The organism is Leptolyngbya sp. FACHB-321, assembly GCF_014695975.1.
Classification (GTDB): Bacteria; Cyanobacteriota; Cyanobacteriia; order Leptolyngbyales; family Leptolyngbyaceae; genus Stenomitos.
On record NZ_JACJPI010000073.1, the window covers coordinates 1 to 57,671 of the forward strand.

Consider the following 57,671-nt stretch of genomic DNA (forward strand, 5'->3'; position numbering starts at 1 on the left):
CTCTAGGTTCAGGCGGCCTCGGCTCGCTTCACTTTCGCTGCGCTTGCCTCACCGCTTATCTAACATAACAACAGAAGAAGGAAACGTCAAGCAGGAAAAAAAAGAAATTGGGAGGGTACATCCAAGAACCCCATCTGAGCGAGAATTGTAGGTATCTCGTTGTATCGTTCAGGGAAGAGGTTATGTACTTTCAAGCTGTGATTGCTGCGCTGAATAAGTTTTGGAGCGATCGCGGTTGCTTAATTGTTCAGCCTTACGATACGGAGAAAGGGGCGGGAACGATGAGCCCACATACGTTCTTAAGAGCAATTGGTCCCGAGCCATGGTCTGTAGCATATGTAGAGCCATGCAGGCGACCAACTGACGGACGCTATGGGGAAAATCCCAATCGTTATCAGCATTATTACCAGTATCAGGTTTTGGTGAAGCCTTCACCGAACAATATTCAGGATTTGTATCTTGATTCTCTGAGGGTGTTAGGGATTCAACCAGAGAACCATGATGTTCGATTTGTGGAGGATAACTGGGAGTCACCGACTTTAGGAGCATGGGGGGTTGGTTGGGAAGTTTGGTTAGACGGAATGGAGGTGACGCAATTCACTTACTTCCAGCAGTGTGGTGGGATTGACTGTCGCCCAGTCTCAATCGAGATTACCTATGGACTGGAGCGATTGACAATGTACCTCCAAAATGTGAACGCGTTTACAAAAATTCAGTGGAATGATGCTGTGACCTATGGTGATGTGCATCTTCAGGGGGAGATTGAGCAGTCAGCTTACAACTTTGATGCATCTAACCCAGAAATGCTGTTCACCCTCTTTAATCTGTATGAGCAAGAGGCAAGGCAATTGGTAGAAAGAGCGTTAGTTTTGCCTAGCCTTGACTATGTGCTGAAGTGCTCACACACGTTTAATTTGCTAGATGCGCGAGGTGTGATTTCGGTAACGGAGCGCACGCGCTACATTGGACGGATTCGGAACTTAGCGCGGCAGGTGGCGCAGCTTTATTTGAAGCAACGAGAGACATTAGGCTTTCCGTTGTTCAAGGGTGAAAAGGTTGAAGCAATTTAGGACACGCTTAAGATTTGCGGGCAATGCCAACCAATTTAAGCAGTTGTATTGACATAAAAGCTTCTGCTTATCTCGAATTTAGCTTGAGTACGTAACCAACTTTCTCACAAGAATTTGGTTAGAACGATCGTCTTTACTGAGAATGCCAGAGATAGTCAGCAATCGGGCGATCGCTCTGCATTTTAGGCATGTCGGTGTTGAGTAAGAGTGTAATCTGCTTGAGCGGCTGTGATCGTGTTGCCTGCATTCGTCGGCCGACCCGTACTGGAATACCATCGCCATAGATAATATGCCCCTGCCCCACTAGTACAACGACAAGCGTTTCTGGCTGCTTTTGTAACGTGTGGGCAATACGGTCAGCCATCGTTTCATCCCATAGGACTTGCGCTTGAAAGAAGCGCTCAAAGCTGCCGCTTTTACTTCTGCCATGATGGATTTCAGCATAAATTTGCTGAAGGCGATCGCGATAGGAATCAGGTCCGAGGACGATCGTTGAGCGGGGTGGAATAAATCGCCGTTCTACCAGTGTCAGGCTTTCTAATCCGCTGCGGGAGGTTTTGCGGGTGACTTCTGTCGGCGTATTGAGGGCAACCACAGGGAGTCCATTAGCTTTTGCGAAACGGAGTACTGGTGCGTAAAAGTCCCAACTGTAGCCCCAGCGTTTCTGATATTGGCTCTGGTCTTGCAATGCTGCTTCGGTTAAGCCACCCATAAGATACCGATCCAAAACTGCTTGATACGGACGCTGGAACATCTCCATGCCGATCGCCAGTTTTGGGCGCAACTGATGCAGGGCTTGGACAATCGCAAGCTGAGCCTGATGGTCTGCCAAACGATTGTGGATTTCGCCCAAATAAACAACATCTGCTTGCGCCAGCTTTTGCAGCACGGCTGTAGGGTCTTCAGGCTGTTGTCTTAAAAGGTTAAACGCTGATACTGCTGATACTACAGTTGGTTTAGCAGCATCAGGTGCAGCAGTAGACAGTACGGCAGCAGTAGGGGCGGCACACAACAACGAAAGGCTTAGCAAGCACATTCCAAGTTGAGCTACTTGGCGAGTTATTACTGATGGCATAACGCTATAAACCTGCACCTGTTAGTTAACACAAGGTTTTTGATACAAGGGACAAAAGCAAGTAATTCTTCGTAACCTTCGTTAACATGGCACCCTCTTCCCATAAATGAATTGCAATCGCTCAGTAATTTCGCGAAGAAACGAAAAGAGCTTAAGTAGAGGTTCAGTGATTGCGACAGTTGTTTCTATGACTCCACTGCCTATCCTGGGACTGGAAGCCAAAACCCATGTCGAACCATATTACGGGGAGAGGTGAGGCGTACCAAGTTCCATCTATCCGTCAAAGGTAAAAATCATGGCTGTTGAAAAAGTAAATTCCTCCTCTAGCTTGGCTGAAGTCGTTGATCGCATTTTGGACAAAGGCATCGTCATTGATGCTTGGGTTCGGGTGTCTTTAGTAGGTATTGAACTGCTATCGATCGAAGCTCGCATCGTAATTGCCTCTGTCGAAACCTACCTAAAGTATGCCGAAGCAGTTGGTTTGACCGCTCAAGCCGCAGTTCCCGCTGCTTAGTGACTTCAACTGTTTGTCAACGTCGATGGGTACATACAGCCGATCGACATTCAAGCTCACTCCCAACAAACCGCAAGCAGTTTGTTGGCTGCTGGGAAACCAGGGGGTTTCCCAGCTTACTTGTTAGTCGATCATTCCCCATCATAACGGGGAGGAGTTTTAACAATGTCTTTAAAGAATTCCTGGCAGCAACAGCAACAGCAACGTCAGCAGGAAGTCACACAGCGCCAGCAGGAAGTCTCTGCTTCTTTAGCAGCAACTCGGCAAGACCGCCAAGCCAAGGCAGTCCAACTGCGTCATGAACTGAGCCTCTTCCGTGAGGTGTTAGGGAGTCAAAACACAGCACGCCGCACTGAACTACAGCAGTTTTGCCAGCGTTTGCATTTAGAAACGCAATCGTTTTTAGCGGCAGCGGGCGATCGACGTTACGTACAAGCCACTCAACTAGCCGCAGAACTTAATCTCTTTGTGCAAATGCTCCAACAACAAACGGCAGCGTTTCTTACAGAGGCGCAAGCAGAACGAGCCGTTGCCGCACCACAGTTAAAACAAGAATTGGTTGCATTTGTTAGTGATTTGCGTTCAGACGTGCAGAGCTACCTGATTGAACTCGAAGCCGTTCGTGAAAATCAAGCTGTGCAGTTAAGCCAGGCACTTATTGACGGAAGGGCAAAGCGCGAAGCTGAAACACAAGCGTTATTTCAGCGTCTTGCAGTCTTTCGAGCAGAACTGCAACGGTTTTCTCAAGATTTACACCATACTGTTTGGGGCGGCGAGAGTGCTGCTAACATCGAAACCCCTGCTGCAAAGCTACCAGCAGTAGCACAAGCCTCTACTAAAAATGGGAACCAGCCTACTAGTTGCATAGCAGTGTTACCGAATGAGTCTGTAGCTGTCCCGGCAACAGTAGAAGCACAACATAGCAGTGCCGTTGCTGTTACGTCCCCGGCAAAAGTGATGAAGGCGTCACAGGAGGGAATCGGCTGCGAAAAGGAAGTTTATGCTTACATCCAAAATGCACAAGGCGCAAGACTTACAGAAATTGAAAGGGCGCTTAATCTAAGCCGTTTTCAAGCCGTAGATGCTCTACGATCGCTGATTAAAAAAGGCTTAATTACCCAGCGTGATCGCATCTATCTTGCTCAAGGACATCTTGCCCATACGTGAAGAAAGGAAGCAGGGAAGAAGAATCCATGCAGCGCTAAGCACATCTAGCCCTGTAGCGCACCACCTTACACTCTCAGACCCTACATCCCCTCACACCGACTCCCCGAACCCCACTCAGAGGTTAAACCGTGACGACTATACTTCGAGCTAGCCCCCGTCGATTTGTTAGTACTCCTGCTGTTGAACGAGTTGCTAGCCGTGCTCTGCGCTATTTGCAATCTGGCTACTCTGTCCATTTACGTGGTCCTGCTGGAACCGGTAAAACAACGCTAGCATTGCATTTGGCTGATCTGCTTGCCCGCCCACTCATGTTGATTTTTGGTGATGACGAGTTCAAAACATCTGACCTAATTGGCAATCAGTCGGGCTATACGCGCAAGCGAGTAGTTGATAACTACATTCACAGCGTTGTCAAAGTCGAAGATGAAGTGCGGCAAAACTGGGCTGATTCTCGCCTCACGCTTGCCTGCCGTGAAGGTTTTACCCTGGTGTATGACGAGTTCAACCGCTCGCGTCCAGAGGTCAACAACGTCCTACTGTCAGCGTTGGAGGAGAAACTACTGGTATTACCACCTAGCAATAGCCGTAGCGAGTATGTTCGGGTCAGTCCCCATTTTCGTGCCATTTTCACATCTAACCCAGACGAATACTGTGGTGTTCATGCGACGCAAGATGCTTTGATGGATCGGCTGGTGACTATCAGTATGCCTGAGCCAGATGAGCTGACGCAGCAAGAAATTTTGGTGCAAAAAACAGAAGTCGATCGTGCAAGTGCGCTGCTTATCGTGCGCCTAGTCAAAGAATTCCGTATCCGCACCAATAATGAGAAGTCTTCTGGCTTGCGGTCTTGCCTAATGTTAGGCAAGGTTTGTCACGACCATGAGATTTTAGCAACGCCTAGCAATGCTGATTTCCGTGATCTTTGTTCCGATGTCCTCCTCTCTCGCTCCAGCTTGCCTTTAAAGGAAGCAACCCAAATTCTATGGGAACTGCTGAATGAAACAATCAGCATGAACCTGGTCGAGACAGAACTAAGTGAGACAGAGCAGAATGCTTCACCTTACGGTCTGGCTGTTGGTTCATCGGATGTGGCGATCGCTCAAGCCGCCGCAATTGCAGAAGACCTGGAAGCACTAGCAGCAGAAGCGCTGACAGCTGAAACAGCTCCGCTGATCGTGATTGCAACGGAAGAGCCGACGGACAGCCCGAATGAAATGCCGATTATAGTGACACCATCTGAGTCGGTAGCACCCATTCAAGAAGCAGTAATCGAAGCGATCGTTCCCGCAATAGAAGAAGTCATTCCCTATGAGCAGGAAATTCTTGCTTATCTTAAGCAAGTCAATGGAGCACGACTGTCTCAGATTGAGCAAGCCCTGGCACTGGATCGCTTCCGCACAGTAGATGTTTTACGCTTGCTTGCAGAAAAGGGTAGCGTCTTGCTACGCGATCGACTCTATCTTCCTTCAGAGGCTTAAGCTATGACTGCTGCTATACCGACAAGAAGCTACCCCAACACACCGTCATCTACCAAAGACTCAGCGCGATCGATTTCGACCTCGACCTCAGGCTCGACGTTGGCAGATGTACTGGAACGAGTGTTAGATAAAGGTATTGTCATTGCTGGCGATATCTCCGTTTCCGTTGCCACAACAGAGCTGCTTACCATTCGCATTCGGCTGCTCATTGCCTCGGTCGACAAAGCGCGAGAAATGGGCATCAACTGGTGGGAGAATAATCCTCACTTTAGCGCTCAGTCTCAAAATCTGATTGAGGCGAACCAGCAATTGATGCAACGAGTAGAGAGCCTGGAAACCGAATTGCGATCGCTTCGCCCAGCGCCAGCCAGCCAGTCAGTACCAACAGCCTAAGCCTAGCGCCATCCGCTCTATACGTTAGAAACCGGGATTCTTTAATAGCAAGTGGTTGTTTAAACGCGGTCGGCTAGCTTAGAACCCCGGTTTTTTGGCTGTCGATCGCAAAATCAAGCAAGATAGAAGCAGGCAACTATATTTGGAAACTGCGTGACCGCTTCTGATCTTCCTATTCAGGCTATTGCCACTTCGCCTAAAGCTAGTAAGGATGCTGGCTTGGCTCCTCTGCTGCTCACCATTGTGGAACTAGTGCGCCAACTAATGGAGGCACAGGTCATTCGGCGCATGGAAACAGGCGACCTAAGTGATGAAGACCTCGAACGTGCTGCCGAAAGCCTCCGCAAATTGGAAGAGCAAGTCATCGAAATTTGCGGCATTTTTGAGATTGATCCCGCTGACTTAAACATTGATCTAGGTGAAGTTGGCACCCTTTTACCAAAAGCAGGTGGCTACTACCCCGGTGAAAGCACCGCCCACCCAACTATTTTAGAACTCCTTGATCGTCTCCTGAACACAGGCGTTGTTCTGCAAGGTAATGTCGATTTGGGATTGGCAAACATTGACCTGATTCATGCAAAATTGCAATTAGTCTTAACGGCAAAACCAATTTAGAACCCAGACGTTAGGGGGCATGCTTGGAAGGGGAACTATAGAAATGAACAGAGATGAACGTTGATCGCAGGTATGGCGATCGCGCCATCTGACACCTCCCTGCTTCGTATACCTCCCCCGTTATGACCAGACTCTATCTTTACGGCATTTTTCCTACCCCCGGTCCGCAGAATTTGCAGCTCGAAGGTCTCGATAAGCAACCTGTGCAGACACAGATTGTCGATGATTTCACCTTTTTATATTCAGAAGCGCAACAAGACCGCTACCTAGCAAGCCGACGCAATTTGTTAGGGCATGAAAAGGTGCTGGAACAAGCAATGGAAGTTGGTTATCGGACGCTCTTGCCGCTTCAGTTTGGGTTAGTGATTGACGATTGGGCAACCGTGACACAGCAGTTAACCGCGCCCTACAGTCAAGGCTTGGAGAAGCTGTTTGCTAAACTCGACGGACAGCGCGAAGTTGGAGTGAAAGTGTTTTGGGAAGCCGATCGTGAACTGCAAATGCTGCTGGCAGAGAATGAGCCGCTGAGAGAAAAGCGAGACAGCATGGAAGGTCGAACGTTGGGCATGGATGAGGTTGTAGCGATCGGACAAGCGATCGAACGTGCCATGACTGACCGCAAACAGGCTATCATTCATACCTTTCAGGAAACGCTCAATCCACTAGCAGGCGAGCGAGTTGAGAACGACACATTGACTGAAGCCATGATTTACAACGCCGCTTACCTGATTCCATGGGAGGCAGAACCTAATTTCAGCACTCAGGTTGAGACGCTAGACAGCCACTTCGATGGTCGCCTCAAAATTCGCTACAACAACTTCACTGCACCATTTAACTTTGCTCAGCTTGATCGGCTGGAGTAGATGTAGTTGTTAGGAAAAGCAGAAGCCAGAAGCTAAGTCTTGCAAGGCTAAAAGCTAAAGGCTAAACCAACTCAATCAGAATTTCATTTTTTATCCTTTATCCTTTCCCCTGCCCCTATGCTCCTCAAACTCCTCTTCGCCCCCGTTACAGGTATGGGCTGGATAGCTGAACAAATTCAACAGCGTGCTGATGCTGAATTTGATGCTACAGAAAATCTTGGTAAACGACTTTTGGCATTGCAACTTGCCTTTGATATGGGTGACATCCCTGAAGACGAGTTTGAAGTTCAAGAAGAAGAATTACTGTTAGCAATTCAGGTGCTCGAAGATAACCTGCGTGCCGAGGCTGAAATGGAAGCGGCAGAAGCAGCAGAAATAGAAGCAGCAGAAGCAATAGAAGTGGCAGCACAACAACTGACTGAGGGTGTTTAGACGAAAGCCTTAAATGACTGATGAGCAAGACGCAATCATTTAGCTATCAGTAGTTAACATTATTTAGCTATTTAGCCTTACAAAAATTTTGGGTGAAGAAGAAGTAAGCGATCGCAAACCTGCCTATACTTGACCTGAAACAGCATAAACAGCATTTACTTTAAACCGCTGCTTCGGCTCAAACTAAAGCATTAGAGCAATGGGGAAAATTGCGCCAGTCTTGATATTTTTGATATTGCTTACTCTGGGTGCGGATTTTTTTATTCAGGGATCTACGGAGAGTGTATTCGTTCTCAATCCGTTGATTGACACGCGATTACCACAAGGTTTTACACAAGCAGGGTTTGATCGCATTCAGCCTGGAATGACTCAAACGGAGGTTTTGAGGTTAATCCCGCCCCCCGATGGGTCTAGCCCGAACTTTTGTGCGAGTGAGAGGACGTTTTGTTCGGCAGAGGGAGCTACATGGAGCTATGGGAGTGATGGGGCTGCGCTTTGGGGGGATTTTGCCTGGTTTCAGTTGACGGTTCAGTTTGACAAAAACGACAGAGTGATCAAAAAAACTCAAAGAGCCTTTTACGATTAGGGTGTTTGACGTAAGTTTAATGACTCATTGGTCATTTAGCTGGTCGCTCTTAAATCAATACTCAAGCACCAACGTGTTTGGATCATCTGCGGCAGTTGCTTTCGGACAGACGATCGCCGCTGGTTCGACCGGAGCCGCATCGCGCAATTGGTGAGCGCTTTTTTCGAGTGCATCAATTTCGACATCCAGCCCTGCTAGACGACTTTGGATGCGATCGCGCCGTTCTTCTAACGCTTGAAACTCCTTTTGGAGGCGAGTCTTCTCATTTACCAGCTTATAAAGATCTAAATAAGCGGCTGCCTCCGTCTTCTGACGCGGCATTGTACTAATGGGGCGGGTGTGTGTGCGTGTCTGGTGAGGGCGCATCGGTATTTCTAGTACTGTGCTTTTAGGATACCCATCGTTGTTATTTGCTAACGTGATGACGTGCCGCACTAAAGGCAAAGAAAAAGCAGAGAGCCATCAGCCCTCTGCTACATTCAGTTTATTTAGACTCTGCTAAAAAGCCTTACATTAGCGCGTCTTCGGCGTGGGTTTGGATGGTGCAGTCTGAGGTTGGATAAGCGTAGCAGGTCAGGACATTACCAGCCGCAATCTGGTCATCATCCAAGAAGGATTGGTCAGATTGGTCAACTGTTCCTTGCAGCAGTTTGCCATTGCAAGAAGAGCAAGCACCCGCTCGGCATGAATAGGGTAAATCCAGCCCGTTATCTTCAGCGGCATCAAGAATATATTGATCATCAGGCACATCAATGGTAGTGTCTAAGCCTTCTGCTTCATTGACGAGTCTGACTTGATAAGTTGCCATGTCGTAATCCTTTGATTGGTCTTTAAATTGAAATAACGATCGCTGTTGCCCAACAACCGCTTTTGTAGTCTGCCTTGAATGGTGTACCAGTAGCAATCAATCTGTAGATGGAGCGTGCTTGGCTAGGTTTCGTTGCAGCGGGCTGCATCCTTCAAGCAAAGATGCCAGAAGTCGCTTTCCGACCTAAGATTGGGCTGGAGTGATGGCTGTAAAGTGCCTTCAGGATTGAAGAAAGCCACAGCTGCCTCAAAAATTATGAGCGTTCATGCTGTTGATGTCGTCTGCTTGCGGATAGCCAGTTAAACAAGCTAAACGAAACGGGTCAGTTGCACGCGGTAGCGATCCTTCTTAGTTACAGCGATCTCGCCGACTTCGACGCGACCTTTGCCCCGAATGGCAATCAAGTCATTGGCTTTAACAGCATGGCTCGCGCTGGTAATTTCCTTCCAGTTAACGCGCACATCACCACCATTAATCAGGTCTGCCATTTTGTTGCGCGACATACCAAAGCCAGCCGAGGCGATCGCGTCCAGTCGCAGTGAGGCTTCTACTGTCGTTAACTCTTTCTTTTTGGGTTCGCGTACTTTGAGTTCTGCCAAATCAAGGCGACGGGTTTTTACAGGTACCGATCGCACTTGGTTGAGATGCAGTTCCAGAAATTCAACCAGTTCTGGCACCGCGATCGTCTGCGCGCCACGTTCGCCTAGCACAATAATATCGCCGACCTTCTCTCGGACTAAGCCAGTACCCAGAAGTGCACCTAAAAAATCACGATGACTTGCCTGGTCAAACAGAAAGTTTCCGGCAATTTCCAGCGCAGCAATTTCAACATGGGTAGTGTCTAGGGGCATTTCCGTGCGTGCGATTGCTAACCGCTGCCGTTCTGCCTGCGGGTAGCCACCCCACGCCACAAACTGCACCTCTGACAAACGGCTAAAAATCTGCTGGATATCAGCAATCTCAGGCGGCGACAGAAAGTCAGTCTGCACCACATCCCAAGTTTTAATTGCCTGGTCTGCCTGATCGATCGCCCGCGCTACGACCTCTCGGTTCTCAACACCTTTTAATAATTCTTCCCTGGGCAACATAGTAGCTTCGATCGCGAAAAGTCTATTCTAGCGAGCGACAGCAGGCATAACTGCTTACTGTGTTGTCAGCGCTGCAAAACTATACTGTTGTGCAGATTTTATGGCTAGCTAAATTCGTTAGAACGGAGAGTAAGCTATCCCTTATTTGTAATTATTAAATGCGGCTTAAGGCTCAAAAGCGATCCATTCAAAAACATGTTAAAGCGGTCGTCACCTCCGACCCGATCGCTTCTGCCGAGGCGATTGGGTTGCGTTACGTCACTGATGACATACCGGGAATACAGCGAAAACGCTCTGGCAAAAAGGGATTTGCTTACATTGACACCAACGGCGAGCGTATTCGCGACCCAGATGAGATTCGTCGTATTGATGCACTAGCAATTCCACCCGCCTACAAAGATGTGTGGATTTGTCCCTTTGCCAATGGACATTTGCAGGCTACCGGACGAGATGCAAAAGGGCGTAAGCAATACCGTTATCATCCGTTATGGCGATCGATCCGCGACCAAAGTAAATTCACCCGTATGTTAGTGTTTAGCCAATCGCTACCGCAAATCCGGCAACGCTTGGAGCATGATTTATCCTTACCTGGACTACCAAAAGAGAAGGTGCTGGCGGCGATTCTTCGCTTAATGGAACTGACCCGTGTTCGCGTCGGCAACGAAGAATATGCTCGTTCTAATCAATCCTATGGTTTGACTACATTGCGCGATGAACACGTTGATATTAAAGGCTCCAAAATTCAATTTCACTTTCGGGGCAAGAGCGGTGTTGAACATGAGATTGAGCTTGCTGACAAACGCCTCGCTAAAATCGTCAAGCGCTGTCAGGATATTCCTGGTCAGGAACTCTTTCAGTACCGTGATGCGACTGGAGAGTACCAGGCGATCGACTCTGGCGATGTTAACGCTTATTTAAGAGCCATTACGGAACAAGACTTTACGGCAAAAGATTTCCGCACGTGGGCGGGCACCGTACTAGCCGCCGCAGAACTGGCAGATATTGGTACGTTCACATCCGAAACAGGTGCTAAGAAGAATATCGTGCAGGCGATTAAAACGGTTGCCTCCTACTTGAGAAATCGCCCTGCAACCTGTCGGAAATACTACATTCATCCAGCGATATTAGACGCATATAAGGATGAGTCTTTGCATCAGATTATGGAGGAACACGCTGCAACGATCGTTGAACAGAGTCATGCGCTTAAACCTGAAGAACTAGCCGTTGTAGCGATGCTAGAACAACAGTTAATGCAAGAGTTGCAGCAAAAAGTAGTAGCTTAAGCGCTATCAATTTAAGCGACATCAACCGCAACGCGCTTTGTTCTTGACGTTGCGTCTTGCTTGATACGGATATACGCTTTCGTTACACCCAATGCTTCCGCTAGTAATTGGATGAGTTCTTGATTCGCTTTGCCGTGTCTACCGGAAAGAACTTCAGCCACAGTGTAAGGCTTTCATCGTCCCGTTTTGAATCAAGCGTCGTTTGGAGTTGGGTTAAACCTTGATGCTGCATTCATTGGGCGCGGTGAAAAGCATGAGTGAGATCGATTAAGCGATGTTAGTAAGGATCATGCCTAGCTCAAGAACGGCAGGATAAGAGACGCTAATTCAGCCGCATACTTTTGCGGCAAAGCGTGATCAGCACCAGGAATAATTGCCAGTTTGGCATCTGGTATCTGGTCAGCATACGTCTGTGAGTGCCAGAGAGGAATCGTTTCGTCACGATCGCCTGTGATCACCAACGTTGGCACTTGCAGACGATAAATGTCCTTCTCTACCGTGTCGATCGCGTCTTCAGGCCGAAGGCGATCGAGCAAAAAGGAGCAGGCAGCCGGTTGTACCATCAGTTCCCGTCGAAACCAGGCAATCTGCTCTACGGCTGGACGCTGCCCAATGAGAGCAGCGATCGGGGATGCCAAAGCTAACGCCCAATCAACAACTGGAGTGCGCCAGAGCAGCGGACGCAGATGGTCATATCGTCCACAAAAGCTATCGTCGCGAATGCCAGCAGGAGCCGCCAGCAAAAGCCCTTTGACTGCGGCTGGATATGCTAGCGCATAAGCAGCACCCACCCAGCCGCCAAAGGAATGCCCCAGTATATAGCAAGACTCAATGTTTAAGTCTGCTAAGACTTGATGCACAAACGCAACTTCCTGGGCAATGTCGTAACGAATAGGTGGTTTGGCAGAGTTGCCAAAACCTAACAAATCAAGACCAATGCAGCGAACGTGTGGGGCTAACCGTTCCATCAGCGGCAGCCAGTTTGTTGCATCGCCCAAAAAGCCGTGGAGCATCAGAAGCGGCATACCATTGCCTTGCTCCAGGTAGGCGGCTGTGTGAGAAGCCTGACCGGCTATCAGATTCGATCGCAGGGTAAGAATTTGCTTTTTGTGCAATTACGTATGAACCAGGAGATATTGACCATTCCCATTGTATTCACCTTCGCACGACTCAAAGATCGTTCCTAGCAGCAGCAGATAGAAGCGCCAAATCCGTCGGAATTTAGCATAATCCATGCCATAGTCCAGATGCTTCACAAGCTCTTGACTAGCGTCAAAGCGGTGCAACCAGTCTGTCAGCGTCTTGTGGTAATTAGAGCCGTTGAGATACCACCGATTGATTGTTTTCAGATCCCGGTTGTGGTTCGGCACTGCATCATAATTCCAATAGCGGCCATGTGGAAAGATATATTTGTGCGTAAAACCAGACGACATATTGTTAGGAATGCGCGCCGTGATGATGTGAATAAAAACCTTGCCACCGCTCTTAAGCAAGGATGCTAACTTCTGAAATGCATTCGTCATATTACCAACATGACAAAAGACTCCGATCGACAGAATCTTGTCGAACTTCTCTTCAAACTGAACCTCATTCAAATCACCTTCACACAGTGTAAAGCGACCAGAACTTAAATAGCTCTTAGGATCTTGCATCTTTTGACGCATATACTCACATTGCTCATGGCTCAAGTTCAACCCTGTAAAGCGTACGTTGGGAAACTTGGAAAGAATATAGTTGGGCACACAGCCCCAGCCACAACCAAAATCCAAAATATTATCGCCATCTTTAATCTCTAAGCGCTCAATCACCTGATCGATCATGTGCTTTTGTGATTCTTCTAAATCCACCGCGCCACGTTCCCACAAACCCATGCTGTACTTGGGATAAATCACTTCCCAGTTGCCCAACATTTGATTTAACATTGCCTGAGGACGATCGTATTGAACCTTCATCAGCTCTCGTGATCCTTCAGCAATATGGTCAGTTTCATTGAGCACCCATTGGTAAGGAGCAAGCAGACCAGGGCAGTGTTGAAACAACAAAGGCATGGAAGTATGAATCATCGATCGCACAACCGAATCTGGCACTTCCAAGCCATTAATATAAGCTTCTGCTAGTGCCATTTGAGCGGTGTTGACGGCTCTCGCTGCCCCTCGTGTGGCTTGATAGGCAAGTGGCGTTTTAAAGTTAATATCGCCTGTAATAGGAAGATGTTTCCGAATGGTTGGAAAGGCGCTTACAGAAGTCATTTTGTCTGCTCTCCACTTAAAGTACTGTTCAGTGAATCTTGAAACTTAGTAAATCAATGGTGCAGCCCACGTAGGAGTCCACCGTGGAACACATACTGAAAGCGTATGAGAAAGATTCCAATTATTCCATCGTATTCAACTGAAGAATTGTTAAGACCAGACTATCCTCTTTGCTTTCAACGACTTACTTTCTAAGAATTTGTCTTGTATTGTTTTTAGCTCTTAGCTTTACATCTCATGCTAAGCGTTCAGCAAAAATAATTTCATCCGCTATAACGTTTAATCACTCCTGTTGAATGATCGTTTTACTTAATGATTTTTAGTAGCTTTTATTTACAATTAACGAAGCGACTCTTAGCGAAGAATCTCCCGAAGAAAATATTTCATCTCTCCGAGAAATTATAGTCATTCTGAAGAATTTTGCAACTGTAGGCGGAATTTAAATTAATGTCTCTGCTTCAGTAGCAAGCGCTACTTTTTGGTAGCTGTAATCTTTTGCCCGTTCAAGCAATTCTTTTTCGGATGGCACTCGAATTTTTGATGCTAGATTGAAAAACTCAAGCAATTTGATCAACTCAAAGGTGGGATCTGGCAAATAGGCGACTTGCCCCATTTGCAAAGTGATGCCGTGGCGAGCGGATGACTGAAACGCATGATGCAGATTGTGCCAGCCTTCACCCAAGGCAACAATCGCAACGAACCAATTATTGCGGCTGTGATCGTTTGTGATAAACGGTTGATCTCCCACCGTATGAGTTAGTGAGTTAACCAAGGCGACACCGTGAAAGAGAACGGTCGTGCTGAGGAAAAAAGCAGCGAGATATTCCATGCCACCTAGGAAATAGGAAAGCAGACCAAGCGCAAGGGTAGGAACAAAGTGCAGTCGATCGATCAGCCTCATCACAACATCGCTCTCAACATCAGGGGGCAACTTTGCAGGCAAAAATTCTGAAGAGAAGAGCCACCCCGCTTGAGACCACCAAAAGCCTCTTGCACCTTTAAAGGGTTGGTACGGCGAGTGCGGATCGTGATTCTGGTCAGAGAATTGATGATGCCTTGTATGGTGAGCCTTCCACCAACTAGGTCCCATTTGACCAGCGGCGGCAGCTACAATGCTACCTAGCCACAAGACTGGCGCTGGCGCTTGATAGCTCTTGTGCGTTAACAACCTGTGATAAATGCCAGTCGTGGCAAACATTCGAGTGACGTAGAGTAGCACTGCCCAGGCGATCGCGCCCCAGGATAAGCCAGTAAACAGCACGAGTAGTGCCCCAAAATGACTCACCACGATCAACATAGGACCGATGATGTAAGAAACAACGGTGAGTTGCGAGTACGGCTTCATTAAGCGTTTAGATTCCTTAAAGCGGTGAACGAGAAAGGCAAGATAGCAGTCGAGCTTGACTCAACATTATGTCTGCTCACACTTTGCTCCATAGTGGTGTAAAAAAAGTCAAACTAGAGTGGTGTAAAAAAAGTCAAACTAGAAGTAGCAGAATGCCACTGCTACCGTGAACTCGATTCACTGACTTCTGGCAGCGAAAGGAGCTAAATCTAGTTCAACCATTCCTATGATTGAAATACTGGCTGTGCTTTCTGCATCTGCCGCAGGAGGTATGAGAATTGCGCTCCCACTGCTCTTAATTGGCTTGCTATACGGGGGAGACCTGTGGTCGCAAGTGCCATTGTTATCTCGCCTTTCACCGCCCGTTGTGTTGGGGGTGCTAGTCAGTTGGTCTTTGGTAGAAATTTTTGCGTCAAAAGATCGGCTGGGGCAGCGATCGCTCCACCTAGTTCAGCTCCTATTTAGTCCTTTAGTGGGTGCCATTATGGGCATGGCAGTCGCTCAGGCGGCAGGCATTCCTACCTGGCTGGTATGGTTGCTTGGTGGCATTGGCGGACTGGTCGCGTTGGTACTGCAACTGGTGCAAGTCGGTTGGTTTTACCGCTTGCAGAAAATTCCCCTTTGGGTCGTCTTTGCGCAAGATGCCCTCTGTTTTGTGCTGGTGCTGTTTGCACTGGACGCACCACGGCAGGGCGGTTTAATTGCTCTACTACTGCTGTGGCTGGCAATTCGTAGTTCTAAAGAGTGGCGACGCTGGTATCTCGACCAAGCTAAGGCAAGCGATCGCACACGCCCAAGACGCTACAAGCAAGACCCAGATTAGAGGACGCGATTACTTCTAGCCCCTCTTCTCTAAAAGATCCTCAAGTCGCTCCTTAAACAATACTCTTGCAGCAGGCTTCTACTGGACAAATCTTAGAGCTGGCGCAGTAACCACTATGTGACTGCAATCCCAATCACATAGCAAGACAGCAGCCAGTTGTTTGCTGACTGCTGTTCGAAGCTAAGGGCGCTTTATGCCGTTTGTAGAAGAGCCGCTTAAACGAGCTTATGGTTCGATCGAGCGATCGCTAGGGGTGGGCGGTAGCTGGTGCGTTGGGCGCGTCGTGATTGTCGCGTCATCCTCTTTCACAGCTTCCGAAGCGCGATGCAGCAGGGCGCTCAGCAGCTTACGGACTTCACGCTCCCGACGAGCAAGAGCTCCTCCGGCTTCACTAATTTGCTGTTCAAGCTGTGCAAATTTATGATCTGCCTGACCTTTAGCAGCTTCGGCTTTAGGACGCGCCTTACTATACCAATGCTTGGCATCATCCAAATGACCTTGCGCCTGATCGTAGTAGGACTCAGACCGAGCCGCTAACGTCGCACGTAAGAGGGCAGCCTGAGCTTGCAATTGGGCATAACGCTTTTTCAGTAACGCTGCTTCTTCGCTATTTTGGAAGGTTCCAATGGCATCTTCAACCATTGCCTTGACTTTCGTAGGCGCTGTACTAGCGGCATCTTGAATACCTTCTAAGCCAGTCGCGATCTCTTGCTCTAACTCATCTTGTTGTGCCGAAAGTTTTGTTTGCAGTCGCTTCACTTCAGCTTCCGTTTCGGCAATTTTTTGCTGACGGGCACTGCTGATACCATCCACAATGCCTTCGATCGATGCTTCAATTTCTTCTTTGGTTTCCTTGCCGTTTTCTTGCAAACTTGTGATCGCAGAGGAAAAAACGTCTTTTATAACCGAGCGAAAATCACGGGACCCTTCTTGGACTTCGTGAGTGACTTGCGACACAGCCGCACGAATGATTTCACGTACGCGATCACTGCGTAGTTTACCAACTTCTTTGACTTGCTTTAGATCAGTTGAAAGCTTTTCTTTAACTGGAGTAGACATCGTTACAAACTCCTGAGTTGAGATAGATTGATCAGTCAGAATTAAATGTGATTCAGCTTCAAACGTTTTATCAACCTTGCCAAAAAGCTGCGTCTAGAAACAATTTATGATTAACCATCACCTGACTGCTCATCTTCATCTTGCCAAAGACGATCGTAAATTACGTCCCTCCAGAGGTAGGAAAGCCACCCACAATTAGTCGTAGAAACCGAAAGCAGGTGCGCTTTAGAAGACTAGCCTTTATCATTTTCCTCAGTATTTGCAGAAAAGGCAGAAAAGATAGTTGTCCAAAAGGGCAAAATCATTGTCCCAATCAGCTTTGGTTTAGCTATGCCCGACGACGATTAAGTAAGGCAATCAACAAAAACGCGGAGTAGGGTCAGCATTGCCTCCCTTTCTCCGCGTTCTTAACTCTGCGTACCAATTAGATGCGACTAGATGGAACTACTAGCCATATCTAACCTAAAAGCGATAACCGACACCAGCTTGGAAGCTTAGAGCATCAGCAGGGCTGTTCTTGTAGGCATCAATGCCCCACTTGGCATCGCCATAAACAACAACGTTTCTGCCAATACCTGCTTCAGCACCAGCAGTAAGAACGGGAGCGTTCTTGTTACCTAATGGAGAGGGCTTGCCTTCTTTGTCAGCGAAGGAATAACCGGCTCCAGCATAGATATTAGCGTTGTCAGAGACGGGCACATCGTAGGTGAGAAGGGGCATAATGGCTGCACTTTCATCACTAAACAAAACGGCACCTCGTACAGAAATAGGTGCATTGGGAACGGCGAAGCGACCTTGAATATTACCGCCCAAGGTAGCAGCATCACCGTTTTGTCCACCGTTTGTTACGCCAGCAGAAACACCTGCACCAATATAGCTGTCGTTAAATGTAATGGGTCGAGCAGAGGCAGCGCCAGCCGAAAGAATAGCGGGTGCGATCGCCAAAGCAGCGAGTGCAATGATGCGAGCGGGCAGAGCGTTACGAAGAATGGTGGAAAAGGTTTGAGCGCGTTGCATAGTAGAGTTCCTCACAGGGTTAAAGTTCGTTTGACTCAGTTACATCTAAAGTCGAAAAACGAGTTAGAGAAGTTCCAGAGATAGCAAGGAATTAACTGTTTTAAGAAGTTGCGGAATAGACAATCCTTGTGCAGTTTTCTTACCAAATTAATGCCAATGGAAGATACACAGCCAAAAGAGTAATTTCCGCAATTTAAAACATCAAATTGGTCTTACCTTCTCTTTTAGGTATAACGTTTCACTCAAATTAAGCAATGCTCAAAAGGGTCTGTTGTGCAACTGTCACAGATAGTTTTGAGAAGAGAAACTAATCATTCTGCTAACAAGAATCTAATCAATCGCATGGGTCATCCAAGTGGATGTAGCGATCGTATCGAGACTATGCTAGCGAGCTCATTTTGCTTCACTGCTGCTACGTGTATAAATGTCATGTGAGCAGAGCAGTGCCGAAGAAAAGAGTTACGCCAAGCAGCAGATAAAAGTTAGACAGCAAAAGGATGGTTTTGGGTCAAAACATTTGCTGATACGTCAGAACTGGCATTGTGAAGCGAGGCGGCATTAATTGTATGACGCATGGCATTCCAAAGGTTCCTGCTTGCCATTAAGAGGACAAAGACTGAGAACGAAGACTGCCCACTATAAATCCCTCCCATATCTATGAGGGCTTTGGTCTAGCAACTACATAGCGCTTTGAACGCGCATCAATAGCAAGGCTTAAGCGCTACATCACGACGGTAGAGTTGGGCTGCTCGTCACTACTTTGCGTCTCAAGCGGCAGCACAACTGTAAAGGTAGAGCCAACACCCACTTCCGAGGTCAGGCTAATCTCACCTTGCAGCAGTTTTACCATGCGAGCAACGATCGCTAGACCCAGCCCCGTACTGTTAGTGAGCCGATCGGGTTCAGACGGTAGCACCTGAAAGAACGGTTCAAAAACGTGAGCCTGGTTAGCCTCATCAATGCCGATTCCTGTATCGATCACGGCGATCAACCACCAACCATCTGAGAGGACCCGACACTGTAAAGTCACGCTACCTACCTCGGTATAGCGAATGGCATTACTCATCAGGTTGACCAGAATTTGTTGCAGCCGTAGCGGATCAGTAACAACACGATCGGGGGCCCGCTCATCGTCTAGCAAAAGCTGCAAACCACTCGCTGCTGCCAAAGGCTGTATTACTTCAAACACGGTTTGAATAACGCCACGGACATTGGTTGGCTCTAGCCGGAGCAGCATTTGACCCGCTTCGTAACGCGACAACTCCAGAGTGTCATTGATCAAGCGCAAAAGCTGACGACTATTACGCACAACGCGCTCAATATGCTCCAGACTATGCGGCGTGTCTCGCACGACTGGCTGTTGCTGCCGTAAAAAGAGCTCAGAGTAGCCAATGATAGAGGTCAGTGGGGTCTTCAGTTCGTGGGCGAGAACAGACAGATTCTCCTGACTAGAATGCACCAGACGATCGAGTTCTTGATTCGTAAGCAGCAACTGTCCCCGCAGTTTATCCAGCTCTTGCAAGCGCTCAGCAACATAGCTCTTAAAGCACTGAGCGATCGCGCCATCCACTACAGCATCAATAAGCGCGACTGCCCGCAATACTTCCTCGGCTGTACATTGAAGCAGATCGGCGCGGAGAACATGGATGATTTGCGATCGCAACAGATGATATTCGCGTGCAATCTCAGTCGGGTCAAAGCCTTGTCCGGCTCGCAGGGCACCATGTTGAAGACTTGCTCTGATAATCGTTTCAATATCGCTCTCTTGCGTCTCTGCCAGCACTGTTGCCAGGGCTGCAAGAATATGGGGAATGTGGTCACGAATGGCAGTCGGTGAAAGCTGATCAGCACTTTTGATCTGCTGATCCTGAATAACCGCTTCTACCCATTGAGCGGTAATGGTTTGCGATCGCTCAGTCAGCAAGACGCTTAAATCAGGCATTGGTGATAACTGAGAAAGAGTCATATGGGCTCCCACTAAACGCGAATATCATCCTTAGCGGAAAACACGCCTAAAACGATTTATCCTTACTCTTCCCCAAGATAGACATTCATTCTACCTTAGGGAAGATGTTTAGAGTGGTAGCCGTTTTGTACTGCCCTTGCGCGATCACCTATTTCGTCCAACACGATGCTGCCATCCCGTTATTCAGCAGCCAGAGTTTAAGCCCATGAACTTACAATGAGAATCCGGTCTGGATAGATGTTTGGCACTGAGACCAACGTTTTTTTGCAGCGGTAGCGATTGAGCTTAGACCATTGAGGCTGCGACGTAACTACAAAGTAAGGTGCCGAAACATGCGTCTAGCCCTACTTAGAAGGCTGAAGCAGCAATTAATACTGGTTTGAAGCGTTTGATGTCCTAATATTCGCTATCGTTAATTGTCACTTGTCAGTCAGTATGCTCAACCGTTTAAAGATTGGTACCAAGATTGGAGCCGGTTTTGCACTTGGGGTGGTCTTTTTTGCAATGTTCTCGGCGATCGCTTACCGCAGTACGAAGCAACTAGTTGAGACAACCACAAATGAAGCCCACACATATGCGGTGCTCGGCGAGCTTGAAGCCTTACTGTCTCAGCTTAGAAGTGCCGAAACAGGACAGCGTGGCTATTTGCTAACAGGCAAAGACGAATACTTACAGCCCTATAGAAGTGCAGTTCCCGTCTTGGACAGCAAGCTCCGCAGCTTGCGTTCGCTAACGACAGACAACCCGACCCAGCAGAACAAGCTTGATACGCTGGAGCCATTGGTGGCAGCCAAGATGGCTGAACTAAATCAAACGATCGAGCTACGCCAGCAAAAGGGCTTTGAAGCCGCTCAACAGCTTGTTTTAACAGAACGGGGCAAGCTACTGATGGATGACATTCACAATACCTTGCTCTCAATGAAAGCAGAGGAGCAGCGCTTGCTGGAGCGTCGATCGCACGCTAATACCGTCGCAGCCCAGCAAACAACCGATACTGTGATCTATGGCATTCCCCTTTATTCGCTGCTGTTAATCATCATTGGCTTGACACTCTCACGACACATTTCGCGACCGCTCCACCAAATCTCAACCATTGCTACTGAAGTTGGAGCAGGCAATTTAGAGGTAGATGCGCCGACAAGCCAGCGTAAAGACGAAATCGGTATTCTGACCCGCGCCTTTGGGGAAATGCTCACCAATTTGCGCGATACCAGTCGGCGTACCGATGAGCAAACCTGGCTCAAATCAAATCTGGCTAGCTTCAGTCGGTTGCTTCAAGGTCAGCGCAACAATGAAGTAGTGGCACGTCAGCTTCTCTCCCAACTGGCACCCCTCGTAGGTGCACAGCAAGGAGTTTTCTATCTGATGGACACTGATACTAATCCTCCTACGCTGAAGTTACTCAGCAGCTACGCCTATCAAGAACGCAAGCATCTGGCAAATCAGTTTCGTTTGGGTGAAGGGCTCGTGGGGCAGTGCGCCCTGGAAAAACAGCGCATTTTGCTAACCGACGTGCCTGGCGACTACATCCAAATTGCCTCTGGCTTGGGTGCAGCGCCGCCCCTCAATATCGTGGTCTTGCCCCTCCTGTTTGAGCAAGCGGTTACTGGAGTCCTTGAACTAGCGTCTTTACAGCGGTTTAGCCCGATTCAACTGAGACTACTAGATGAGATCAGCGAAAGTGTGGGCGTGGTGCTTAATACGATCGCTGCCGACTTGCGTACAAGTGAACTGTTGCACGAATCGCAGATGTTGACTGAGGAACTCCAGCAGCAGCAAGACGAAATTCAGGAAACTAACCGCCTGCTAGAAGAACAAGCCGAAACGCTGCAAGTATCAGAAGCCCAACTGAAAGAACAGCAAGAAGAAATGCGGCAGAGCAATGATGAATTGCAGCAACTGAATGAAGAGTTAGAAGAAAAGGCACAACTGCTAGTAGAACAAAAGCAAGAAGGCGATCGCAAGAATGAAGCCATTGAACTAGCAAGACAGGCGCTCGAAGAAAAAGCGGAAGAGCTTGCCCTTAGCTCTCGTTACAAGTCTGAGTTTCTTGCCAATATGTCTCACGAACTGCGAACGCCACTGAACAGCTTGCTCATTTTGGCACGCCTGCTAGGCGAAAACGGTGAGGGCAACTTGACCGAGAAGCAGGTGGAATACAGCCGCACGATTCATGCTGCTGGCAGCGATTTGCTCGACCTCATCAACGAGATCCTTGATCTGGCAAAAATTGAATCTGGCACCATCTCAGTTGATATAGAAACGCTACCGTTTGCCGACTTACAGCACTTTCTAGAGCGCACGTTTCAGCAGGTGGCTCAAGGCGCAGGGCTAGATTTTCGCGTCGAGCTAGCGCCAACACTGCCGCCCTCAATGCAGACTGACCCCAAACGTCTCCAGCAAATTCTGAAAAACCTTTTGGCAAACGCCTTTAAATTTACAGAGCAAGGCAGCGTCACTGTGCATATTGCGCCGAGCGATCGTCCCAGTGCTCTTGCCAGCCCGATACCGATGGTTGCTTTCACCGTTGCCGATACAGGCGTTGGCATTAACCCTGAAAAACAGGCAATTATCTTTGAAGCCTTTCAGCAAGCCGATGGCACCACTAGTCGTCGTTATGGCGGTACCGGGCTTGGTTTATCTATCAGCCGCGAGCTTGCTCAACGGTTAGGTGGACGCATTGAACTTACTAGCCAGCCTGGGCAAGGCAGTACATTTACACTGGTGCTGCCGCTCGAGCTTAGGGGAGAGGAGAGAGGAGAGAGGAGAGAGGAGCCACGAATCAGCAGTCAGCGATCAGCAGTTAGCAAAACTCAATCAAACCTCAAAACTCAAAACGACCCGACCGACCCTTTACTTCTTGACCCTCGCCCCCTACCGCCTAACGAAGTTGATGACGATCGTGCCTTGATTCAGTCTGGCGATCGTGTGCTGCTGATTATTGAAGATGACATTCACTTTGTCCGCATTTTGACAGACATGGCGCGTCAGCAGGGCTTTAAGGTGCTATCTTCGCTGCGTAGTCAGCCAGGATTAGCGCTGGCACAACTGTTTAAGCCCGATGCCATCATGCTAGATCTGCGCCTGCCCGATATGGATGGCTGGACGGTGCTCGATCGACTGAAGCATGACCCAGCAACCCGCCATATTCCCGTACATATTCTTTCAGTGGATGATGAGCAGCAGCGCAGCTTGCAGTTGGGTGCGATCGCCTACCTGCAAAAGCCCATTTCATCGGAAGCACTGACACAGGCATTGGTAGATATCAAAGGCTTTGTAGAACGCCCAGTCAAGAACTTGCTGGTAGTAGAAGATGATTTGGTGCAAGCACAAAGCATTCGCGAACTGATTGGCAATGGCGATGTTTTGACCACGATCGTGGGGACAGGAGCGGACGCACTAACAATGCTGCAATCGAGCCGCTTTGACTGCATGGTGCTGGATCTGGGCTTGCCCGATATGCCTGGTTTTGACTTGATTGAGCAAATTAAACAACAGCCGCAGTTTTCTCGCCTGCCCATCATTGTTTACACAGGTAAAGAACTCACCCAACAGCAAGAAACGCAACTGAGGCGACTGGCAGAAACCATCATTGTCAAAGATGTGCGATCGCCCGAGCGCCTGCTTGATGAAACTGCCCTCTTTTTACATCGAGTGCAGGCAGCGCTACCAGAGTCAAAACGACAAATGCTGGAGCAACTGCACCAGAGCGATCCGGTGCTGGCAAACAAAAAAGTGTTGATTGTCGATGATGATGTTCGCAATATTTTTGCGCTGACTAGCCTGTTAGAGCGTTACCAGATGCAGGTATCGTATGCCGAGAATGGGCTTGACGGTATTACCGTACTCCAAAGCCACCCTGATATTGATGTCATTTTGATGGATGTCATGATGCCAGAGCTAGATGGCTATGAAACGACGCGGGCAATTCGTCAGCTTGACTCCTTTCGATCACTACCCATCATTGCGCTAACGGCAAAGGCTATGCAGGGCGATCGTGAAAAATGTCTCGAAGCGGGCGCATCTGACTACATTACTAAACCCGTTGATACAGAACAGCTTCTATCGCTGCTAAGGGTCTGGCTCTACCGTTAAAGAAACGTATAGCAAGCGGCTTGGTTTAAGAAACGATCACTCCGACGTTAGCGCCGCTGACAGTTTTGATTTCGCACAATCTCGCCATACACTTTGACGGCTTTTACCTCTTCATTGCTTTCTTTGGCGTGTTCAACTGCAGCTTGATTAAGTTCTTGCTGTGACCCAGTAGACTCGGCGACCTGTGCGTGTTCATACGAGGCGATCGCATAGCGTTGCGTTTCTTTACCAGCCAGCTCAATAGACTTACCTTGTGCTTCTGTCACTCGATCAACACTAGCTTCAATGATCTTGCCAAAGGCTTCTACCTTTTTGCCCTTTTCTTCAGACTTTTTAGCACAACTTTGTGCTGCTCTCGCTTGCTCTTTTGACACCTTATGCATCACGGTTTGATCCATCATGTTTGACTATCTCTACTCCAGCAAACCTTGGTAGCCTTAGTCACTACACTATGGTTAAGTCTGGGTTGAACCGTTTGCAGATCCAGACTCTATCCTTAGATAGTGCTGAGAGTAAACGTGCAACTGCTAGAGTCGATGGGATGATCTGTTGCTCTATCTCCCGCTATAGATTTAGGTTTAAACTCGCACCAGACTATAGCTTTAGAGCCAGTGTTTTTGATACCAGCTAATGGCTCTGTCCAACTCCAACCTAGAAGATATTGAGGTTCAGTTGCTTTTAGAAGGCGTGTACCGTTATTACGGTTTCGACTTTCGAAACTATGCACCATCATCAATGAAGCGTCGCATCCGTAAAGTTTTGGCGACGGAAGCACTATCCACTGTTTCGGCACTGCAAGAGCGACTATTGCATGATGCTAGTTGTCTGGAGCGGTTTCTGTTGGGATTAACGGTTAACGTGACATCAATGTTTCGTGACCCTAGTTTTTTTGTTGCTTTTAGGGAAACAGTTGTCCCACTTTTACGTACTTACCCCTTTATTCGCATTTGGCATGCGGGCTGCTCGACTGGGCAAGAAGTCTATTCGCTGGCAATTTTGCTGCAAGAAGAAGGGCTTTACCACCGCTGCCGCATTTACGCAACTGATACAAACGAGATGGTTTTACAGAAGGCGAAGCAGGGTATCTACCCGATCGATCTTATGCAGGAATACACGCAACTTTACCTAAAAGCAGGCGGCAGGCGATCGTTTTCGGAATACTACACGGCTGGCTATGGTAATGCAATCTTTCGCAACTCGCTAAAAGAAAACATCGTTTTTTCACCCCATAATCTGGCAACCGACAGTTCCTTTAATGAATTCAACGTCATCTTGTGCCGCAATGTTTTAATTTATTTCAACCGCACACTGCAACAACGGGTACATCAACTGTTTTACGATAGTCTTTGTTCGTTTGGGGTGCTGGGGCTAGGGCAGCGAGAATCACTGAAACTGACTGCGTATGAACAATGCTATGAAGAAATTGCGAAGGGAGAGCGGCTCTATCGGAGGCTCGACTGATGCACTTTAAACTGCTTGTTATAGGCACATCGTTAGGTGGCTTTTCAGCGCTCAAAGTGGTGCTTGGAGGGTTAATACCACCGTTCCCGCTGGCGATCGCCGTTGTACAGCATCGCCATAAAGAGTCTGGCAGTTTAATGAGTGGTTCGATGCAGCAATACACGAAGCTCTCAGTGCATGACGCAGAAGATAAAGACGAGTTGATGCCAGGACACGTCTATTTAGCTCCCGCAGATTATCACTTGCTGATTGAGCAGGACTACCTGGCGCTTTCGGTCGATGAACCTGTCTGCTTTGCGCGTCCGTCGATTGATGTCTTGTTTGAATCGGCAGCCGATGTCTATGGCGATCGTACCATCGGTGTTATCCTGACCGGGGCAAATCATGATGGTACTAAGGGACTGGCGCGCATCAAAGCTCGTGGTGGGCTGGCGATCGTTCAAGATCCGGCAACGGCTGAAACGAGAACGATGCCACAAGCGGCGATCGACATGACCAGGGTTGATGCCATTTTACCCCTCCCAGACATCGCGCCCTATTTAGTGAATTTGTTATGCCGTGCGAGGAGTTAATGCCATGTCGCCTCAAGTCAACATTCTTCTCGTTGATGATCATCCCGAAAATCTGCTGGCGCTAGAAGCGATTTTGGGCGACCTAGACGCAACCTTAGTGCGGGCAAACTCTGGTCAAGAAGCACTGCGGTGCCTACTCAACCAGGATTTTGCTGTCATTTTGCTGGATGTGCAAATGCCTGGTATGGATGGCTTTGAAACGGCAACGCTAATTCGTAGCCGGGAACGATCGCGCCAGACTCCCATCATTTTTCAGACTGCCTTTAGCACCAATGAACAGCTTATGTTCAAAGGCTATGCCTTAGGCGCAGTGGATTACCTGCTGAAGCCGATCGATGCCAGTATTTTGACCTCTAAAATCACCGTTTTCGTTGATTTATTCAGAAAAACTGAAGCCGTGAAGCAGCAAGCCGCCCAACTCGCTGCTATCAATAATGAACTCAGCGAAAGTGAAGAGCGCTTTCGCTGTCTCAGCGCTTGTTCGCCTGCGGGCATTTTTCTCACTGATACGACTGGTGCCTGCACGTATACCAACCCACGCTTTCATGCGCTCGCCGACTGCAAGCTAGAGGAAACGTTGGGCAATCGCTGGTTTCAGCAGCTCCATCCAGACGATCGCGATCGTGTTTCTCACGAGTGGCAGTCTTACACCAGCGGGCAAGTGACGGAATATGCCACTGAATATCGCTTCCAGCATCGTGATGGAACAGTTCGCTGGGTGTCTGCTCGTTCCTCACCATTGTTTTCTGACCTGTGTGAACTTACAGGCTATGTCGGGACGATCGAAGACCTGACCGAGCGTAAGCAGGCAGAAGAAGCTCGTGCCCAGGTGATTCAAGAGCAGATCGCACGGCGAGAAGCTGAGGCAGCAAACCGGATGAAAGACGATTTTTTAGCAGTGCTGTCGCATGAATTACGCACGCCGCTGAACTCCATACTGGGCTGGTCGCGTTTATTGCGGGGTCGCCAGCTAGACGATGAGACGATCGTCCGTGCGTTAGAAACCATCGAACGTAACGCTCTGGCGCAAGCACAGCTTATCAATGACATTTTGGATGTCTCTCAGATTGTGCGTGGCAAACTACGGCTGAAATGCCATGCGCTAAACCCACTTTTTATTGTAGAGGCGGCGATCGATTCGGTACGTCCACTGGCTGAGGTCAAAGCCGTTCAGCTTGAGTCAAAGCTGGATGCAGACGTTGGGCAAGTTTGGGGTGATTCTGTACGTTTGCAGCAGGTCGTGTGGAATTTGCTAACCAATGCCATTAAATTCACGTCTGCCAACGATACGATTACGGTGCGGCTGTCTACTGTACCGCCATCGCTTACAGAAGGACAACAGCGCTCCGTTCAGATTCAAGTAAGCGACACAGGCATGGGCATCGAACCCGCTTTTTTACCGCACGTGTTCGATCGCTTCCGGCAAGCAGATAGCACCACCAGTCGTCCCCATAATGGTCTGGGACTGGGGCTGGCGATCGTCCATTACCTGATCGAACAGCACAAAGGTAGCGTGCGGGCAGAAAGTCCAGGTGTTAATCAAGGAGCCACGTTCACTGTCACACTGCCGCTCTTAGACCCCACAACTGATGGCTCAATTATTGAACACAACGGCTATGTGAGCCAAGACACTAAGGTAGAGGCAAAGGAGTTAGAAGGAAATGGTGATAACGCCCCCAGCAATGCGATGCAGGCAATGCTAACAACGTTCCTTTATGCCGCCTCATAGCCAGAGCAAAAGCAAGTTGGCTTTAGGTTTGAACAGCAGGCAGACTGGAAGAAAGGCACATAATCACGACTAGCAATTTCGGCTAAGGATTGACCTCGACGCTTTCTAACGTTATTAGCTCCTGTGCCTATAGAAGCAACATTGCTTCCGACTCCTGATTACTTATGCATTAACCCCGTCAACACGATAACCGCTGTCTGCAAGTAGGGCATAGTCTACCTGACTAGGGGCATAGAGGCGATAGAGCCAGCCATACGACATAATCGATTCTACGCTGTCGGCAGGGTGAGAATAATCGTAGGTGCCTGTCACCGGGTTAGCGCCATCCTGGGATTGTAGTGCGACGTAGTTTCCACCATTAGCGGCTCTGGCATAGTTGCCCTTAAAAACAGCCGTCTGCGGTGTGGTGCGATCTTGCAAATTATAGCCAGTCCAGTTCAGCCCTACCAAACCCAGTACGTGCCCAAGCTCGTGCGTCACGACCTGATACAGTAGCCAGCCAGAGGGGTCATTGGCAGCCGAAAAGCTATTGGGATTGATCGCAATTTGTCCCACTCGTGGCATCACATCAGGGGAAGAAATCCAACCGCCAAACTCATAATCGGGTCCGCCAATCGCAGGTTCGTCACTACCACTGCTTTGATAAGGATTGACAAAAACCAGTAGATCATCAACGTAGCGTTTGCTGTTGAAGCTATAAGTGCGATCGCCAAAGCTTTCGAGTTTGCCGATCGTGCTGTCGAGTTGAAAATCAGTCCACTCATTTTCGATTCGCGTTGCCCAGTCAGCCGCCGCTTTTTGAGCGATCGCCTGCTTTGCAGGAGTCCAAAAGCCAGAGGAGTCGTTGCGAAAATCCAAATCAATGTTGAAGTTGTTGGGGTCAGGAGCATACGTGTTCGTCACGCGTCCCAATTCATAGGCAGCGTTACCCGTAAAGCCACCGCTGAGAGCATAGCTCACTGTATTGCCTAACACTCGATCAACGCTAGAGTTATCGGCTTCAGCAAGGAACGAAACAGTTTGTGCGGTTCGCCAGTTTTGCGGCGTAAAGGTAAGGGTGTTTTGCGATCCGTTAGCGACCCTACCATCGGCATCCACCACTATGAAAGTACCCGTCGAAAACGTAAGAGTCACATTTGCAGTGGGTGCTTGAGTTAGCTGAACTTTGAACGTCCCGACATCGCCTTCTTGTCCGCTAAAGGTGCGATCGCTAATTTTGACACGGCTTGGAGCGGCAAAGGTGTCCTGCAAGCCAATCTGCCAGTTTGTATCGCGAACAGACAGTATGGGTTGTGGTTCCTGGTTAGCAGCATACGTCAGGTTATTCAGCAGCCAAGCTTCATTCTCTCCGGAGGCAGCATTGTGCCACAGAAGATCGGTCTTACCATCACCATTGATATCCTCAGCACCCTGAACTTGCCAGCTCAAATCACTCTGTGATCGTAAAAAGGTTGTACTGGTGATCGTCGTACGATTCATTGTCCAGACAAAATTCTCGCCTGATAAGTAGTTGCGCCACAGAATATCTGACCGACCGTCTTGATTAAAGTCTGCGGCTGCCTGGATTCTAAGGTTATCCCCAATAACCGTGGGGAGAAATGTGGAGGTACGGAACGTAGCGCCATCTAGCGCCCAGACTGAATTTTCGCCTGTCGCGTAGTTGCGCCACAGAAGATCGGTCTTACCATCACCTGTGAAATCAGCCGTACCTTGAATTTGCCAGTTTAGATCTGCGACTGTGGGCAATAGAGGCAAACCTGAGCGCAGTGTTACACCATCCATCTCCCAAATCACATTCTGCCCAGTGGCGTAGTTGCGCCACACAATGTCCGTTTTGCCATCGCCTGTAAAATCACTTGCTCCTTGTATGCGCCAGTTAGGATCTTCAACAGGAGCCAAATAAGTGCTAGATAAGAGCGTCGTACCGTTCATGTACCAGACAGCATTTTGGCCCGTGACATAATTGCGCCAGAGCAGATCGGTCTTGCCGTCCCCGTCAAAATCAACATCAACCTTCGAGGGCACTGGTGATGCAGCAGCAGGAGCCGGAATCGCGGTTTGCGGCAACTCCAACTCAACAGTACTAGAGCCTGCAAGGCTAGAGCTATTGAAGTTTGGTGTTTCCAGCCCACTAGCAACGCTCTCCAAACTTAGCGGTTGGTCAGTGGTTAGCGGTGCGGCTCCGTAATTCTGACTAAACGAAGGCTTTAAGCCGGACGTACTGCTGTCGCATTCGGCAAACATTTGGATAAAGCAGAAAATTATTGTTTCACTTTATACCGTTTTTACTTGTTAGTGTGCAATTTCGCCTAGATTGCAGCGCCATTTCTGCTCTAGCTTAAACATTCGGTAAAGTCGATCGAAAACGCTGTAAAGCATGCTACGCCTAACGATGGTCTATAGGCGGATCGGCAACGATGCCTGCAATCACAAGGCGGCTCCACTGAGTACAGCTTATTATGCCTGTATCATTTAGGTCATTATGCTATACCGAGTAAGAATACTCATGACTTCTCCAGGATTGGCACTTGGTAGCAGCGGACTCCACTCATGAACCTCGGCAAACCGCAGCCGATGGAGCGTCTGAATTGTACCAAGCACGCCTTGACGCGAACCGATGACCAAGATTCGTAGTGACTCACGATCGGATGTACGTTCAGGCGTTGCTTCCGTAGATGTTGTGTTGACTGGAGACTCAGAAGCTTTACTGGTAGGAACCTTACTGGTAGAAGCATTACTGGCAGAGACTAAAAAACTTTCAGGCATAGAGCGACCTCCAACGGTAGGTAAAGAACGTTGTATTAACCAACAGACATAAACTTTGAAGCTTCCTTTGAGCAAGGGCTTCGATTCATCTCTCATCCTTTATCCTTTTGCTCTAACTTTGCACCATAGATGAGGCAGCAAAGTTTGTAGGAGTAAACGGTAATTTACCTTTACAACCGCTTTATTCGTAGCAGAGCACAAGCTGGCATTAAGACTAATTACAATCTACACGGTGGCGTATTAAAAGTCAAAAAGCTGACAGCAATCTGTGCGTAGTGCTTTGCAACTATAGTTTCAGCCGTAGAAATAGGTAGCAACTCCGAACGATCGCAGTGCCTGAATAGCTTAATTCCAATTTTTTCATCACTAACGGCTAACAGCCGATTGCCCACTCTTGTTTACTGACGGGCACCATCAGCGGTATCAGCCTGCAGCAAATAATTTTGCATAAACAGCACCATGGCGTAGAACTGGAAGTCGACATTCTTTTTCTTAGCAAAGCCGTGCCCTTCATCCTTTGCAACCAGCGACCAGACAGGTATATTGTTTTGACGTACGGTTGCGACGATCTGTGTCGCTTCGTTCAACGGTACGCGAGGATCGTTCTGACCATGAATGACAAAGAGCGGCTTTTTGATCTTTTCGGCGTTGTTAAGGGGCGAGATTTTGAGCAGGAACTCACGCATTTTGGGGTCACGTTCATCGCCATATTCCACTCGTCGCAGATCTCGGCGATAACTTTCAGTGCGCTCTAAAAACGAAACGAAGCTGGAGATGCCAACGATGTCGATCGCCGCTCGAATGCGATCGCTGTAATGGGTTGCCACTGCTAGAGACATATAGCCGCCGTAGCTGCCGCCTGTGACTAAAATGCGATCAGCATCTAGAGTTGGCTGTGTGGCGATCCACTCCAGCAGTGCCCCAATATCCTTGACCGAATCTTCGCGCAAGTAACCATTGTCCAGCTTCAAAAAGGTTTTGCCATAGCCAGACGAACCGCGCACATTGGGAAAAAGCAGCGCAACGCCCAGTTCATTAAGATAAAAGTTGTTACGCCCCAAGAAGCCCGGACGGTATTGTCCTTCGGGTCCGCCGTGAATGTTAATGACGACAGGGCGCTTGCCAGTAAAGCGAGCCGACGGGCGGTACAGAAAGCCAGAAATAGTCTTGTTATCAAAGCTTTGCCAGCGCACTAACTCTGGTTCCGAGAATGTGGCAGTGTTTAGCCCACCCGTTTCGCTTTCAGTCCAGCGTTCTACTGTGTTAGTTGCCACGTTTAACGAGTAAACATCAGCCGTTGATCGTGCCGAAATCAGCGTTAAGCCTAAATCCTGATTGTTAGAATGCCAGGAAAGGCTGGCGATCGCACCCAGCGGCAAGGTTGGCAAAGGCAGTGTTTTTTGGGTTGCTGTCTCCAGCAGATGCAGCACGCTGGCTCCATCTTCGTTAGTAACAAACGCAAGCCGTTTACCATCATCGGACAAGTCAAAGTCTTCTACATCCCACGGAATCTGGCTGGTCAGGTCGGTATAGCGGTTGCTGGCAAGATCCAGGTAGGCAAGACGCTGAAATTCTGAGCCGCGATCGCTAATCACATATAGCCCTTTACCATCTTTGCTAAAAACGCCGCCACCATAAGCGACAGGTTCCTGCCCTTGCACAGTGAGCGGTTTCTTTGCGCCAGTGGTTGTATCGAACAGCCAAAGGTTGCTTTTGTTGATTGACAGAAACTCCAGCACTAAAAGCTGGCGATCGTCCGGCGACCAATCCAGCGGATACCAGCCGCCACCTGTCACTTCCGCTAGCAGACGATTAGACGGTGGCGTTCGCGGATCAATAATGTACAGGTCAGTGTCGGCACCATTACGGCGGGTAGACGTATATGCCATGCGATCGCCCGCTTGTGACCACACGCCACGACTATTTTTAGACCTGCCATCTGTGAGCAGCGTTACGTCTCCTGTGGCAATGTCATAGCGGTAATTTTGGTTAAACTCATTGCCGCCAACATCACGGCTAAACACGAAGTAGTTACCCTCTGTGGGCTGGTAGGTGGCGCCAAAAGGTGCCTCAGCAAAGAACGTCAACTGCTTGCGTGCGCCTAGGGGAAACTGCACAGAATGGATCTGGGGAACATCACCAAAACGCGTGCTGATCAGCATGGCTCGCTTGGTAGGATGCCAGCTTGAAAGCCCAGCCGACCGAAACTCAGTGTAGCGGTTGACTGTTTCCACTAGCGCTGATGGAATCGCAGGAATACCTTCTGTAACCAAGTTTTCGTTTGGGGCAACGGTCGCTGCTTGAGCAAGGGGCATCGGCATCAGGCTGAAAACAGCTACCAGAATTACGGCAAAAAGCGATCGAACCAGTTGCATCAGACGGTCTCACAAACGTTAAGCAGTTAGATAACAGTGACCGCACCTCAAGGCAAGCAGCGCTGAAGTCACGTTCTGAACAAAAACTCTGAACGAGCGATCGCACGACGGTTCTCAACCACTCTACACCCTGCAACGTTTGGCTGGCGCTCACGTTAAAGCCCGATGTCCACCGCCGAACCGAGTGCCTGTACTGACGGACAGCTTAAACCCAGTTGACACCGCGTAGCCATTTCCATACGCCTGTACCACGCCTCACTAATACGCCCTGACTCTGTTCTTTAGCGATCGCCATCAGTTCGGCAGTTGTAAAGCTGTAGCCCAGTTGCTCTGTGATCTTCAAAAAATCATCTGGGTTTGTCACCCCTTCAAACCGATCACGTAACGTTTCATCAGACGCAACTGCCTCAAGAAACCGATTTGCACTTTCCGTAGACATGACCCAAGTCTCCTTCCGCTATGGCACCGCGAACCAATTTCGCGATGATGCTTACCGTTAATATTGCCCTCATTTTCGCTCACATTAGCGCGTACGACTAGGAAAGAAGCAACACACAGTGAGTTGGGGCAGTAGGATGAAAAGCCGTGCGTAACTGTATGCTGATGGTCAGGCAAGTCTACACCGCTATAGCTTCTCTGCAAAGGTTATGGGAATAGTCATGCTAAATTCTGTACCTTCATTAGGCGTTGAGTCATAGCTAAGATGACCATTGTGCTTCTGCACAACAATTTGATAGCTGGTAGCAAGCCCTAAGCCAGTGCCTTGACCAACAGGTTTGGTTGTAAAAAAAGGTTCAAATAAGCGCGCCTTAGCTGACTCTGGAATACCAATGCCATTGTCTTGAATGCGGAGTGTAACAGTCTGTGCGTGACTTAACTCTGTACGAATCCAAATAGTGGGCGTTTGGTCAAGCCTTTGATTCGACGCTGTAGGGGAGCCAAATTTTTGCTCTAGTGCATCGATCGCATTGTTCAGTAGGTTCAAAAAGACCTGATTCAGTTCACCCACATAGCAAGTTACGAGGGGAATCTCGTTATAAACCCGCTTGACTTCGATCGCAGGCATACCTGCTTTGCCAGCCAGCCGATGCCCTAATAACAGTACGGTACTATCTAACCCTTCATGAAGATCAATTGCCTTAATATCCGATTCGCCTAAACGAGAAAAAATTCGCAGTGCTAAGACAATCGAACTAACCCGTTTTGCCCCTGCCCGCATCGATCGAATGATGTTTTGCAGATCGGCGGCAACAAAATCTAGATCAGTTTCTTCCAAAAGAGTTTGTACTGCTGGCGATGGCTCTGGATACTCCTGCTGGTAAAGGTTAATGAGCTGAAGCAGCCTCTCTATGTGTTCATGAGCCGGATTGAGATTGCCGACAATAAAGCCAATGGGATTATTCAACTCATGGCAAACACCAGCTACTAACTGCTCCAGACCAAGCATCTTCTCTTTACGAATAAGTTGAGCCTGCATCTGCTTTAAATCAAGCAGTGCTTGTTGAACCTGGCTGTTCTTTATCTGTAGCTGTGATTGCAGTTCTTGAATCTTAAGATGGGTCTGAATGCGTACCAAAACATCTTCAAACTGAAATGGTTTAGTAATGAAGTCGATCGCCCCAACCTGGAACGCTTTGACTTTATCAGTCACCTCATCCAAAGCACTTAAGAAGATGACAGGCACCATTGCTGTTTTTTCATCAGCTTTAAGCTGCTTACAAACTTCAAACCCGTCCAGATCGGGCATATTAACATCTAGCAAAATTAAATTTGGAGGAGCAGCTTGGGCAGCCGTAAGCGCCATTTTACCGTTAAGAGCTTTACGAACCTGATAGCCCTGCTGTATCAACATCGCAGCAAGAAAACGAATATTTTCTGCGGTGTCATCAACAACGAGAATATCAGCAGTTTTTGAGGTAGCTTGACTAAGATTAAATTGCATGACGCTGCTCTTTCGTTGCAAGGATGCTCGTTAACATTCGTTTGAAAAGATGCTTTTGCCTAATCAGCGTTGGCATCTAAAAGGATAACGTTTTCGTTTACGAGCGTTGTCTAAAGAAATGATTTGATCACGCCTTTTAATCCAGTGTCTAGATAGCTTAATAGCGAAGCCTTACTAAAGGCTTGTTACGAAACCTTGTTTAAGCAACCTCTGCAAAGGTTAGGCTAAATCGCCAGTGCCGATTGCATCAGCCAGAGCAATAAGTGTCAAAATTTGATCAAACTGAAAATTCTCAGCTAGCTGAATGAGCGATTCTTTTAAGGCTACTTGTGACGCTGGCATTTGCTCTAGAAGCTCAAACATACGCGAGTCACTGCCTTCTAATGCTGCACGCTTTAACTGTACTCTCCATGTTTCTGGCAACGTTGCCAGAACCGTCTTCAAACTATTAGCTTTAGACGCATTAGTTTGTGCTAGATGTTCAGGTTTCAGGGGTGTACATGGCTCACACTGGAGTGTTGCTTGATCGCGATCGGCTGCTTCATGCTGATACTGTATGCCCAAATGTTGACTAATTTTGCTAAAGAGAAGATGCCGTTGAAAGGGTTTGCTAATAAAGTCATCACAACCAGCTCCTAAAAACGCCTGCCGCTGTTCTTCAAAGGCGCTAGCAGTCAGCGCAATAATCACCGTTTGATCTATCTGAGCATCGGCTTTAATGCGTCGTGTTGCTTCAACCCCATCCATCACCGGCATGCGCCAATCCATGAAAATTAGATGCGGTTGCCACTGCTTGCAAAGCTCGATCGCCTCCTGCCCATTATCAGCCCACTTCAATTCAAAGCCTGGTATGTGCAGCATTTCTGAGAGCAAATAGCGATTGGTGACATTATCTTCAGCAATCAAAAGACGATAGGTTGGTTGACCAGCAGCGACCCCAACGATCGTTTCAAGCGGCGGCGAGACTGGAGTAGCAATTGCATCGACATAATTGATTGGAATTGCAAACGCAAACGTACTGCCCTGGTTCAGTTCGCTAGTGACAGTGATTTCGCCACCCATTAAGTGCACAAATTTTTGGCTGATTGCCAATCCTAAACCAGTGCCCTCCGAGGCAGATAAACCGGCTCTCGTTTGTTCAAAGGGTTTAAAGAGCTTTTGCTGCTCATTGGGTGCAATGCCTGGTCCGGTATCCTGAACTTCAAAGTGCAGCAGCATTGCTTGTGCTTCAGGCGAGGCGATCGCACCAGGGAGGCTGTTGGTCGTCTGCTGTTCATCGCTACCGTAAACCCTGAGCGTGACACTACCCTGCTGAGCAAATTTAATGCTGTTGCCTAACAGATTAAGCAATACCTGTTGCAGTTTACCTTCATCAGCAATTACATCTTGGGGCACAGTATCTGAGCAAGCAAAGATAAGCTGTAAACCTTTGGATTCGGCTCGTAGTCGCAGCATATCCTCTAGATTGTGCAAAAGGTGGTGCAGGTTGAAGCGATTGACATCCAGAGCAGTCCGTCCCGCTTCAATTTTGGACATTTCTAACACATCATTAATCAGCTTCAACAGGTGAGCACCGCTGCGGTTGATAATGCGGACGTGTTCCTGCTGCGTCTGCGTTAGCGACGAGTCGCATGCCATCAGTTGAGTAAAGCCCAACACAGCATTAAGGGGTGTGCGTAGCTCATGGCTCATATTTGCCAGGAATTCGCTCTTAGCGCGGCTAGCAGCATCGGCAGTTTCTTTCGCCTGTCTCAGTGCAGCTGACTGTTGCTGCGTTTGAGCAAACAGTTCGGCTTGTTGCACTGCTACCCCAAGCTGGCTGCTGATTTGAGAAACAACCCGAATTTCTGCATCTTGCCACTGGCGGGGAGCAGTGTTTTGATAGGTTGCCAGTAGTCCCCAAAGCTGGCTGCCGCAAAAAATCGGCACGATGACGTAGGCACGCGCTTGCAGCGTTTCAAGCAGTTCCAGGTAGCATGGGTCAAAACCAGCTGCGTAAACGTCAGGCACAGAGCAATAACCAGTCTTCTGACGGAAGCGCCCGCCTTCGTTTCCTTGCAGGTACGTGTCTTGAATCAAGCTTTCGGTGCCATTGAGCCGTTTGACAACGCAGTTTGGCTGATCAATAGCAATCTTTGCTAACTCTGGATCGTCTATGCGAAACGGCACGATCGCTTTCCAATCTGCTGCCACCGATTCAGCAACAACATTGCCGCTCCAGTCTGGGTTAAAGCGATAAATGAGGGCACGATCGCACCGCACTGCTTGCCGCAATTCCACTGTCGTAGTGCTAAAAACATCGTCCAGATCTAAACTCTGGCGCATCCGCAGGATGATGCGAGTGGTGACACGTTCCCGTTCTGCCATCCGCTGCAACTCTGCTTCTGCTGCAATGCGTTCCTGAATTTCAGCTTCCAGTGCTGTGTTGATGTCAAGGAGTTCAGTCGTGCGTTCTTCTACGCGAAATTCTAGCGCTTCATAGGCTTCTTTACGGGCTTGCTCTAGCCACTGGCGCTCAAGTTCAGCCGCCGCACGGGCAGCAAACACTTTAAAGAGGGCATTTTTACTTTCGTCTGCTGCTAGAGGCTTGGTGTGCAGCAAACACAAATTACCAATAACACGACCCGATGTACCCAGTAAGGGCATCCCCAAATAGCTCTCTGCCTGCATCGCTTTAACGATAGCTGAGTTGGGAAAACGCTGCTGCAAATTATCTGGGTAATGACAGAGTTGAGCACCTTGCACAACAACACTGCAGGGGTTACCTGCCATAGTCAAGGTGCAATGCTCTCCAATTGGTTGATCAGTCCATGCAGCCAGAACTCTAAGCTGTTCAGGCGGATCGCCTAGTGCTTCGGAAATGATCACGTGAGGTACATCCAGCGCGATCGCCAAATGCTTGACCAGTGCGGGAAAAAAGTCTTTACCCGTAGCAGAAGCAGTGCCAGTCACAATATTTCGCAGTGCTTCTTCTGCCCGCTGCCGTTCCAAGATTTCAGCCTGTAGTTCTTGGTTCAGCGCTTCAAGGGCGTCGGGTGTTTTGAGCGCGAGAAATTGGGGTAGCAGGTTCACAAGCTGCAATGCGGTGTAGCAAGAGACTAAAGCTGTCAGCGCCCGCACGCCGCCCGTTAACCAATAAGCAGGATGCCACAGTGTCCAAATATCAAGCAAGTGTCCGGTGCCGCAAAGCACAATGAAGACACCAAACATAGCAAAGACAAAGGAGAAGGGGATGTCTTTCCGCTTGTTAATAAAGTAAACAAGCATTATTGGGATGGAGAAGTAGGCGATCGCAATGAGCGCATCACTCACCACATGCAACCCAACCAGCGATGTTTGCCAGAGGTAGCATTGCCCATGAGGCATATAACCATCAGGCGAAAGCAGATTTTTGAGAAATTCCAGCATTGTTCCTACAGCGTTCTTACAGCCACAACCTGTCCCCGATCGCAAATGGTAGCCAAACCTAAGCACCCATCAAGAAAATAATTCGGTTGAGTTCACATCGCGATCCATTCGCTAAAGCGTTGGAATCTGCTTTAGAAGTGTTATAGGCTACACAGCACGGAGTATCAGGCAGCACATAGGATGAACTACCTATGGTATGTAGTTAAAGAGCGCCAGCATAATGAAGCCCCTATGTAGAACTGCCAGAGCGTCTATCTTGCAGAAATTTTCAAAGGCGTAGTCCTTATAAGACCAACCCTGTTGCTGCCGAAGACTGTACCTAGGAAGCTCAGAGATACTTGTATCGCTACAAGCGTCTCAAAGAAACGCTAAATATGCAGATTGCTAATCTCTATTGTGCCCATCTCTTCGCAAGAATGCTTGGTTTTACAGGCTTGATCCGATTCTTTAAAGAATTGAATCGTAATAGTTTCGGGCAAAATACTGAGTCGTATCAATGATCCCGAGCTAGCTGGGCACACTAGAAAGTGAAGTAGGTTTTCGCTCGCGTTTGCCTGCTTGTTCATTTAGCGTTGGGACACCTGGCTGCGCTATGTCTGCACAAAAAATTCAGCTCGAAGCGCTTCAAAAAATTCGGCAGCATATGCAGCACGGATTCGCACTGCCCACCTCAGAAAATCAACCACGATCGTGGTCTTCATCTAGCAACGAGGCAGAACTCCCAGAACCAGATTCCCTTAGCGATCTAGGCGATTTGTTTACGTTTGGGGGCTCGATGGCAGAGCCGACGCATGCGCCAAACAGCCGTGGCGAATGGTTTATCAGCACTGCAAACCCTGGTGCAGTACTCATGAAGCTGCCAGGACTGACGTTAAAGCCAGCGGTGCGACTCGTCGGCTATTTACATCGGCAGCCAGAAGCAGGCATTGGAGTCATTTGGGCAGTGCCAGAGTCGTTAAGCACCACTGCCCACCTGGAAAAAGCGCTAGCAGCCAGCAGCGATCGTGCCCATCCTCCCCGACCCGAAGGCGCGTTCGCCAACCTGATGGAAGCTGTACAGGGCGATCGGACTCCAGCATCCTTTATCATTGCCTCGCTTCTACAGCGCGAATTGAGAGAATTTGGGCGATTGGGCAAAGCCTGCAATTGGTCACACCATCGCCTCATCAGCGCCCCACCGGCTCAGATGCAGTGGCAGTGGCAGGTAGAGCCGCCCAAAGACCTATCGCCCAAAGTACGAGTATTTCCTGATGGCAGAGCCGTGATCGAGTTTTTTAGCTGCCGTGTTGTACCGCCCATTACTCTCTTTCAGCACCTTGATCAGTATCCCAGTACCAATTATGGGGCAGCGGTTTCAGACCGAGCGATCGCTGTAGCAAAGCGAGCCTGACAACAAGCGAGCCTAACAAAGTAGCGTAAGTGCCGTACAGCAGTTTTGCACTCGTCTTAGTTACTGATTGGGGTGAATTTCTTGACAAGCGCAGCCGTTTCTTCGGGTTTTCCAGAAGAGGGAAACAAGAGCACACTCTTGATTTTGGTGTTATTAACCAGTTCCTTCAAACGATATAACTGCTGATCTGAAATGGCGACTCCCGCATATTTCTTGGCATAATCCAGTTCCTGGTTGAAATTGGCATCATTGTACGTTTGAATAAAAACGCGATCGACATTCCAATTTTGCCAATCAGCCGCAAAATAACGCTTGCCCCAATAGGGGTTGTGATGGCAAAGATCAAAGCTAACAGAGGGGTTAGCTTTCTTCATCTCAGCTCTCATCTGTCGCACAAACTTAGTCAAGCGGTCAGTGCGATCGACCTTGCCGGGTAAGCCAGCATGGTAGCCCAGGTAGTCATCCCACTGCACAGCATCAATAGTTGGGTACTTTTGGACAAACTCTACTGCTATCTTTCTGAAAAAGTTAGCAACTTCTGGAACCTCCATGTCCAGAACGTAGTGATCAATGCCAGCGTAGGTTTTATCAACGCCGGGCACAAGCCATCGTTTAGAGATTGCCAGGTCAAAGATCGGACTATTTTTATCAATCTTAATGCCCTTCTCAAAATAAGCATGTACTTGCATACCCTGCTTGTGAGCCTCATCAATCAGCCAGTTTAACCACTGATCTTGAAATTGATTAGGGCAACTTTTGTAGCCCAATATCTGCTGCATAACATCGCTGTTATACATTGTGCAGCCGTTACCCCATACTCCATGAATAATTGTATTAATGCCTTGATCGCGATAATAACGCACTCGCTCACGGATCATTTTTTCACTAGCATTATTAGTAGCTTGATAGCGGCTTAAGTAGATGCCTCTAATTGCTTTTTTCTCCCAAAGAGCTTGAGGTGATGGTCTTTTTTTGAGAGTTGATGATACTGGTGCAGCTTGTGGCTTAGTTAGTCTAACAGCAGAGATTTTTGAGGGGGGAGCGTTGGTAACTACTACAGGCTGACGGGGCGCTGGAGTAAACACAGGAGCAATAGGTGGTTGAGTAGTAGTAGCTGGCTCTTGAGCAGCAGTCAAAAATTGATTGAGCTTTGAGCGATCGATCTGTGTGAAGCCCCAATAGCCAATGCCTAATACAACTAGGATGAATGAGATTGGAATACTTGAACATCCACATCCACTATTTTCTTTTTTAGATGGCATAGCAATGCTAATAAAGGTTCAACAAGTAAAAGAACTAACTTTTACGCGATCGAGACAAACTGTAGTCACTATTGCGAGGTAGCAGAAGGAATCACTTAGGGCTTAGGTGCTACATTAAGCTACTTCACTCCATCGTGCAGTTCCGCATTGTGTTCGCTTGCTTTATCTTTATTTTTCCCAAGTTGCTCTGCTTGCTATGCAGTTGTTGCCTTAAATTTGGGAGAGCCTAATAAGGCTGCTAAGAAGCAACAGCGTTAGCGACCAATTGCCCCACCCCGTACAGATTAGGTGGGGATTATGCAAACAAATTGAGTAGTCGAGCTATCTAACCGTTAAAGACTTCATGATGAATGCCATGAATACGATCGCCCTAGCTTTACAAGGCTAGGCAAGGGCATCCTTCAATCCAGAAGTGTCAATCAGTTACCGTTTCTTTAATCTTCTGGCTGCTCATGCTCGATCACAAACACGTTGGAGTAGAGATTTGCCACAATCTGCTTTCCTTGCTGCGTTAGAGACAGGTAGTAGAGTGCATCTTTGATGTACGGAAACACACCATGCCAGTAAAACTTGGGATAGTTTTTGCGGAGATCGCCGGGATGCCGATAGCCGAGAGCTTTATTAACACCCGTTTCTTCAAATTCGTAGAACAGTGCGCCGATTTTCTTTAAGTAGCGAGGATCGCTAAGTTGCCCAATCAGGTCAGAGGCGCGAATTAAGCCAGGATAGTTAATGGTGTCTTGATGATCTTCGGCAGCAGGAACAGGAAAGCGAGTTAGTTCGATATTGCGCTTGACCAGTTCGGCATCAATAAGTTTATGTCCGCCGAAGCGTTCTTCGATAAACAGCTTGGCACGATCGACGTGATACGGTGTCAAGCCTGCATCCGAGGAGCCAGGTGGCAGATTCACCATACTGTCGTCTTTGCCTGTTGCATACCTCCCTTCGCAATCTTGACGGCAAACGCCCTTCACGTAGCCAATATCATGGCAAACGAGCGAAATGATGAAGTGCAGCCAGTCTTCGCAGGAAACACCACCCATGCGAATGTGCCTGCCGCGCAAAATCTCCTGCCCGACCAGCGTTACTAAAATGGAATGCTCAACGTTGTGGTACAGAGCATCACTGTTGGCAATATTTTCCATCGCCATCGAGCCAACCCAACCAATGATGTCTTCATAGTCAGACTTCCAACCTCCGTAAGTGCGGCGATAGCCTTCCTTGAGTTTCTTAACGAAGTCTTCGATGAGAAGTTCAGTAGCGTTGAACATACTAGCAACTTGCTTGAGTTAAAGGCGTTGGGAAAAAGGTACAGCAAGCAATAGCCAGCATAGTTAGGACGAGTAGGGCGTTGCCTCCACACTCTGCTCCTAATGCCCTAACCTTTTTGGCGATAGCTATCGATAGACGCGAGGAACTCTAGAAACGTTTATACAGGATGACGTGGCAGATGCTGAACATTCAACTAAACTCAGTGAGCTTCTTCATGTATAACAACTCAGACTGATTAATGGACTAAGCTCCTACAATCGCCAACAAAAAACCTGAGCTTGAATACGGCGATCGCGCAGCTTCTAGCAACAAAAATTGACAGTTAGACAAGTGGCACCTAAATCAGCGGCGATCAACCCTGTAACTTCTAACCTGAGAGTAATGCGAGACCCGGACAAACTGAACGAGTCTTGGTGGCTGGCAGCAATTTGGTTGAGTTATTTGGGTGAGGTTTGTCAATGGACTCATATCTGCCTGTATCCTGGTCATCAGTTACGGCAATGATCCCTCAAGCATTGGTGTCAGTAAAAGACCTATCCAACCACGATCTAGTTCTGCGCTGTCAGGCTGATCATCGTCCCGATAAAGCGGCGTTCGCTGAATTGTTGCGACGCTACCAGTCTCACGTTGAAAAAGTGCTTTACCATCTCGCACCCGATTGGCAAGATCGGGCAGATTTGGTGCAGGAAGTTTGGATTCGAGTGTACCGTAACATTCGGCGGCTTAATGAACCGAGCAAGTTCCAGGGCTGGTTGAGCCGCATTGCTACCAATTTGTTTTATGACGAACTGCGGAAGCGCAAACGTCATGCCACTCCCTTATCTCTGGATGCGCCCATCACCTTTAGCGACGGCGAAATGGATTGGGAAATTGCGGCTGATACGCCAGAGCCAGACGAAGAATTGAGTCGGCAAGAATTTTATGGGCAACTGCAAGCGGCGATCGCTGATTTGCCAGAGGTCTTCCGCACGACGATCGTTCTCCGCGAAATCCAGGGCATGAGCTACGAAGAAATTGCCGAAATCACTAAAGCGTCTCTGGGCACCGTCAAGTCTAGGATCGCTCGTGCCCGTCAGCGCTTACAGCTTCAGTTACAACCCTATTTAGACGAGTAAGTATTCAGTTACAACCCTAGTTCGCTGGGTCTTGTTTAGCATTGCTTCCCTACCATTGCAGGTCCTGCACGACTGTTAGTAAGGCTCGATCAAGTTCGTCATCAAGGCTGAGAACACTCTCTAGTTGGTTGGGTTCGACCCATCGCCACATGTCGTATTCATCCGATCGCAACTTAACCTGCTCTTTCTCCTCTAACGTCAATTCGATTTGATATGTAATGTTCACGCTATGAGAGCCGTGATGCTGAGGGGGCTGATGGCGAACCGCGAAACAAGTAGAATAAACGCCAACACACTGAAAGCGGGTAGCCTCTAAATTTTTCAGGTTAGCTTCTTGCCATGCTTTTCTGATCGCTGTAGCTTTTGGTTCTTCGCCTGCTGCCATTCTGCCACCCACAATCCACCAGGACGATCGCGGCTTGGTATTTCGCTTTGCCAACAGCAGTTGGTTCTGGTAAGTGAAAACTAGATCCACACAGGTAAACACCAAAAAGTCGAGTGCTGTACTGTAAGCGGCTTCTGGCATCCGATCGTCAGGAGCCACAGGATTAAGCCGTCCCGCTTCCTGGAAGTGTAGAACATCGCGCATGACTGTGTTTAGAGGCGTGTAAAGAACTCCTCTACTGTGTCATAAGGAACTGCGTTATAAAGAGCGATTCCCGTTCGTGTCATTGCCAGAAGTGGGACGGGGTAGCTTGGTCAGTGGTTGGGCTTTGGCAGCACTTAGTTGCTCATCTGCGATCGCATACCAGACTTGCCCAAACGTGCGCGGATTCAGCGCCTTACCCTTTTGATCAGGAAACAGTTGCCAAAAGCGACCATCTGCCAGTGCATCCAACCGTGGGCTCTTTTTGGCACCCGTTTCGCCTAACGTTGCCAGCCATTGATCATAGTCTCTACGGCGGTAGCTACCGAGCTTCTGACGCGATTCAGGCTTGAGGGTTGCCAGCTTGTCCATGATGCTGCTGGCGATCGCGTTCCATTCTGTGCGTAGCTTGGCTTGTTCTGAATTGCCGAGGCTTTGCGAGCGCAGTTGGGGATACTTAGCGTAAAACGCCTCATCCACCAGGTTTGTGAAGAACTGAAAGTCAATGTTGAGCTGACGACGGTGATCGCGCAAGGCGTCCTCTGAAACAGCTTTAGCGCTAGGAGATGGGCTTGGCGAGGCAGCAGGCTCATTCGGCGAAGCAGCAGGACTCACTGCCACTGGTGACGGTGAAACCGCAGGTTTGGCAGTGGGCTGTTTATGCGGCAAGAACCGCCAGGCGATCGCAGCGAGCAGCAGCACCAAACCCACCACCATCGCGGTAGAAGCACGTGGATCACTGTTGCCCTTCCGCTTGGGACGTAAACGCTTTTTGGGTAAGCGGGCGGGGAAGGGTTGTAAGGCATCGCTCGCTTCAGTTGCTTCGGGCGTGCTCTTTGTAGGTAAATGAGTGGGGAAGGGTTGTAAGGCATCGCTTGCCTCGGTTGCTTCGGGCGTGTTTATTGGTGCGGCATCAACAACAGCGGTTTCCAGCAATGGCTCTAAGATATGTGACACCTGTGCGGCTGAGGCAAGCCGTTTTTTGGGCTGGGGATGCAGCATCTGGCGCAGCAACCGCGTTAAGGTTGGGTTTACTGCCACCAGTGGTTCCCAGTCAAGCTGCTGAGTCTGGCTGTTATAGAGCGCTTGTGGCATTTTCCCTGTCAAGAGGGCGATCGCGGTGACTGCTAAAGCATACAAATCACTAGTAGGGTCAGCCTTGCCGTGAAGTTGCTCTGGTGGCACAAAGCCCCATTTTCCTAAGGTCTCATTTTGATCAAGGGGATGAAGCTGCAACTGCGTGACTAGTTCTCGCACCAGCCCAAAGTTAATCACGATCGGCAACTGGTCTTGCTGCCGCAAAATCAGCGTATCGAGCGACAGGTTGCGATGCACCACTCCGCGATTATGCAGATAGGTCAGCACTGGCAACACTTTGAGTAAAAACTGAATGACTTCTGCTTCGGAAAAACACTGCCCCTGTGCTTGGCGCTCGCTCAACAGCACACCGTAGCTTTTGCCTTCCACATAATCCCGTATCCAGTAGAACCGCCCATCTTGGGCAAACATCATGCGGAGGCGGGGCAACTGCGGGTGCTGAAGCTCATACAACCCTGACACTTCTTGATGAAAACGCTGCCGCAAGCTTTCTACCACTGCAGGATCTTGCTGCACTGGCGTAAATTCTTTAACGACACAAAGTTCATTCAGCCGCTTTTGGTCGCGTGCCAGGTAGGTTTGACCAAATTTACCCTGTCCCGCTGCACCAATGAGACAGTAACGGTTTTGAAGCAGAGTTCCAGGAGCGATCGGAGGGCGCATGGCAGTGTTGGCTTAACGTGGGCGATCGACAAAACGGGCAACAGCTAAAAAGGCGCTAAAGCTAGCTTTCGGACAGAGGTAATGCACTTTTTTTGCTGCAAACAACCAAAGGCAAGGCGCTTAAACAGCAAAATCTGGAGCCGTTGCGGTCTAGATGTTAGCCCATCTCATGCCCAACGCTCACAACTCAACCGTCAAATTTAATCACTTGAGGGTTGACAGAATTATAGGACATCTGTACTAAAATCGTGCCATATTTGTAAGCAATTGTCGCGTAACGCTTGAAGAAAAGTTGCAGGAATGGTGGAAACCATAATGCCCTTACGGCATGGCTTCAGCGATCGTGCCTCACCATTAGTACGCCCGTCACCATCTAATGCTAGAGGAAGGGCGATCGTTTGCGAAAGCAACCTTAATATGGCTGTAGCGAATGTTAAGCAGTTTAACAAGTAAGCAGTTTAACAAGGCTATGTGGTAGCAAGCCTGAAGCATTGAACACATCAACATTAGTTGATCGGCGACGGTCTTTGCGTCCTTCAAAAGCATTACAGAGTCAAGCGGTGAACCCTTCTCTTCCATCACGCTGGATTCGCCCTGAGCAGAACTCTCCATGCTCTACTCCACAGCCACTCGCCATTCGTACAGTTTGTAATGCACGCAGCCATTCTGTACAAGCGGATCTTGCGCTACGATCGCGGCGGCTTCATCCATCGAAGCGGCTTGAAAGAGAAGCATACCGCCGCCATAGCAACCCCAATAGCCCGATTTTGCCTGGTGTCCTTTGGCAATTAAACCGCGCACGAAGGCTTTGTGAGCCGGAACATATTGGTCGAATAGGGGCTTATCGACGATTCCTTCTTCAATCTTGACGAACCACGGCATGACAAGGTGTTCCTTTGAGTCAAACAAACGATCGTTTTTTTGTTGCGTTGTTACCATCACAGGCGATTCAGGACTACGCCAATGAGGTGAAGCAGGTTTTTGTCGATCGCTACAACAGTCGCGCAGCGCTAAAATCACCACCCCACATCACGTTACAGCCGCCTTTTGAATGGAGGACGGCAACGCATTCTGACCTGAGCGCAACCTTAAACGAGTTTGCTGCTCAATTTGCGCCAATACCCATTATGCTGTCGGGTTTTGGGGCATTTGCACCGCGCGTGATTTATATCAATGTTATCAAGTCAGCGGCGCTGCTGACCCTACAGACCGCGTTAATGCATCGTTTGGAAGAGTCTCTAGGGATTGTCAATTTGAGTGCAAAAACGCGATCGTATGCGCCGCACATGACCGTTGGTTTCCGCGATTTGACACCAGAAAATTTTCGGGCGGCTTGGGCAGAGTTTCAGTCGCGCCCCCTGGAGCTTGAGTTTACGGCCACTCATCTAACCTTGTTAAGGCATGATGGGCATCAGTGGAGCGTTGACACAAAATTTGCGTTTTTAGCAAGTTAACGGCTCTAGCGTTTAACTATTAGCGTTCAGCTATCAGCGGTCGGCCATTAATTCGTGCGTATGTCCTTAAGTGTCAATCGCTCGATTGGCAAATAGCCCTCGATTAACAAATCTGACCCGATCGATCGCCATTGCAGTTGTTCCAGTAACAGTGCCTCTGTCATTGTTGTGAAACCCAAATCGCTGACTGGAGAGGGTGCCGTGCTGCCGCCGATGATTTTGGGGGCGACGAAGGCAAGGACTTTTTGGATCGCACCATCCGCGATCGCTCGTGCTGCCAGCGTACCGCCACATTCCCACAAGACGCTGAGACAACCGCGATCGTACAAATGCGCCATCACTCTGGCAGGCGTTAAGGAGGTGCTTTCAATCACTTCCACGCCCTGTTGTCTGAGGGCGTTTTGCACATCTGGTTTTGCTGTTGCTTCAGTGAAAACTAACGTGGGGGCGATCGCTGTTTGCCAAAGTTGGGCATCGAGGGGCAGATCGAGCGATCGACTCATCACGACTCGTAAGGGCGTGGTTGCTTGACGGCTCGTGAGGAGAGGATTGTCGCGCCGAACGGTGTTGCCACCCACAATAACAGCATCGCAAGTGGCTCGTAGCTGATGGACTTCAGCACGAGCGGCGGCACCTGTCACCCAGGCACTATGCCCGGTAGTGGTCGCAATCTTGCCATCTAACGTCATGGCGTACTTCAAAATGCCAAACGGACGCTGGTGCAAAACCCGATGCACAAACGCTTCGTTCAGCTTGCGACAGTCTGCTTCTTCGATGCCAACCGTGACTTCGATGCCTGCCTGCCGAAGCCTGGCAATCCCACCTCCCGACACTCTGGGATCCGGATCGACCATGCCAACCACAACGCGCTGCACGCCTGCCGCAACGATCGCCTCGGAACAAGGTGGCGTGCGTCCATAGTGGTTACATGGCTCCAAATTTACATAGAGCGTTGCGCCCAGGGCGCGATCGCCTGCCTCTCGCAGCGCAAAGACCTCCGCATGAGGCTGTCCAGCAGCAGGATGAAAGCCTTCACCGACGATCGTGCCTGCTTGCACAATCACAGAACCCACTAAGGGATTGGGTGCCGTGCGTCCTAATGCCCGTCGTGCCAAAGTCAGACAGCGCTGCATCAGAGCACGATCGTCCATTCCTGAATTGTCCATCGCTGAATCGTTCATATTTGGATCGTCCTGATCTGGATCGTCCATTGCTGCGGCATGGCTCACTTGAGAACGCTGGCTTTATACGCTGCCCAACCACCGAGGTCAGAAATGTCTAACCAGCCGTACTTTTCAACCAGTTCACGCGGGTAGAGAATTGCCGTCAGCACCTCGCCATCTTCTAAAACAACATCAGCAGGATACATATGAGGCGGTTCGGTGGCTAGCAGGTGCTCGTACTCGGCGATCGTTAGTTCATACACTTCACCCGGAATCGAAATGCCACCCTCAGCAACTTCGTAAATAGCAGGATGCCAGCCATCGGCAGCGGCGTGTAAGCGATACTGCGATCGCGTCTTGGCTTCTCGAATGAACGTTGCCGCTTGCAGGTTGCCGTGGTCAGGTTGTCCCCGTAGCGCCGATCCACAAATAAACACTCGCTTCGCACCCGTCGTTTCCGTCATGACGCCTCTTAAATTCGTGACAATAGGGATTTTAGCGGGAGGAACTTTGAGCAAGTATTTGTACACCTTGAACTACTGGCTCCCGCTGGGTTGTTCTAAGTTTAGGGTTAGCCCGTTCTTTGTTACAAGTTAGACCACCAAGAATCAAAGCTGAGGGAATGCTGATGCCTGTTCTTTCCAAGCTCACAGTCAATGGCGATCGCCTCAACCGTACGCTCTGGCAACTGGCAGAAATCGGCAAACTGCCGGACGGTGGCGTGAGTCGGCTTGCCTTTAGCGCTGACGATTTATTAGCGCGTCAACAGGTGCAAGCCTGGATGATCGAGGCAGGGATGACTGTTCGGGTTGATGCGGCAGGTAACATCATTGGCAGCTATGCAGGACGCTACCAAGGGGCAGCAGCATTGGCAACTGGCTCACACATTGACACTGTGCCGATCGCAGGACGCTACGATGGCTGCCTGGGTGTTTTAGCAGGCATTGAAGTGGTGCGAGTGCTGCATGAACAGAACACGCGGCTGAACCATCCCCTTGAAGTCATTGTCTTTACGGATGAAGAGCGTTCAGTACTGGGCTGCAAGGCGATGGCGGGCGAGGTCAAAGAACCACCAGAGTATTACGCGCGGTTAGATGGCTCACCGATTCAGGAGTGTCTACAAAGGATTGGGGGAGATTGGTCAAAGATTTCTACGGCTCAACGCACCCGTTCAGAGCTGGCTGCCTTCGTAGAACTCCATGTCGAGCAAGGCGGCGTGCTGGAGCATCAAGCGGTGCCAATCGGGGTGGTAGATGGCATTGTGGGACAGTATCGGTTTGCGGTCAACGTGATGGGACGCATGAATCACGCAGGCACAACACCTATGCATCTGCGGAAAGATGCACTGGTGGCTGCGGCTCAGATGGTGCTGGCAGTGAACAAAGTCGGAGTTGAAATTCCTGGTGATCAGGTGGCAACAGTTGGATATCTCAATGTTTCGCCTAATGCGACAAACACGGTGCCTGGTAACGTCGATTTCCGTATTGACCTGCGCGATCTGTCCCAAGAACACCTGGAGTTGTTGGTGAACCGCTTGAAGGATGAATTTGCCGCGATCGCCACTGCTACCCAGACCGAATTTACCCTCCGCGAGACGCTTCATATCCTGCCTACTATTGCGGCTCCCCATATCAAAGAAGTGATCAAGCAGGTTTCCGAGCAGCTTGCCTTACCTTACATTTGTCTTCCCAGTCGCGCCGGACACGATGCCCAAGAGATTGGACGTTTCACCGATATGGGCATGATTTTTGTCCCTAGCCAGAATGGCATCAGTCACTCAATCGACGAATACACAACACCGGAACAATGTGCTCAAGGTGCCAACGTCCTACTGCATACCTTTTTGCAGTTGGATCAAGCGTACCCAATCAACGAGACAGCTATTAACGGCTAAGAAGACGCTCACGACCGAGGCCTGAGGCATTAAACTCAAGTGAGATATACATTCGTTCACAAACCAGATAAACTTTTCGCTTGTAAGTAGTTTTACGCTCGTTAAAACGGAACTAAGTCATGGTCACGTATCGATCTGTTATCGCTTTTGTTTTAATGCTGCTCACTACGATGCTGGTTAGTTGTAGCAGCGTTACAGAAACAAAGCTGCTGTCTTACACCACAGCACAGGTAGAGGAAATTCAAACGTATGCAGGGGATCTTTTAGAACTGCGCGATCGCCTGCCCGAGCTTGCCGATCTGGTGCAAAAAGAAAACTGGACTTTTGTGCGTAACTTCATTCACGGTCCATTGGGAGAACTGCGTACCAAGATGATCTATCTTTCGCGCAATCTACTTCCCAATGATCAGGAAAAAGCTGCTGCACTAGCAAAAGAAACCTTCCAAAGCCTAGTAGCGCTTGATGCCGCCGCCGAGAAAGCGGATTACAAAGTAGCAGTTCGCAATCTAAGCAAGACAGTGGCGGGTCTCAATGACTTTCTGGAGCTAGTGCCTAAAAGTTAGGGAGTAAGGAGCCGAAAAGAGGAAGCAGGCTTTCAGCGCTTCCCCTATTGCTTGCAGCGACGGCTCACTGCTTCACTGACGGTGACTCAAAACTGTTCCCCTTACAGTGCATGACTAACGTTGTAATCGTCGGCTGTGGTGTGGTTGGGGCAGCGATCGCCTATGAACTCAGTGATGTTGAAGGTTTGGCAGTAACAGTACTCGATCGTCAGCAGCCTGCTCAAGCGGCAACGGGGGCAGCGCTCGGTGTGCTGATGGCAGTCATTAGTCAGAAAACAAAGGGCAACAACTTGCGGATGCGGCTAACAGGCATTGAGCGCTACAACGCCTGGATTCCTGCGCTAGAAGCAATCACTGGTCAGACCATTTTGTTTAACAAACATGGTCTATTGCGCCTTTGTTTTGAAGGGGAGCCGTTGGAACGCTGGCACAAACTAGTAGAAATCCGGCGATCGAAGGGTTTTCAGCTAGAGATGCTCGATCGCGCCCAACTAGCAGCTAACTATCCCCAACTTGGTTTGGAACGAGTGACGGCAGCAGTTTATTCGCCGGACGATCGACAGGTTGATCCAACTGCACTCACACAAGCGTTGGTAGCTGCCGCCGCACAAAAGGGCGTGACATTTCAGTTTGATACCAATGTTGAGGGCGTTGAATGCTGCGATCGCTCTCATTTACTTTCTGAAACCGCTTTACAACTGTGTCAGCAGATTCAAACGACTAAGGGTACGCTGCCAACAGACTGGCTGGTGATTGCTGCTGGCTTAGGTTCTACGCCACTAACTGCCACACTTCAGCAGCCTGTTGATCTTCGTCCTGTCTTGGGGCAAGCAATCCATGTGCGGCTACCGTACCCGCTAAAAACATTGCAACCGCAGCCTGTGATTACAGGTGAAGATGTTCATATCGTCCCGCTAAGCGGCAAGGACTACTGGATTGGCGCAACGGTAGAGTTTCCGACTGGCACACTAGCATCCACACCAGATGCAATGGCGTTGGAGACAGTTATGCAGCAGGCGATCGCCCTTTGCCCAGCTTTTTCAGAAGCAGCGATTATCCGTGCCTGGTCAGGGTTGCGTCCCCGACCCGAAGGTCGCCCTGCCCCGATCGTCGAACACCTTTCAGGTTATGGCAACGTGCTGCTAGCAACGGGGCACTACCGCAATGGCGTCCTGCTGGCACCTGCAACAGCAGAAAAGATTCGACAACTTATTGGTGTTGGCTAACAAACAAGTTTGAGAGAACCGTTCTCTCTTTACTGGGCAACAGAAAAACCCTTGCGGGTCGATCGAGTTTCTGCCATCTGTACTTCAAAGCTGACACGATCGCTCCTGTCGCCAGTTTTCACCAGCAACGTCCAACGTCCCGGCTTCGGCACCCAAAAAATGGAGCCAGGGGTTTGAGTTGCGAGCGGTTGCCCATTCAGCAGCCATTCCACAGTTTGGTTTGATGGGCTTGCCAGCTTAAATTGAAGTCGCTGAGCAGAGTCAGTGGCTCCAGGTTCTAGTAAAAAGACATCACCATTACGAGGTGAAAGAATTCTTAAACCATCGGCAGCGGTTGGTATAAGCGGCTGCATTGCCAGCCATTCGTTGTATTCTGGCGGCAGTTTCAAGCGATACTCGCGCTGCCCCTTGCTAGTTGCCACTGCTTGATAAAACGGATCGGGTTGGCGATCGTACTCACCCAAAGCCTGTGGCTCGAAATACTCCTGCACCACCGAGGGACAAGCAGGGGTAGGCCGCGCACCCGACAGCGCACAGATTGGACGCTTGACTAGCCCACTGGGTGCTGGAAAAGCGCTTGGTTCTCGCTGTTCATGCAAATGCAGCATGATACGATTCCACAACGGAGCCGCACCCGTAATACCTGACACTTGACGCATCGGTGCGCCATCAAAATTACCAACCCAGACCGCCACGGTGTAGTCTCTGGTAAAACCGATCGTCCACGTATCGCGAAAATCAGACGAGGTTCCGGTTTTAACCGCTGCCGGAAACGGCAGACTCAACAGCGAATCAACCCCAAACGCTTTAGCACGAGCGTGCGGATCATTCAGCATATCGGTGATGAGAGACCAAGTGGAGGATGAAGCATGAGGGATGGAAGATGGAGCATAAGGAATGAGAAGTTTTGCATTTTGGGTTTTGCGTTCATCCTGCCTTCTGCCTTTTGCCTTTTGCCTTCTGCCTTCTGCCTCCTGCTTCCTGCCTTCTGCCTCTCTCATCCCCCTCAACGCCACTGGCTGTCCTTGATTTGCCAAGACCAAATAGGCTCGTGCTAGCTCCCACAGGCTGACTTCGCCGCCGCCGAGAGCAAGCCCCAAGCCATAGTGGTCAGCGGTTTGAGTCAGGTGGGTAAAACCAAGCTGATGGAGGCGATCGAGAAACGCTTTCACGCTCACCTTCTCCAGCACCCGTACGGCAGGCACGTTCAAAGAGTTTGCTAAAGCGACACGCACACGCACAGGTCCTTGAAAGGTTTCGCTGTAGTCTGAGGGCGTGTAAAGCTGGGCACCGGGAATAGCATAGCGGGTCGGAATGTCAGCAAGGATCGTATTCGGACGAATCACTCGTCGCTCCAGCGCTAGTTCGTAAAGGAAGGGTTTGAGCGTAGAACCAGGTTGACGGAGCGCTTGCACACCGTCGTTTCGACCTTTTTGAGCATCTGCAAAGTAGTCCGGTGACCCGACATACGCCAGCACATCGCCAGAACGGTTATCTAGCACCAAAGCTGCGGCATGATGGACATTATGTGGCGCTAAAGCTTGGATCATCTGCTGCACTTGCGCTTCAGCAAACTGCTGCAAGGGGAGATCGATCGTCGTCTGTACCTGAGCAGGATGGGTCGATCGCTGATCAGCTAACCAAAACAGAAAGTGTGGTGCTGCAACAATGCCCTGCTGCCGACGTTGTAGCGATAGTTCTTCTTGCCACGCTCGATCCGCTTCTGCACGGCTGAGATACCGATCCTGGGTCATACGGTCAAGGACATACGTCTGCCGTCGTTTTAGCGCCTCCCAGTGATCGTAGGGGTTGAGATGATTTGGATCATTCGGAATTGCCGCTAAGACGCTGGCTTGAGCAACGTTTAGATCGCTAGCAGGAATGCCGAAATAAATGCGTGCTGCCGCTTCTACGCCGTAAATGTTGCCGCCCATGGGCAGCCGATTGATATATGCCTGAAGGATTTCGTCTTTGCTCATGCCAGCGGTTAAGCGCCAGGAGAGCCAGATTTCCTTTAGCTTCTCTGGCAAGGTGCGGGGCGACGGTTCTAGCATCCGCGCAAGCTGCATCGTAATGGTCGAGGCACCACTGACAATCTGACGGGCTTGAAGCGCTTCCAACATGGCACGCCCGATCGCCCAACCATCCAACGCCCCATGCTGATAGAACCGCCGATCCTCTGCTGCCACGATCGCCTGGATAAAGTGAGGCGACACCTGCTGCAACGGCACAGTAACGGTATGCTCCTGGTCGCGCGTTAGCACAGTGCCCAGCAGCAACCCATTACGATCAGTAAACTCGATCGCCTGCTGATCTTGCACCAAATGCACAGCCCGAATGGGAGCCAGGTAGGGCAGTGATCGCACCACGATCACCAAGACAACCAGCGTCAGGATGAGCTTGGCAAGTGAATGTTTGGCATACCATCCTGTAAGGACAAGCAGCCATCGTCGCTGCACCTGAATCATGTTTTTCAGTTGCTTGGTGTGTAACCACCTGCGTTGCTGCATCGCCATCTCCTCTGCATCGCCAACGTCGCTGTCAGTTGACTACATTCCACGCTACAGGCTATCCGGCAAGTCACACAATCTGTTAAACCCAAGAATCCTCTGGGAACTATGAAACAGATCAAACAGGGTCTGTCTTGCGATCGCCAGGGTGCTTCTTGATGAAAATTAAGCCTCACTATAGGACTGCTCTCGCCAAGCAGTTCTCTCAGCCGCCTGCTGCCGGGTTCTCCTTGCTAGAAATGATTGTGGCTATCGTCATTAGCAGCACTCTGTTTGCCATTATGGCTCCTAGTTGGGCAGAGTTGGTCAAGCTACAGCGCCTCAACGCTGCTCAAGAAAGAGTGCTGCAAGTCATGTACGACGCTCAGAATCGCGCCAAACACAAACGCATCGCTATGCAAGCTAGTTTTCGAAACCCGGACGGAGTGATCCAATGGGCAATCCACCCAGTCAGTGTTACACCAACGGCAGCACTCTGGAACCGGCTCGACGCCAATGTGAAAATGGATGACGAAACAACGTTACAGCAGTCAGATGGCGTTCGCAGAGTACAGTTTGACCACGACGGCACTGTTAATGGGTCTCTTGGAAGGCTTACCCTGTCTGCCATAAGCGGCGGCAAAGCCAAACGCTGTGTCATTGTCTCGACGCTATTAGGAAAGCTTCGCACCGGGACAGAGCATCCAACCAAAAAAGACGACAAGTTTTGCTACTGATGGTTAAACGCGTTCAACACCTTTTCCGTTTTTTCACGATCGATCTTCAAGACCAACGTCCCCAGCGGTGGCAAACAGAGGTCAATCGAATAAGGCTGATTGTGGTACGCCCATTCTTCTGTCCACTTCCCGCCAAGATTTCCCATATTACTGCCGCCATATTCACGCGAATCGCTGTTAAACAGCTCGGTATAGAAACCTTGCTGAGGCACACCCACACGATAATGTGAGTGAGGTTGAGGCGTAAAATTGCACACCGTCACGACAAATTCGTCGGAATCTTTAGCCCTACGAATGAACGAAACAACGCTATGGCGATTATCGCTACAGTCAACCCACTCAAAGCCATCCTGACCAAAGTCTTGAGTATAAAGCGCTGGTTCACTGCGATAAAGCTGGTTTAGTGCTCCTAGGAAGTGCTTGAGCTTTTGGTGAGGTTCGAACTGAAGCACCTGCCAGTCTAAATCACTCCAAACGTTCCACTCGTTCCACTGCCCAAACTCCATGCTCATAAACAGCGTCTTCTTACCGGGATGCGTGTACATATAGGCGTACAGGCAGCGCAAGTTCGCAAATTTTTGCCATTCATCCCCCGGAATTTTACCCAGCATATTGCTCTTGCCGTGGACAATCTCATCATGAGAGAGCGCCAGCATGAAGTTTTCGCTGTGGTTATACCAGATGCTGAAGGTGAGGTTGTTTTGGTGAAACTGACGGAACCACGGATCCATGTGGAAATAGTCCAGCATGTCGTGCATCCAGCCCATGTTCCACTTTAGGTTGAAGCCCAGACCACCAACGTAGGTGGGCCAGGAGACCATAGGCCATGAGGTCGATTCTTCTGCGATCGACAGAACGCCAGGAAAATAGCTAAAGACAGTGTGGTTCATCTGGCGAAGAAAATCTGCCGCTTCAATATTTTCTCTGCCACCATACTGGTTCACGAGCCATTCACCTGGTTCGCGACAGTAGTCGAGGTAGAGCATTGATGCAACAGCATCCACACGAATCCCGTCAATGTGGTATTTGTCAAACCAGAAGAGGGCATTGGCGACGAGATAATTCCGCACCTCGTTACGGGCGTAGTTAAAAACGAGGGTGCCCCATTCCTTGTGTTCCCCCTTGCGAGGATCAGCATGTTCGTAAAGGTGGGTGCCGTCAAAAAACGCTAGCCCGTGCCCGTCTTTAGGGAAATGACCAGGAACCCAGTCCACGATGACACCAATACCTTGAGCATGGCACTGATCCACAAAGTACATAAAGTCTTGCGGGGTGCCGTAGCGAGAGGTGCAGGCGTAGTGACCTACAACCTGGTAACCCCAGGAACCGTCAAACGGGTGTTCGGCAATCGGCAGCAGTTCGATATGCGTGAAGCCCAGATCCTTCACGTAGGGAATGAGTTTGGCAGCGAGTTCCCGATAGGTCAGAAACCGTGCTCCAGGTTTAAGTTCAGAAACGGCCACAACGGGTTCTGGCTCACCGTTCGGTAACAGAGCAGGTTCATTAGAGGCAGCGTGCAGCCAGGAGCCAAGATGACACTCATAAACGGTGATCGGCTGGGTTAGTGGTTCCGTATGACGGCGCTGTGCCATCCAGTCATCGTCATTCCAGGTGTAGGTTTCAAGATTGGTGACGATCGACGCAGTTTTGGGCCGCGCCTCTTGCTGAAAGCCATAGGGGTCAGATTTTTCGTAAATGTGACCATCCTGGTTTTTGATCTCGTACTTGTAGCGAGCATCCACGCCAATTTCGGGAATAAAGAGATCCCAAATGCCACCACCCAGTTTCCGCATCTGGTGCTTGCGACCATCCCAGGAGTTGAAGTCACCCAGCACAGACGCGCTGCGAGCATTGGGCGCCCAGACAGCAAAATAGACACCGCTAACACCGTTCATTTCGGTCAGGTGGGCACCCATCTTTTCGTAGATGCGATGATGATTGCCTTCTGCAAAGAGATGAACGTCGAAATCAGTCAGGTAGGGCGATCGAAACGCATACGGGTCGTAGATAAAGCGCTCGTGTTCACCTTCTTGCAAGCGAAATTGATAGTTAGAAAGTTCGACACCCTTGATCGTGCACTCAAAGAAGTGAGGATGGTGGGTTGCTTGCATAGGATATTCTGCCCGTTGCTCTGGCAGCACTACCCAAACAGCGTCAGCATTCGGCTGATAGGCTCTCACAATCCAGGCTTGCTGACCATCGTTCTCTACCATATGGGGACCCAGCACCTCAAACGGATCATGATGCTGATTCCAAACGATCCGCTCTACTTGGTCTGAAGTGATGGTCATTGTCATGAAGCTACCTGCCTAAGAAAAAATATTAAGTCGCAAAATAGGTTAAATGATGCGTAATCAACTGTAATAAACCGTAGCAAATCATTGCTAAAGTCTCAAATTTTATTTGCCTCAGTACATAATTTTAGGCGGCATCGGTCTACCATTGCTCGACTTAATCATAGCAAGAGCCGAACTACCACCGATCTAAAGACATAAACACAAAACCCGCCCCAACTTTATCATCTACCAGTCAGGGCGGTTATGCGTTTGACAAGCTCCTAGAGCTTGCTCGTTTTTCGTG

The 57,671-nt window shown here is 49.3% G+C and carries 49 protein-coding genes; 21 read left to right on the forward strand and 28 right to left on the reverse strand.

The window, feature by feature from the left end; all coding sequences use genetic code 11:
* The first annotated feature begins 182 nt into the window (after nucleotides 1-182).
* On the forward strand, nucleotides 183-1,070 hold the full coding sequence (gene glyQ / locus H6F76_RS20110; protein WP_190510980.1) for a glycine--tRNA ligase subunit alpha: 888 nt from the start codon (nucleotides 183-185) through the stop codon (nucleotides 1,068-1,070).
* A gap of 133 nt (nucleotides 1,071-1,203) precedes the next feature.
* On the opposite strand, the gene H6F76_RS20115 is transcribed toward glyQ, so the two are convergent.
* Nucleotides 1,204-2,106 carry a ChaN family lipoprotein gene (locus H6F76_RS20115; RefSeq protein WP_190511210.1) on the reverse strand — a complete coding sequence of 301 codons (903 nt, stop codon included), beginning with the start codon at nucleotides 2,104-2,106 and terminating at the stop codon, nucleotides 1,204-1,206.
* Between the two features lie 334 nt (nucleotides 2,107-2,440).
* On the opposite strand from H6F76_RS20115, the gene gvpA reads away from it, so the two are divergent.
* The 7 genes from gvpA to H6F76_RS20150 all read left to right on the forward strand — a co-directional run bounded on the left by gvpA (nucleotide 2,441) and on the right by H6F76_RS20150 (nucleotide 7,607).
* Complete coding sequence (gvpA, locus tag H6F76_RS20120; RefSeq protein WP_106257461.1) at nucleotides 2,441-2,659, forward strand: gas vesicle structural protein GvpA; 219 nt, start codon at nucleotides 2,441-2,443, stop codon at nucleotides 2,657-2,659.
* Nucleotides 2,660-2,824: 165 nt separating this feature from the next.
* The gene (locus tag H6F76_RS20125) at nucleotides 2,825-3,826 is read left to right on the forward strand and encodes a hypothetical protein (RefSeq protein WP_190510983.1); all 1,002 of its coding nucleotides are present in this window, start codon (nucleotides 2,825-2,827) and stop codon (nucleotides 3,824-3,826) included.
* Nucleotides 3,827-3,954: 128 nt separating this feature from the next.
* Nucleotides 3,955-5,304 carry a gas vesicle protein GvpN gene (gene gvpN, locus H6F76_RS20130; RefSeq protein ID WP_190510984.1) on the forward strand — a complete coding sequence of 450 codons (1,350 nt, stop codon included), beginning with the start codon at nucleotides 3,955-3,957 and terminating at the stop codon, nucleotides 5,302-5,304.
* A gap of 3 nt (nucleotides 5,305-5,307) precedes the next feature.
* The gene (locus H6F76_RS20135; protein WP_190510986.1) at nucleotides 5,308-5,697 is read left to right on the forward strand and encodes a gas vesicle protein; all 390 of its coding nucleotides are present in this window, start codon (nucleotides 5,308-5,310) and stop codon (nucleotides 5,695-5,697) included.
* A 153-nt stretch (nucleotides 5,698-5,850) separates the two neighbouring features.
* Complete coding sequence (locus H6F76_RS20140; RefSeq protein WP_347276080.1) at nucleotides 5,851-6,312, forward strand: gas vesicle protein K; 462 nt, start codon at nucleotides 5,851-5,853, stop codon at nucleotides 6,310-6,312.
* Nucleotides 6,313-6,434: 122 nt separating this feature from the next.
* On the forward strand, nucleotides 6,435-7,175 hold the full coding sequence (locus H6F76_RS20145) for a GvpL/GvpF family gas vesicle protein (protein ID WP_190510988.1): 741 nt from the start codon (nucleotides 6,435-6,437) through the stop codon (nucleotides 7,173-7,175).
* 117 nt (nucleotides 7,176-7,292) lie between these two features.
* Nucleotides 7,293-7,607 carry a gas vesicle protein GvpG gene (locus tag H6F76_RS20150; RefSeq protein WP_190510990.1) on the forward strand — a complete coding sequence of 105 codons (315 nt, stop codon included), beginning with the start codon at nucleotides 7,293-7,295 and terminating at the stop codon, nucleotides 7,605-7,607.
* A gap of 640 nt (nucleotides 7,608-8,247) precedes the next feature.
* Here the strand turns inward: H6F76_RS20150 and H6F76_RS20155 are convergent.
* The 3 genes from H6F76_RS20155 to H6F76_RS20165 all read right to left on the reverse strand — a co-directional run bounded on the left by H6F76_RS20155 (nucleotide 8,248) and on the right by H6F76_RS20165 (nucleotide 10,089).
* Entirely contained in the window at nucleotides 8,248-8,559 is a 312-nt protein-coding gene (locus H6F76_RS20155) for a hypothetical protein (RefSeq protein ID WP_190510992.1), read from the reverse strand.
* A gap of 142 nt (nucleotides 8,560-8,701) precedes the next feature.
* A complete protein-coding gene (locus H6F76_RS20160) occupies nucleotides 8,702-9,001 on the reverse strand; it encodes a ferredoxin (RefSeq protein ID WP_190447915.1) in 300 nt (99 codons plus the stop codon).
* Nucleotides 9,002-9,309: 308 nt separating this feature from the next.
* The gene (locus H6F76_RS20165; RefSeq protein ID WP_190447913.1) at nucleotides 9,310-10,089 is read right to left on the reverse strand and encodes a photosystem II S4 domain protein; all 780 of its coding nucleotides are present in this window, start codon (nucleotides 10,087-10,089) and stop codon (nucleotides 9,310-9,312) included.
* Nucleotides 10,090-10,247: 158 nt separating this feature from the next.
* Between H6F76_RS20165 and H6F76_RS20170 the strand changes: the two genes are divergently transcribed.
* Nucleotides 10,248-11,372, forward strand: coding sequence for a DNA topoisomerase IB (locus H6F76_RS20170; protein ID WP_190510994.1), 1,125 nt, complete (start codon nucleotides 10,248-10,250; stop codon nucleotides 11,370-11,372).
* Nucleotides 11,373-11,383: 11 nt separating this feature from the next.
* Here H6F76_RS20170 and H6F76_RS31590 read toward each other — a convergent pair whose 3' ends face one another.
* The 4 genes from H6F76_RS31590 to H6F76_RS20190 form a co-directional block, all read right to left on the reverse strand.
* Nucleotides 11,384-11,533 (reverse strand): DUF167 domain-containing protein, encoded by a 150-nt coding sequence (locus tag H6F76_RS31590; RefSeq protein ID WP_347276081.1) that lies wholly within the window; start codon nucleotides 11,531-11,533, stop codon nucleotides 11,384-11,386.
* 132 nt (nucleotides 11,534-11,665) lie between these two features.
* Nucleotides 11,666-12,487 carry an alpha/beta fold hydrolase gene (locus tag H6F76_RS20180; protein ID WP_242036761.1) on the reverse strand — a complete coding sequence of 274 codons (822 nt, stop codon included), beginning with the start codon at nucleotides 12,485-12,487 and terminating at the stop codon, nucleotides 11,666-11,668.
* The gene (locus H6F76_RS20185) at nucleotides 12,488-13,621 is read right to left on the reverse strand and encodes a class I SAM-dependent methyltransferase (protein ID WP_190510995.1); all 1,134 of its coding nucleotides are present in this window, start codon (nucleotides 13,619-13,621) and stop codon (nucleotides 12,488-12,490) included.
* Between the two features lie 439 nt (nucleotides 13,622-14,060).
* Complete coding sequence (locus H6F76_RS20190; RefSeq protein ID WP_190510997.1) at nucleotides 14,061-14,966, reverse strand: acyl-CoA desaturase; 906 nt, start codon at nucleotides 14,964-14,966, stop codon at nucleotides 14,061-14,063.
* Between the two features lie 226 nt (nucleotides 14,967-15,192).
* Here H6F76_RS20190 and H6F76_RS20195 point away from each other — a divergent pair, with 226 nt between their 5' ends.
* Nucleotides 15,193-15,789, forward strand: coding sequence for a DUF4126 domain-containing protein (locus H6F76_RS20195; protein WP_190510999.1), 597 nt, complete (start codon nucleotides 15,193-15,195; stop codon nucleotides 15,787-15,789).
* A gap of 225 nt (nucleotides 15,790-16,014) precedes the next feature.
* Here H6F76_RS20195 and H6F76_RS20200 read toward each other — a convergent pair whose 3' ends face one another.
* The 3 genes from H6F76_RS20200 to H6F76_RS20210 all read right to left on the reverse strand — a co-directional run bounded on the left by H6F76_RS20200 (nucleotide 16,015) and on the right by H6F76_RS20210 (nucleotide 19,831).
* Nucleotides 16,015-16,848 carry a histidine kinase gene (locus tag H6F76_RS20200; RefSeq protein ID WP_190447904.1) on the reverse strand — a complete coding sequence of 278 codons (834 nt, stop codon included), beginning with the start codon at nucleotides 16,846-16,848 and terminating at the stop codon, nucleotides 16,015-16,017.
* 462 nt (nucleotides 16,849-17,310) lie between these two features.
* Nucleotides 17,311-17,865: an outer membrane beta-barrel protein gene (locus H6F76_RS20205; protein WP_190511001.1), complete on the reverse strand. Its 555-nt coding sequence runs from the start codon at nucleotides 17,863-17,865 to the stop codon at nucleotides 17,311-17,313.
* A gap of 721 nt (nucleotides 17,866-18,586) precedes the next feature.
* Entirely contained in the window at nucleotides 18,587-19,831 is a 1,245-nt protein-coding gene (locus H6F76_RS20210; protein WP_242036763.1) for a HAMP domain-containing sensor histidine kinase, read from the reverse strand.
* 435 nt (nucleotides 19,832-20,266) lie between these two features.
* Between H6F76_RS20210 and H6F76_RS20215 the strand changes: the two genes are divergently transcribed.
* The gene (locus H6F76_RS20215) at nucleotides 20,267-23,926 is read left to right on the forward strand and encodes a response regulator (protein ID WP_190511004.1); all 3,660 of its coding nucleotides are present in this window, start codon (nucleotides 20,267-20,269) and stop codon (nucleotides 23,924-23,926) included.
* A 47-nt stretch (nucleotides 23,927-23,973) separates the two neighbouring features.
* Here H6F76_RS20215 and H6F76_RS20220 read toward each other — a convergent pair whose 3' ends face one another.
* Nucleotides 23,974-24,327, reverse strand: a complete 354-nt coding sequence (locus tag H6F76_RS20220; RefSeq protein ID WP_190447897.1) for a hypothetical protein — start codon at nucleotides 24,325-24,327, stop codon at nucleotides 23,974-23,976.
* A gap of 229 nt (nucleotides 24,328-24,556) precedes the next feature.
* Here H6F76_RS20220 and H6F76_RS20225 point away from each other — a divergent pair, with 229 nt between their 5' ends.
* Genes H6F76_RS20225 through H6F76_RS20235 form a run of 3 tightly spaced genes read left to right on the forward strand, consistent with a single transcriptional unit; the run spans nucleotide 24,557 to nucleotide 27,688 of the window.
* Nucleotides 24,557-25,387 carry a protein-glutamate O-methyltransferase CheR gene (locus H6F76_RS20225; protein WP_190511006.1) on the forward strand — a complete coding sequence of 277 codons (831 nt, stop codon included), beginning with the start codon at nucleotides 24,557-24,559 and terminating at the stop codon, nucleotides 25,385-25,387.
* The gene (locus H6F76_RS20230) at nucleotides 25,387-25,959 is read left to right on the forward strand and encodes a chemotaxis protein CheB (RefSeq protein WP_190511008.1); all 573 of its coding nucleotides are present in this window, start codon (nucleotides 25,387-25,389) and stop codon (nucleotides 25,957-25,959) included. The genes H6F76_RS20225 and H6F76_RS20230 overlap by 1 nt, the downstream gene beginning before the upstream one ends.
* 4 nt (nucleotides 25,960-25,963) lie before the next feature.
* Nucleotides 25,964-27,688, forward strand: a complete 1,725-nt coding sequence (locus H6F76_RS20235) for an ATP-binding protein (RefSeq protein WP_190511010.1) — start codon at nucleotides 25,964-25,966, stop codon at nucleotides 27,686-27,688.
* A gap of 162 nt (nucleotides 27,689-27,850) precedes the next feature.
* Here the strand turns inward: H6F76_RS20235 and H6F76_RS20240 are convergent, their stop codons facing one another.
* The 6 genes from H6F76_RS20240 to H6F76_RS20265 form a co-directional block, all read right to left on the reverse strand.
* Entirely contained in the window at nucleotides 27,851-29,932 is a 2,082-nt protein-coding gene (locus tag H6F76_RS20240) for a VCBS repeat-containing protein (protein ID WP_190511012.1), read from the reverse strand.
* Nucleotides 29,933-30,160: 228 nt separating this feature from the next.
* Nucleotides 30,161-30,454, reverse strand: a complete 294-nt coding sequence (locus tag H6F76_RS20245; RefSeq protein WP_190447887.1) for a hypothetical protein — start codon at nucleotides 30,452-30,454, stop codon at nucleotides 30,161-30,163.
* Nucleotides 30,455-30,852: 398 nt separating this feature from the next.
* Nucleotides 30,853-32,829: a prolyl oligopeptidase family serine peptidase gene (locus tag H6F76_RS20250; protein ID WP_199322258.1), complete on the reverse strand. Its 1,977-nt coding sequence runs from the start codon at nucleotides 32,827-32,829 to the stop codon at nucleotides 30,853-30,855.
* A gap of 205 nt (nucleotides 32,830-33,034) precedes the next feature.
* The gene (locus H6F76_RS20255) at nucleotides 33,035-33,268 is read right to left on the reverse strand and encodes a Nif11-like leader peptide family natural product precursor (RefSeq protein ID WP_190447886.1); all 234 of its coding nucleotides are present in this window, start codon (nucleotides 33,266-33,268) and stop codon (nucleotides 33,035-33,037) included.
* Between the two features lie 186 nt (nucleotides 33,269-33,454).
* Complete coding sequence (locus H6F76_RS20260) at nucleotides 33,455-34,771, reverse strand: hybrid sensor histidine kinase/response regulator (RefSeq protein ID WP_190447884.1); 1,317 nt, start codon at nucleotides 34,769-34,771, stop codon at nucleotides 33,455-33,457.
* A 219-nt stretch (nucleotides 34,772-34,990) separates the two neighbouring features.
* Entirely contained in the window at nucleotides 34,991-38,179 is a 3,189-nt protein-coding gene (locus H6F76_RS20265; RefSeq protein WP_190511014.1) for a GAF domain-containing protein, read from the reverse strand.
* A gap of 592 nt (nucleotides 38,180-38,771) precedes the next feature.
* On the opposite strand from H6F76_RS20265, the gene H6F76_RS20270 reads away from it, so the two are divergent.
* Complete coding sequence (locus H6F76_RS20270; RefSeq protein WP_190511015.1) at nucleotides 38,772-39,569, forward strand: hypothetical protein; 798 nt, start codon at nucleotides 38,772-38,774, stop codon at nucleotides 39,567-39,569.
* 56 nt (nucleotides 39,570-39,625) lie between these two features.
* Here the strand turns inward: H6F76_RS20270 and H6F76_RS20275 are convergent, their stop codons facing one another.
* Nucleotides 39,626-40,831 (reverse strand): family 10 glycosylhydrolase, encoded by a 1,206-nt coding sequence (locus H6F76_RS20275; protein WP_190511017.1) that lies wholly within the window; start codon nucleotides 40,829-40,831, stop codon nucleotides 39,626-39,628.
* Nucleotides 40,832-41,265: 434 nt separating this feature from the next.
* A complete protein-coding gene (locus tag H6F76_RS20280) occupies nucleotides 41,266-42,102 on the reverse strand; it encodes an Npun_R2479 family HD domain-containing metalloprotein (RefSeq protein ID WP_190447876.1) in 837 nt (278 codons plus the stop codon).
* A gap of 459 nt (nucleotides 42,103-42,561) precedes the next feature.
* Here H6F76_RS20280 and H6F76_RS20285 point away from each other — a divergent pair, with 459 nt between their 5' ends.
* Nucleotides 42,562-43,218, forward strand: a complete 657-nt coding sequence (locus H6F76_RS20285) for a sigma-70 family RNA polymerase sigma factor (RefSeq protein WP_190511019.1) — start codon at nucleotides 42,562-42,564, stop codon at nucleotides 43,216-43,218.
* 49 nt (nucleotides 43,219-43,267) lie between these two features.
* Here the strand turns inward: H6F76_RS20285 and H6F76_RS20290 are convergent, their stop codons facing one another.
* The 4 genes from H6F76_RS20290 to H6F76_RS20305 form a co-directional block, all read right to left on the reverse strand.
* Nucleotides 43,268-43,807, reverse strand: coding sequence for an NUDIX domain-containing protein (locus tag H6F76_RS20290; RefSeq protein WP_242036764.1), 540 nt, complete (start codon nucleotides 43,805-43,807; stop codon nucleotides 43,268-43,270).
* Nucleotides 43,808-43,861: 54 nt separating this feature from the next.
* Nucleotides 43,862-45,565, reverse strand: coding sequence for a serine/threonine-protein kinase (locus tag H6F76_RS20295; protein ID WP_190511021.1), 1,704 nt, complete (start codon nucleotides 45,563-45,565; stop codon nucleotides 43,862-43,864).
* A gap of 224 nt (nucleotides 45,566-45,789) precedes the next feature.
* Nucleotides 45,790-45,975: a hypothetical protein gene (locus tag H6F76_RS20300; RefSeq protein WP_190511023.1), complete on the reverse strand. Its 186-nt coding sequence runs from the start codon at nucleotides 45,973-45,975 to the stop codon at nucleotides 45,790-45,792.
* A gap of 205 nt (nucleotides 45,976-46,180) precedes the next feature.
* Nucleotides 46,181-46,447, reverse strand: a complete 267-nt coding sequence (locus tag H6F76_RS20305; protein WP_190447866.1) for a YciI family protein — start codon at nucleotides 46,445-46,447, stop codon at nucleotides 46,181-46,183.
* 14 nt (nucleotides 46,448-46,461) lie between these two features.
* Between H6F76_RS20305 and H6F76_RS20310 the strand changes: the two genes are divergently transcribed.
* The gene (locus H6F76_RS20310) at nucleotides 46,462-47,019 is read left to right on the forward strand and encodes a 2'-5' RNA ligase family protein (protein ID WP_190447864.1); all 558 of its coding nucleotides are present in this window, start codon (nucleotides 46,462-46,464) and stop codon (nucleotides 47,017-47,019) included.
* A 47-nt stretch (nucleotides 47,020-47,066) separates the two neighbouring features.
* On the opposite strand, the gene ribD is transcribed toward H6F76_RS20310, so the two are convergent.
* The gene (gene ribD, locus H6F76_RS20315) at nucleotides 47,067-48,200 is read right to left on the reverse strand and encodes a bifunctional diaminohydroxyphosphoribosylaminopyrimidine deaminase/5-amino-6-(5-phosphoribosylamino)uracil reductase RibD (RefSeq protein ID WP_347276085.1); all 1,134 of its coding nucleotides are present in this window, start codon (nucleotides 48,198-48,200) and stop codon (nucleotides 47,067-47,069) included.
* Between the two features lie 44 nt (nucleotides 48,201-48,244).
* Nucleotides 48,245-48,646 (reverse strand): gamma-glutamylcyclotransferase, encoded by a 402-nt coding sequence (locus H6F76_RS20320; protein WP_190447861.1) that lies wholly within the window; start codon nucleotides 48,644-48,646, stop codon nucleotides 48,245-48,247.
* Between the two features lie 158 nt (nucleotides 48,647-48,804).
* Here H6F76_RS20320 and H6F76_RS20325 point away from each other — a divergent pair, with 158 nt between their 5' ends.
* The 3 genes from H6F76_RS20325 to H6F76_RS20335 all read left to right on the forward strand — a co-directional run bounded on the left by H6F76_RS20325 (nucleotide 48,805) and on the right by H6F76_RS20335 (nucleotide 51,865).
* Nucleotides 48,805-50,076 (forward strand): Zn-dependent hydrolase, encoded by a 1,272-nt coding sequence (locus H6F76_RS20325; protein WP_190511025.1) that lies wholly within the window; start codon nucleotides 48,805-48,807, stop codon nucleotides 50,074-50,076.
* Between the two features lie 119 nt (nucleotides 50,077-50,195).
* A complete protein-coding gene (gene psbQ, locus H6F76_RS20330) occupies nucleotides 50,196-50,639 on the forward strand; it encodes a photosystem II protein PsbQ (protein ID WP_190511028.1) in 444 nt (147 codons plus the stop codon).
* Nucleotides 50,640-50,749: 110 nt separating this feature from the next.
* A complete protein-coding gene (locus H6F76_RS20335; RefSeq protein WP_190511030.1) occupies nucleotides 50,750-51,865 on the forward strand; it encodes an FAD-dependent oxidoreductase in 1,116 nt (371 codons plus the stop codon).
* A gap of 29 nt (nucleotides 51,866-51,894) precedes the next feature.
* Here the strand turns inward: H6F76_RS20335 and pbpC are convergent, their stop codons facing one another.
* On the reverse strand, nucleotides 51,895-54,375 hold the full coding sequence (gene pbpC, locus H6F76_RS20340) for a penicillin-binding protein 1C (protein ID WP_242036766.1): 2,481 nt from the start codon (nucleotides 54,373-54,375) through the stop codon (nucleotides 51,895-51,897).
* 158 nt (nucleotides 54,376-54,533) lie between these two features.
* Between pbpC and H6F76_RS20345 the strand changes: the two genes are divergently transcribed.
* Nucleotides 54,534-55,091: a prepilin-type N-terminal cleavage/methylation domain-containing protein gene (locus H6F76_RS20345; RefSeq protein ID WP_190511031.1), complete on the forward strand. Its 558-nt coding sequence runs from the start codon at nucleotides 54,534-54,536 to the stop codon at nucleotides 55,089-55,091.
* Here the strand turns inward: H6F76_RS20345 and glgB are convergent.
* On the reverse strand, nucleotides 55,085-57,388 hold the full coding sequence (glgB, locus tag H6F76_RS20350; protein ID WP_190511033.1) for a 1,4-alpha-glucan branching enzyme: 2,304 nt from the start codon (nucleotides 57,386-57,388) through the stop codon (nucleotides 55,085-55,087). The two genes, H6F76_RS20345 and glgB, sit on opposite strands and share 7 nt — an antisense overlap.
* Nucleotides 57,389-57,671 lie beyond the last annotated feature (283 nt).

What these genes read in the sequence shown, in the direction of transcription:
- glyQ (WP_190510980.1), top strand. Translation starts at nt 183, where the DNA reads ATGTACTTTCAAGCTGTGATTGCTGCGCTGAATAAGTTTTGGAGCGAT.
- H6F76_RS20115 (WP_190511210.1), bottom strand. Translation starts at nt 2,106, where the DNA reads ATGTGCTTGCTAAGCCTTTCGTTGTTGTGTGCCGCCCCTACTGCTGCC.
- gvpA (WP_106257461.1), top strand. Translation starts at nt 2,441, where the DNA reads ATGGCTGTTGAAAAAGTAAATTCCTCCTCTAGCTTGGCTGAAGTCGTT.
- H6F76_RS20125 (WP_190510983.1), top strand. Translation starts at nt 2,825, where the DNA reads ATGTCTTTAAAGAATTCCTGGCAGCAACAGCAACAGCAACGTCAGCAG.
- H6F76_RS20135 (WP_190510986.1), top strand. Translation starts at nt 5,308, where the DNA reads ATGACTGCTGCTATACCGACAAGAAGCTACCCCAACACACCGTCATCT.
- H6F76_RS20145 (WP_190510988.1), top strand. Translation starts at nt 6,435, where the DNA reads ATGACCAGACTCTATCTTTACGGCATTTTTCCTACCCCCGGTCCGCAG.
- H6F76_RS20150 (WP_190510990.1), top strand. Translation starts at nt 7,293, where the DNA reads ATGCTCCTCAAACTCCTCTTCGCCCCCGTTACAGGTATGGGCTGGATA.
- H6F76_RS20155 (WP_190510992.1), bottom strand. Translation starts at nt 8,559, where the DNA reads ATGCGCCCTCACCAGACACGCACACACACCCGCCCCATTAGTACAATG.
- H6F76_RS20160 (WP_190447915.1), bottom strand. Translation starts at nt 9,001, where the DNA reads ATGGCAACTTATCAAGTCAGACTCGTCAATGAAGCAGAAGGCTTAGAC.
- H6F76_RS20165 (WP_190447913.1), bottom strand. Translation starts at nt 10,089, where the DNA reads ATGTTGCCCAGGGAAGAATTATTAAAAGGTGTTGAGAACCGAGAGGTC.
- H6F76_RS20170 (WP_190510994.1), top strand. Translation starts at nt 10,248, where the DNA reads ATGCGGCTTAAGGCTCAAAAGCGATCCATTCAAAAACATGTTAAAGCG.
- H6F76_RS20185 (WP_190510995.1), bottom strand. Translation starts at nt 13,621, where the DNA reads ATGACTTCTGTAAGCGCCTTTCCAACCATTCGGAAACATCTTCCTATT.
- H6F76_RS20190 (WP_190510997.1), bottom strand. Translation starts at nt 14,966, where the DNA reads ATGAAGCCGTACTCGCAACTCACCGTTGTTTCTTACATCATCGGTCCT.
- H6F76_RS20195 (WP_190510999.1), top strand. Translation starts at nt 15,193, where the DNA reads ATGATTGAAATACTGGCTGTGCTTTCTGCATCTGCCGCAGGAGGTATG.
- H6F76_RS20200 (WP_190447904.1), bottom strand. Translation starts at nt 16,848, where the DNA reads ATGTCTACTCCAGTTAAAGAAAAGCTTTCAACTGATCTAAAGCAAGTC.
- H6F76_RS20205 (WP_190511001.1), bottom strand. Translation starts at nt 17,865, where the DNA reads ATGCAACGCGCTCAAACCTTTTCCACCATTCTTCGTAACGCTCTGCCC.
- H6F76_RS20210 (WP_242036763.1), bottom strand. Translation starts at nt 19,831, where the DNA reads ATGACTCTTTCTCAGTTATCACCAATGCCTGATTTAAGCGTCTTGCTG.
- H6F76_RS20215 (WP_190511004.1), top strand. Translation starts at nt 20,267, where the DNA reads ATGCTCAACCGTTTAAAGATTGGTACCAAGATTGGAGCCGGTTTTGCA.
- H6F76_RS20220 (WP_190447897.1), bottom strand. Translation starts at nt 24,327, where the DNA reads ATGATGGATCAAACCGTGATGCATAAGGTGTCAAAAGAGCAAGCGAGA.
- H6F76_RS20225 (WP_190511006.1), top strand. Translation starts at nt 24,557, where the DNA reads ATGGCTCTGTCCAACTCCAACCTAGAAGATATTGAGGTTCAGTTGCTT.
- H6F76_RS20230 (WP_190511008.1), top strand. Translation starts at nt 25,387, where the DNA reads ATGCACTTTAAACTGCTTGTTATAGGCACATCGTTAGGTGGCTTTTCA.
- H6F76_RS20235 (WP_190511010.1), top strand. Translation starts at nt 25,964, where the DNA reads ATGTCGCCTCAAGTCAACATTCTTCTCGTTGATGATCATCCCGAAAAT.
- H6F76_RS20240 (WP_190511012.1), bottom strand. Translation starts at nt 29,932, where the DNA reads ATGTTTGCCGAATGCGACAGCAGTACGTCCGGCTTAAAGCCTTCGTTT.
- H6F76_RS20245 (WP_190447887.1), bottom strand. Translation starts at nt 30,454, where the DNA reads ATGCCTGAAAGTTTTTTAGTCTCTGCCAGTAATGCTTCTACCAGTAAG.
- H6F76_RS20250 (WP_199322258.1), bottom strand. Translation starts at nt 32,829, where the DNA reads ATGCAACTGGTTCGATCGCTTTTTGCCGTAATTCTGGTAGCTGTTTTC.
- H6F76_RS20255 (WP_190447886.1), bottom strand. Translation starts at nt 33,268, where the DNA reads ATGTCTACGGAAAGTGCAAATCGGTTTCTTGAGGCAGTTGCGTCTGAT.
- H6F76_RS20260 (WP_190447884.1), bottom strand. Translation starts at nt 34,771, where the DNA reads ATGCAATTTAATCTTAGTCAAGCTACCTCAAAAACTGCTGATATTCTC.
- H6F76_RS20265 (WP_190511014.1), bottom strand. Translation starts at nt 38,179, where the DNA reads ATGCTGGAATTTCTCAAAAATCTGCTTTCGCCTGATGGTTATATGCCT.
- H6F76_RS20270 (WP_190511015.1), top strand. Translation starts at nt 38,772, where the DNA reads ATGTCTGCACAAAAAATTCAGCTCGAAGCGCTTCAAAAAATTCGGCAG.
- H6F76_RS20275 (WP_190511017.1), bottom strand. Translation starts at nt 40,831, where the DNA reads ATGCCATCTAAAAAAGAAAATAGTGGATGTGGATGTTCAAGTATTCCA.
- H6F76_RS20280 (WP_190447876.1), bottom strand. Translation starts at nt 42,102, where the DNA reads ATGTTCAACGCTACTGAACTTCTCATCGAAGACTTCGTTAAGAAACTC.
- H6F76_RS20285 (WP_190511019.1), top strand. Translation starts at nt 42,562, where the DNA reads ATGGACTCATATCTGCCTGTATCCTGGTCATCAGTTACGGCAATGATC.
- H6F76_RS20290 (WP_242036764.1), bottom strand. Translation starts at nt 43,807, where the DNA reads ATGCGCGATGTTCTACACTTCCAGGAAGCGGGACGGCTTAATCCTGTG.
- H6F76_RS20295 (WP_190511021.1), bottom strand. Translation starts at nt 45,565, where the DNA reads ATGCGCCCTCCGATCGCTCCTGGAACTCTGCTTCAAAACCGTTACTGT.
- H6F76_RS20305 (WP_190447866.1), bottom strand. Translation starts at nt 46,447, where the DNA reads ATGCCGTGGTTCGTCAAGATTGAAGAAGGAATCGTCGATAAGCCCCTA.
- ribD (WP_347276085.1), bottom strand. Translation starts at nt 48,200, where the DNA reads ATGAACGATTCAGCGATGGACAATTCAGGAATGGACGATCGTGCTCTG.
- H6F76_RS20320 (WP_190447861.1), bottom strand. Translation starts at nt 48,646, where the DNA reads ATGACGGAAACGACGGGTGCGAAGCGAGTGTTTATTTGTGGATCGGCG.
- H6F76_RS20325 (WP_190511025.1), top strand. Translation starts at nt 48,805, where the DNA reads ATGCTGATGCCTGTTCTTTCCAAGCTCACAGTCAATGGCGATCGCCTC.
- psbQ (WP_190511028.1), top strand. Translation starts at nt 50,196, where the DNA reads ATGGTCACGTATCGATCTGTTATCGCTTTTGTTTTAATGCTGCTCACT.
- H6F76_RS20335 (WP_190511030.1), top strand. Translation starts at nt 50,750, where the DNA reads ATGACTAACGTTGTAATCGTCGGCTGTGGTGTGGTTGGGGCAGCGATC.
- pbpC (WP_242036766.1), bottom strand. Translation starts at nt 54,375, where the DNA reads ATGCAGCAACGCAGGTGGTTACACACCAAGCAACTGAAAAACATGATT.
- H6F76_RS20345 (WP_190511031.1), top strand. Translation starts at nt 54,534, where the DNA reads ATGAAAATTAAGCCTCACTATAGGACTGCTCTCGCCAAGCAGTTCTCT.
- glgB (WP_190511033.1), bottom strand. Translation starts at nt 57,388, where the DNA reads ATGACAATGACCATCACTTCAGACCAAGTAGAGCGGATCGTTTGGAAT.